This window comes from Peptoniphilus sp. HMSC062D09 (assembly GCF_001811425.1).
In the GTDB taxonomy this organism is placed as follows: domain Bacteria; phylum Bacillota; class Clostridia; order Tissierellales; family Peptoniphilaceae; genus Peptoniphilus_A.
Genome location: NZ_KV804698.1, coordinates 1 through 57,671 on the forward strand (window position 1 = coordinate 1; position 57,671 = coordinate 57,671).

The 57,671-nt window shown below is 36.0% G+C and carries 42 protein-coding genes (1 of these 42 running past the window's edge); 32 read left to right on the forward strand and 10 right to left on the reverse strand.

Annotation, left to right across the window (positions count from 1 at the left end; all coding sequences use genetic code 11):
• Together HMPREF2801_RS02185 and HMPREF2801_RS09000 are read left to right on the forward strand one after the other, a co-directional pair.
• On the forward strand, positions 1-1,258 hold a 1,258-nt coding region (locus HMPREF2801_RS02185; protein WP_148130061.1), incomplete at its 5' end, for an S-layer homology domain-containing protein.
• A gap of 22 nt (positions 1,259-1,280) precedes the next feature.
• Positions 1,281-3,785 carry an S-layer homology domain-containing protein gene (locus tag HMPREF2801_RS09000; protein ID WP_083303698.1) on the forward strand — a complete coding sequence of 835 codons (2,505 nt, stop codon included), beginning with the start codon at positions 1,281-1,283 and terminating at the stop codon, positions 3,783-3,785.
• 124 nt (positions 3,786-3,909) lie between these two features.
• Here HMPREF2801_RS09000 and HMPREF2801_RS02195 read toward each other — a convergent pair whose 3' ends face one another.
• The 3 genes from HMPREF2801_RS02195 to HMPREF2801_RS02205 form a co-directional block, all read right to left on the reverse strand.
• On the reverse strand, positions 3,910-4,260 hold the full coding sequence (locus HMPREF2801_RS02195; protein ID WP_070610365.1) for a Spx/MgsR family RNA polymerase-binding regulatory protein: 351 nt from the start codon (positions 4,258-4,260) through the stop codon (positions 3,910-3,912).
• Between the two features lie 762 nt (positions 4,261-5,022).
• Positions 5,023-6,228 (reverse strand): FprA family A-type flavoprotein, encoded by a 1,206-nt coding sequence (locus HMPREF2801_RS02200; protein WP_070610366.1) that lies wholly within the window; start codon positions 6,226-6,228, stop codon positions 5,023-5,025.
• A gap of 97 nt (positions 6,229-6,325) precedes the next feature.
• Positions 6,326-7,144: a tRNA lysidine(34) synthetase gene (locus tag HMPREF2801_RS02205; protein ID WP_070610367.1), complete on the reverse strand. Its 819-nt coding sequence runs from the start codon at positions 7,142-7,144 to the stop codon at positions 6,326-6,328.
• Positions 7,145-7,393: 249 nt separating this feature from the next.
• Between HMPREF2801_RS02205 and HMPREF2801_RS02210 the strand changes: the two genes are divergently transcribed.
• Genes HMPREF2801_RS02210 through HMPREF2801_RS02225 form a run of 4 tightly spaced genes read left to right on the forward strand, consistent with a single transcriptional unit; the run spans position 7,394 to position 11,488 of the window.
• Positions 7,394-8,848, forward strand: coding sequence for a nicotinate phosphoribosyltransferase (locus tag HMPREF2801_RS02210; RefSeq protein WP_070610368.1), 1,455 nt, complete (start codon positions 7,394-7,396; stop codon positions 8,846-8,848).
• 20 nt (positions 8,849-8,868) lie between these two features.
• On the forward strand, positions 8,869-9,735 hold the full coding sequence (locus tag HMPREF2801_RS02215) for a B12-binding domain-containing radical SAM protein (protein WP_070610369.1): 867 nt from the start codon (positions 8,869-8,871) through the stop codon (positions 9,733-9,735).
• 1 nt (position 9,736) lies between these two features.
• Positions 9,737-10,246: a hypothetical protein gene (locus HMPREF2801_RS02220; RefSeq protein WP_070610370.1), complete on the forward strand. Its 510-nt coding sequence runs from the start codon at positions 9,737-9,739 to the stop codon at positions 10,244-10,246.
• A gap of 9 nt (positions 10,247-10,255) precedes the next feature.
• Entirely contained in the window at positions 10,256-11,488 is a 1,233-nt protein-coding gene (locus HMPREF2801_RS02225; protein ID WP_070610371.1) for an AI-2E family transporter, read from the forward strand.
• A gap of 74 nt (positions 11,489-11,562) precedes the next feature.
• On the opposite strand, the gene HMPREF2801_RS02230 is transcribed toward HMPREF2801_RS02225, so the two are convergent.
• Positions 11,563-11,907, reverse strand: coding sequence for an encapsulin-associated ferritin-like protein (locus HMPREF2801_RS02230; RefSeq protein ID WP_070610372.1), 345 nt, complete (start codon positions 11,905-11,907; stop codon positions 11,563-11,565).
• A 131-nt stretch (positions 11,908-12,038) separates the two neighbouring features.
• Here HMPREF2801_RS02230 and HMPREF2801_RS02235 point away from each other — a divergent pair, with 131 nt between their 5' ends.
• The 4 genes from HMPREF2801_RS02235 to HMPREF2801_RS02250 are packed head-to-tail and all read left to right on the forward strand — an operon-like array spanning position 12,039 to position 15,510.
• The gene (locus HMPREF2801_RS02235) at positions 12,039-13,259 is read left to right on the forward strand and encodes an ABC transporter ATP-binding protein (RefSeq protein WP_070610373.1); all 1,221 of its coding nucleotides are present in this window, start codon (positions 12,039-12,041) and stop codon (positions 13,257-13,259) included.
• Complete coding sequence (locus HMPREF2801_RS02240; protein ID WP_070610374.1) at positions 13,252-13,887, forward strand: ABC transporter permease; 636 nt, start codon at positions 13,252-13,254, stop codon at positions 13,885-13,887. Before HMPREF2801_RS02235 ends, HMPREF2801_RS02240 begins: the two co-directional genes overlap by 8 nt.
• A complete protein-coding gene (locus tag HMPREF2801_RS02245) occupies positions 13,887-14,873 on the forward strand; it encodes an osmoprotectant ABC transporter substrate-binding protein (RefSeq protein ID WP_070610375.1) in 987 nt (328 codons plus the stop codon). Before HMPREF2801_RS02240 ends, HMPREF2801_RS02245 begins: the two co-directional genes overlap by 1 nt.
• Positions 14,866-15,510, forward strand: a complete 645-nt coding sequence (locus HMPREF2801_RS02250) for an ABC transporter permease (protein WP_070610376.1) — start codon at positions 14,866-14,868, stop codon at positions 15,508-15,510. Before HMPREF2801_RS02245 ends, HMPREF2801_RS02250 begins: the two co-directional genes overlap by 8 nt.
• Positions 15,511-15,642: 132 nt before the next feature.
• Here the strand turns inward: HMPREF2801_RS02250 and HMPREF2801_RS02255 are convergent, their stop codons facing one another.
• Complete coding sequence (locus HMPREF2801_RS02255; RefSeq protein ID WP_070610377.1) at positions 15,643-16,944, reverse strand: Na+/H+ antiporter NhaC family protein; 1,302 nt, start codon at positions 16,942-16,944, stop codon at positions 15,643-15,645.
• Between the two features lie 176 nt (positions 16,945-17,120).
• Between HMPREF2801_RS02255 and HMPREF2801_RS02260 the strand changes: the two genes are divergently transcribed.
• The 13 genes from HMPREF2801_RS02260 to HMPREF2801_RS02320 all read left to right on the forward strand — a co-directional run bounded on the left by HMPREF2801_RS02260 (position 17,121) and on the right by HMPREF2801_RS02320 (position 42,097).
• Positions 17,121-19,271 (forward strand): efflux RND transporter periplasmic adaptor subunit, encoded by a 2,151-nt coding sequence (locus HMPREF2801_RS02260; protein ID WP_070610378.1) that lies wholly within the window; start codon positions 17,121-17,123, stop codon positions 19,269-19,271.
• Positions 19,261-19,944: an ABC transporter ATP-binding protein gene (locus HMPREF2801_RS02265; protein WP_070610379.1), complete on the forward strand. Its 684-nt coding sequence runs from the start codon at positions 19,261-19,263 to the stop codon at positions 19,942-19,944. Before HMPREF2801_RS02260 ends, HMPREF2801_RS02265 begins: the two co-directional genes overlap by 11 nt.
• A complete protein-coding gene (locus tag HMPREF2801_RS02270; protein ID WP_070610380.1) occupies positions 19,944-21,197 on the forward strand; it encodes an ABC transporter permease in 1,254 nt (417 codons plus the stop codon). The genes HMPREF2801_RS02265 and HMPREF2801_RS02270 overlap by 1 nt, the downstream gene beginning before the upstream one ends.
• Positions 21,198-22,037: 840 nt before the next feature.
• On the forward strand, positions 22,038-27,728 hold the full coding sequence (locus HMPREF2801_RS02275; protein WP_070610381.1) for a SpaA isopeptide-forming pilin-related protein: 5,691 nt from the start codon (positions 22,038-22,040) through the stop codon (positions 27,726-27,728).
• Between the two features lie 252 nt (positions 27,729-27,980).
• Positions 27,981-34,745: a SpaA isopeptide-forming pilin-related protein gene (locus tag HMPREF2801_RS02280; protein WP_070610382.1), complete on the forward strand. Its 6,765-nt coding sequence runs from the start codon at positions 27,981-27,983 to the stop codon at positions 34,743-34,745.
• Positions 34,735-34,968 (forward strand): hypothetical protein, encoded by a 234-nt coding sequence (locus HMPREF2801_RS02285; protein ID WP_070610383.1) that lies wholly within the window; start codon positions 34,735-34,737, stop codon positions 34,966-34,968. The genes HMPREF2801_RS02280 and HMPREF2801_RS02285 overlap by 11 nt, the downstream gene beginning before the upstream one ends.
• A 286-nt stretch (positions 34,969-35,254) precedes the next feature.
• A complete protein-coding gene (locus tag HMPREF2801_RS02290) occupies positions 35,255-36,991 on the forward strand; it encodes a SpaH/EbpB family LPXTG-anchored major pilin (protein ID WP_070610384.1) in 1,737 nt (578 codons plus the stop codon).
• Between the two features lie 143 nt (positions 36,992-37,134).
• Positions 37,135-38,346 carry an LPXTG cell wall anchor domain-containing protein gene (locus HMPREF2801_RS02295; protein WP_070610437.1) on the forward strand — a complete coding sequence of 404 codons (1,212 nt, stop codon included), beginning with the start codon at positions 37,135-37,137 and terminating at the stop codon, positions 38,344-38,346.
• A 38-nt stretch (positions 38,347-38,384) separates the two neighbouring features.
• Positions 38,385-39,365 (forward strand): class C sortase, encoded by a 981-nt coding sequence (locus HMPREF2801_RS02300; protein ID WP_070610385.1) that lies wholly within the window; start codon positions 38,385-38,387, stop codon positions 39,363-39,365.
• Positions 39,349-40,176 carry a class C sortase gene (locus HMPREF2801_RS02305; RefSeq protein WP_070610386.1) on the forward strand — a complete coding sequence of 276 codons (828 nt, stop codon included), beginning with the start codon at positions 39,349-39,351 and terminating at the stop codon, positions 40,174-40,176. Before HMPREF2801_RS02300 ends, HMPREF2801_RS02305 begins: the two co-directional genes overlap by 17 nt.
• Positions 40,166-40,993 (forward strand): class C sortase, encoded by an 828-nt coding sequence (locus HMPREF2801_RS02310; RefSeq protein WP_070610387.1) that lies wholly within the window; start codon positions 40,166-40,168, stop codon positions 40,991-40,993. Before HMPREF2801_RS02305 ends, HMPREF2801_RS02310 begins: the two co-directional genes overlap by 11 nt.
• A gap of 397 nt (positions 40,994-41,390) precedes the next feature.
• Positions 41,391-41,636 (forward strand): type II toxin-antitoxin system RelB/DinJ family antitoxin, encoded by a 246-nt coding sequence (locus HMPREF2801_RS02315; RefSeq protein WP_070610388.1) that lies wholly within the window; start codon positions 41,391-41,393, stop codon positions 41,634-41,636.
• Positions 41,637-41,749: 113 nt separating this feature from the next.
• On the forward strand, positions 41,750-42,097 hold the full coding sequence (locus HMPREF2801_RS02320) for a helix-turn-helix domain-containing protein (RefSeq protein ID WP_070610389.1): 348 nt from the start codon (positions 41,750-41,752) through the stop codon (positions 42,095-42,097).
• A gap of 184 nt (positions 42,098-42,281) precedes the next feature.
• Here the strand turns inward: HMPREF2801_RS02320 and iadA are convergent, their stop codons facing one another.
• The 3 genes from iadA to HMPREF2801_RS02335 all read right to left on the reverse strand — a co-directional run bounded on the left by iadA (position 42,282) and on the right by HMPREF2801_RS02335 (position 47,077).
• Entirely contained in the window at positions 42,282-43,466 is a 1,185-nt protein-coding gene (gene iadA / locus HMPREF2801_RS02325) for a beta-aspartyl-peptidase (RefSeq protein WP_070610438.1), read from the reverse strand.
• A 21-nt stretch (positions 43,467-43,487) separates the two neighbouring features.
• Entirely contained in the window at positions 43,488-45,200 is a 1,713-nt protein-coding gene (yfcC, locus tag HMPREF2801_RS02330; RefSeq protein ID WP_070610390.1) for a putative basic amino acid antiporter YfcC, read from the reverse strand.
• Between the two features lie 437 nt (positions 45,201-45,637).
• The gene (locus tag HMPREF2801_RS02335) at positions 45,638-47,077 is read right to left on the reverse strand and encodes a hypothetical protein (protein WP_070610391.1); all 1,440 of its coding nucleotides are present in this window, start codon (positions 47,075-47,077) and stop codon (positions 45,638-45,640) included.
• 173 nt (positions 47,078-47,250) lie between these two features.
• On the opposite strand from HMPREF2801_RS02335, the gene HMPREF2801_RS02340 reads away from it, so the two are divergent.
• Genes HMPREF2801_RS02340 through HMPREF2801_RS02365 form a run of 6 tightly spaced genes read left to right on the forward strand, consistent with a single transcriptional unit; the run spans position 47,251 to position 52,616 of the window.
• Complete coding sequence (locus HMPREF2801_RS02340) at positions 47,251-48,663, forward strand: FAD-binding oxidoreductase (RefSeq protein ID WP_070610392.1); 1,413 nt, start codon at positions 47,251-47,253, stop codon at positions 48,661-48,663.
• 22 nt (positions 48,664-48,685) lie between these two features.
• The gene (locus tag HMPREF2801_RS02345) at positions 48,686-49,822 is read left to right on the forward strand and encodes an acyl-CoA dehydrogenase family protein (protein ID WP_070610393.1); all 1,137 of its coding nucleotides are present in this window, start codon (positions 48,686-48,688) and stop codon (positions 49,820-49,822) included.
• A gap of 2 nt (positions 49,823-49,824) precedes the next feature.
• Positions 49,825-50,592, forward strand: coding sequence for an electron transfer flavoprotein subunit beta/FixA family protein (locus HMPREF2801_RS02350; RefSeq protein ID WP_070610394.1), 768 nt, complete (start codon positions 49,825-49,827; stop codon positions 50,590-50,592).
• Between the two features lie 9 nt (positions 50,593-50,601).
• A complete protein-coding gene (locus tag HMPREF2801_RS02355; protein ID WP_070610395.1) occupies positions 50,602-51,573 on the forward strand; it encodes an electron transfer flavoprotein subunit alpha/FixB family protein in 972 nt (323 codons plus the stop codon).
• A 7-nt stretch (positions 51,574-51,580) separates the two neighbouring features.
• A complete protein-coding gene (locus HMPREF2801_RS02360; protein ID WP_019125002.1) occupies positions 51,581-51,931 on the forward strand; it encodes a CidA/LrgA family protein in 351 nt (116 codons plus the stop codon).
• Positions 51,924-52,616 (forward strand): LrgB family protein, encoded by a 693-nt coding sequence (locus tag HMPREF2801_RS02365; protein ID WP_019125001.1) that lies wholly within the window; start codon positions 51,924-51,926, stop codon positions 52,614-52,616. Before HMPREF2801_RS02360 ends, HMPREF2801_RS02365 begins: the two co-directional genes overlap by 8 nt.
• A 288-nt stretch (positions 52,617-52,904) precedes the next feature.
• Here the strand turns inward: HMPREF2801_RS02365 and HMPREF2801_RS02370 are convergent, their stop codons facing one another.
• Both HMPREF2801_RS02370 and HMPREF2801_RS02375 read right to left on the reverse strand, forming a co-directional pair.
• Positions 52,905-53,900, reverse strand: a complete 996-nt coding sequence (locus HMPREF2801_RS02370; protein WP_070610396.1) for an electron transfer flavoprotein subunit alpha/FixB family protein — start codon at positions 53,898-53,900, stop codon at positions 52,905-52,907.
• Positions 53,901-53,908: 8 nt separating this feature from the next.
• Positions 53,909-54,706 (reverse strand): electron transfer flavoprotein subunit beta/FixA family protein, encoded by a 798-nt coding sequence (locus tag HMPREF2801_RS02375; RefSeq protein WP_070610397.1) that lies wholly within the window; start codon positions 54,704-54,706, stop codon positions 53,909-53,911.
• A 191-nt stretch (positions 54,707-54,897) separates the two neighbouring features.
• On the opposite strand from HMPREF2801_RS02375, the gene HMPREF2801_RS02380 reads away from it, so the two are divergent.
• The 3 genes in view from HMPREF2801_RS02380 to HMPREF2801_RS02390 are tightly spaced (each overlapping or abutting the next) and all read left to right on the forward strand, a layout consistent with a single transcriptional unit that may run on beyond the window.
• A complete protein-coding gene (locus HMPREF2801_RS02380; protein ID WP_070610398.1) occupies positions 54,898-56,061 on the forward strand; it encodes an ABC transporter substrate-binding protein in 1,164 nt (387 codons plus the stop codon).
• A complete protein-coding gene (locus tag HMPREF2801_RS02385) occupies positions 56,058-57,086 on the forward strand; it encodes a FecCD family ABC transporter permease (protein ID WP_070610399.1) in 1,029 nt (342 codons plus the stop codon). Before HMPREF2801_RS02380 ends, HMPREF2801_RS02385 begins: the two co-directional genes overlap by 4 nt.
• A protein-coding gene (locus tag HMPREF2801_RS02390; RefSeq protein WP_070610400.1) for an ABC transporter ATP-binding protein crosses the window boundary here: on the forward strand, positions 57,083-57,671 show its 5' portion. 209 nt of this gene lie beyond the right edge of the window; the window shows 589 of its 798 coding nt (coding positions 1-589); its start codon is at positions 57,083-57,085; its stop codon lies beyond the right edge, outside the window. Before HMPREF2801_RS02385 ends, HMPREF2801_RS02390 begins: the two co-directional genes overlap by 4 nt.

The following is a 57,671-nucleotide window of genomic DNA, read 5'->3' on the forward strand; positions in this document are numbered from 1 at the left end:
AATTACAAAATCTGTTGACAAAACAACTTACGAAAAAGCTGGCGATGTTTTAACTTATAAAGTTACAGTAACAAACACTGGTGAAAAGAAGTTAGAAAATTTAGTTCTTACAGATTCGTTAGTTACTATTACAGATAACACATTTACTTTAAATGTAAATGAATCAAAAGAATTCATATACACTTATAAAGTTACAGAAGCTGATGTTATAGCGAAGAAAGTTACAAACACAGCAACAGTAACTTTGGATAAAGATTCTAAAACAGCAAGTACGACATCAACACTAAAAGAAGACAAACCAAAGCCACCTGTTACTAATATTATTACAGAATATGTGGATATTTATGGCAATGAGTTAATTCCTTCAAAGGATGGTGACCAACCTGTTGAAGTTATTCCTGGTTATGAATTTATTGAAACTAGAAGGACTGAAAAGGTCGTAAGTCATATTTATAAAAAAATTGAAAGAGAAGATCCTAATCCATGGTTCCCTCTATTCCCAAGAGTGGAAAGAAAGGAAAAGGTGGAAACAATATCTGTCAATGCTGTTGTTCCTGAAAAGACTTTGTTAAACAAAGAGGACCACAAGGCTTATATGTTTGGTTATCCAGACTGGACTTTCCTTCCTAACAACAACATGACAAGGGCAGAAGTTACTGCTATGTTTGCAAGACTTCTAAAGAATTATCCAAGCACGAATGTTAAATATAATTTGCCATACAGCGATGTATTTGAAGGCGACTGGTACTATCCAGCAGTGGGCTTCATGACTGAAAATAATATTATCAAGGGTTATGAAGATGGCACTTTCAGACCAAACGCTCCTATCACTAGGGCAGAATTTGCCACTATCGCATCAAAATTTGATGAAATTCTTGGCGGCGATGTCAAGGGATTTTATGATGTGCCAGCAAGCCACTGGGCTTTAAAATATATTAACTCAGCTTATGAGAGAGGTTGGGTAACTGGTTACGAAGACGGAAGCTTTAGACCAGATAGATTTATCACTAGGGCAGAAGTTGTAACTGTAACTAACAAGATGTTAATCAGATATGCTGATGTTGATTATGTGAGAGCTCACAGGGATCTTTTGATCAACTTCAAGGACCTAGACGAATCTCACTGGGCATATTTTAACATTATGGAAGCTACTCATGGACACGACTTCATGAGAAAGGCTAATGGCAAGGACGAAACTTGGGAAAGGTTAAATGGCGAAGCCTTTATCTTCCCAGACTTGAGATATGAAGAAAGATAATTTAACAAATTAGGAGAATGATATGAAAAGAAGTTTAAGTTTATTATTGGCATTGGTTATGCTAATAGGAATTTTACCATTTCAAGTTTTTGCAGATGTTGAGTCTGCAGAACTTGAAACTAAAATAGAAGAGATAGAAGAAGGGGCTGAGGAAAAAAGTCCTCTAGTTCAAGAAGAAAAAGAAAAAGAAGAAGATGAGCTACAAATTGGTGACGAGATAAAAGGAGCACCTCTTGGAGCAGAGCCTAATGTTACTCTTGTAGGTCAATGGGTAAATGAGTCAACAACAAAGGAAGACACTCCAAAACACTATGAACTTACAGATAAGATTGGATATGAATTGTTTAATAGTGGTTTATTAAGAGGAAAAGCAAAGCAATTTTTAGGCTGGTCTGATAAGGCTCCTGTTGGCAATGGAGTTTTAGCAGAAGGTGCAAAATTATTTTCACCAGAAGATACAATTGCAGATGTTTTTGGAAGTTCTATACCAAAAGATGCTAAAATTTATGCTGTTTATTATGAAATAAATAAGCCTTATGGAGATCCATTGCCTACAAATCCAGTTGCTTTATTAGTTCCAGGTCAATTAGCTACTGAAATTAAAGATAGAATAAATGATAATAAGGTAATGATTGATGAGAGTTTAAAAGCTGAAGATATTTTGAAGGGTACTGATAACTACAGTGCTGATGGTGTCATTATTGACAAGTACAAAAAAACAGATGACGATAAGACAATTAACGAAGTAGTTTTAAACTCTGAGCTTGAGATGGATTGGGTAGCTGCAATGCTTGCATATAAAAATATAGCGGGATCTAATCAGATATTACCAATTTTAAGTCGTGATTATGGAGAAAGATTTGAAAATAATGACTTTCCAACTGACGAAGGCAAGGCTGCTGGCTACACTCATGTTGATTTAAACATGGACTTTGGCAAAGACGAAGGACTTGTAGTTCCTGATCAATTATTCTTAGAGTTTAAGAGTTACTCATGGAGACCACTTTATGCTTTTGGCTTCAAGGATGACGGAACAAAAGATGTATTGAATGGATTGGATGACTATAAAGATTTAGTAAGTAACAGTGATCCAAGAACGAAATTCAGTGTTAAAACTAAGTATAAAGCTGCAGATGGTAAAGATAAAAATTACAGAAAGATTACTATTAGAGTTATACTAAGACAATGGGATCCAAATGATAAGAATACAAATCGTGGTTTTACAGGAGAAAGAATTCCTGAATTTTCTATTCCAAAGGGACCTCAAGGAACTGTAGCAAGTGAAATTTTATCCAATATGACTTTAAGAGTATTAGGCTCTGCAGATGGTATTGAAAATAAAAATATAGTCAGAATAACAGATGCAAGAGCAAATGAACTTGCTAATAGTGAAGGAAAAGAAAATATCACTATAACAGGATCTATTAAGGGATATATGCTTTCATCTCTAGGCACACAACAAGTTGGAAAATTCAAAATTCCACTAGAGTCTGATGCAGAAATTAATGAGATAAAGGCTAACGAGCTTAAATTATCCTATGTTCACAAAAAGGAAGAACCAAACCCAATTGAAAAAGTTGTTTTAACTCTTGATGAAAATCATTTTGATGGAAAAATCCTTACTCACGAGCTTGACAAGTGCGAAGAAGTTGGAAAATATTTATACAATCCAAGTCGTGAAGGCTACATCTTCCGCGGCTGGAACACTAAATCTGACGGCAGTGGCGACTTTGTAAAGGCAAGTGATTTGATTTGTGAAAGCAAAACAATTTATGCAATTTGGGAAAAGGAAGCTGTAGAACATCACCACGAATATGTGCCAACTCTACCTGTTTACGCAGATGCTAAAAAGGATAATGTGAGACCAAGTGAAAGTCATAGCGCCTACATCTTTGGCTACGAAGACAAGTCTGTGAGAGCAAATAATAACTTAACTCGTGCTGAAGCTGCTGCCATGGTAACAAGACTTGCCAAGCTAGACTTATCTAACAAGGCTAAGGCAGACTACAAGGACCTTCAAGACAAGGCATGGTACTTGCCATACATCAACGCCGCTTTAAAGGCAGACATGATTGATGCTGATGGTGAAAATTTGAGACCTAATGACAAGATTACAAGGGCAGAATTTGCCAAGATGCTTGCTGCCATTGACAAGGAAAATGATTATGTTTCAAAGTTTGAAGATGTAAAGGGTCACAAGTACGAAAAGGAAATCAACAAGATTGACGGCAACAAGAGAATTGCAGGTTACGAAGATGGAACTTTCAGACCAGATAATAACCTCACTCGTGCTGAAGCTGCTTCCTTCTTAAACAGGATGTTTAATAGGGTAGCTGACGATGCTGCTATTAGAAATCTTGAAGATTCTCTAGTTAAGTTTACTGATTTAAATAAGGGCGATTGGTTCTACTATGAAATTGTTGAAGCTGCAAATTCTCACGAACTTGTAAGAAGAGATGGTTCTGACAAGTACGATCGCCTATATGAATCTTGGCTAAGACTAATTGACAATGGTATTACTAGATAAGACCTAAAAATTTCTTAAATAATTTTATGCCAGGGCTTAGGCTCTGGTATTTTTTTGTTTTTATATTTTTTTGCATAGAAAAAGTGCAAGTTTTTCTTGCACTCTGTAAATTTTTTATTTAATTTTATAGACTCTCTAAATATTTTTTTACTTGGGGACCTACAAAGGCTTTGCCCTCTGTCAAGAGGATTGGTCTTTTTACTAGCATGCCGTCTGTGGAGAGGAGCTCAAAAATTTCTTCTTCAGTCATGTCCTTCTTCTTGTCCTTTAGTCCAAGCTCTCTATACCTCACGCCTGATGTGTTAAAAAGTTTAAAGATGTCAACTTCTGCAAGGTCCTTTATTTTTTTTAGTTCTTCAATAGAGAGAAGGTCCTTGTCGATTTCTCTGTAGTCGTAGGATATATTTTTTTCTTCCAATAATTTTTCTATATTTTTGCAAGTGCTACATCTTTTGTAGCCGATTAATGTGTTCATTTTCAGCCTCCTTTTAGTAATTTCATTATACTACAAAAAATTATAAAAAATTTTTAAAAATTTTTGCAAAAAGTGTTTACAAAATAATTTAGTGTGGTATAATGATAGTACCAAATAAGATTAACTTGTTGAAGTGAATAGAATTATTGTGAAGTTTCTTATTTGGCGAAACATGACAATTCCATCCAAGATCAGTAAAAATGTTTTTGATTTTTATTAATTTTACAAGTTTTGACTTAAAACGCCAAGACTTTTATATAAATCGAATAGTTTTTTATGGACGATAAAGAATTTTTAATAGTATAACTTTTAAAATAATTGATGGTAAATAGTTTGTTTAGATATTACTCTTAGTTTTTATATAAAGTGGTACGCAGACTTAGAGTTGGGAATGCGAGAATTATTAATTTTATATAAGGCTTTGGTAAAATAATAATTAAGGTGATAGTAGTGATTGAACCAAAAAGTTTAAGTTGGATGGAATTGGATATTTAAAAAGAATGTCATTTATTTAGAAAATAAAGGCATTCTTTTTTTATGTTCTTTTTAAGTTATAAGTTGCAAAATAAATTCGACACAAAAAAATTTTGCCACACAAATAAATTGCGACAGGAAAAAATTTTGCCACACAAATAAATTATATTTTTTTAAAATACAATTCATAAGATAAAATTTCAAAAGTCTCAAAAAATTTATATTTACATAAAAATTTGCAAGAAGTCACAAAAAAATCGCCACGACAAATTCGTGACGATTAATTTTTTATTTGTTTAAAATTTTTGCAGCCATTTCTTTTCCAAAGTCTATAAGCTTTTTCATTTCTTCTTCAGTTGCTGCACCTTGGATTTCTAGTTGTGTGTCAAGGACATCGTACTTGCCTTCTTCCATGTATTTCTTTAGGGTTTTAAGAGCACCGCCTGACCAGGAATAGGAGCCGAAAATTCCCCAATAATTATTTTTCATTCTTTGGTGAGAAACTTCTGTCATTAGATAATCCATTGGTGGGAACAAATTGTTGTCGTAAGAACATGATCCTATGATTACACCCTTGTATCTCCAAATGTCTGATAAAAGATAGGAGTTAGATGTCTTTGTGATGTCTCTAATCTTGATATTCTTAAGTCCGCCTTCAGAAAGTCCCCTTGCCACAGCTTCTGCCATCATTTCAGTATTTCCATACATTGAGCCGTAGATAACAACGCAGCCGTCAACAGTTTCTTGTTTAGCAAGAGATGTGTAGATGTCAATTATTTTCTTAGGATCTTCTCTCCAAATAGGACCGTGATCTGGACAAATTAACTGAATATCAAGGTCAGCTAATTTATTTAAAGCTTTAAGGGCTTGTGCTGCATATTTTCCAACTATATTTATAAAATATCTTGTTGTTTCTTCGTGATAGTGAGCGTCATATTCGATTTGATCGTCAAAAATTCCGCCATCAAGGGTTCCAAAGCCACCGAAAATATCTTGTGAGAAAAGTGTCTTTGTAGTTTCTTCATAGGCTACCATAGATTCTGGCCAGTGAACCATTGGAGTCATGTAAAAAGTATATTTTTTATCTCCTAGTTCTAGTGTTTCACCATCCTTAACTTCTATGATGTTGTCTGTAATTTCATAGAAATTATTTAGCATGGCAACAGCTTTTTTATTTGTAACAAGTTTTGCATCTGGATAGATTTCCAAAATTGATTTAATTGAAGAAGTGTGGTCTGGCTCCATGTGATTAATCATAATGTAGTCAATCTTTTCGCCTTCGCCAATTATTTCATTTATTTTTTGCACATAGGAATCAATTGTGTTTACTCTTACTAAGTCAAAAAGTACATTTTTTTCGCCCTTAACAAGAAAAGAGTTGTAAGCAACTCCCTTTGGAAGAGGCCACATTCCTTCAAATAGTTCAGTCTTTCTATCATTTGTGCCTATATAGTAAATGTCATTTTTAATAGGCACTGACAATAAATTTTCCATAAAATCCTCCTTATTTTTTAAAATTTTATTTTGACAAATTTTTTCACGAGTCTTTAAGTATTTTATTTAAGAAAGCTTTTTAATTTCACAAAAAGTCTTAATAAAATTCCAAAAAGTCATGTCTTTCGCCCTTTTCTTTAAATCCTAAGATTTGCTCCATATTTACATTTTCAGTTGCTCGAAGAATATTTATGTCTACATTTTTGTTTTCTTTTTTTAGTTCTTCGATTAAGTCCTTAATAAAAAATCTCTTGTTGCCAGACTTTTTCTTTGTCACAGTGCAGGCACAGTCAAGGGCAGATAGGCCCGTTGACTTCATAAAGCGAATGATTGCCTCTTCACGAACTAGATACATGGGTCTAATTAGTTCAAGTCCTTCAAAGTTTTGCGATTTTAATTTCGGCATCATAGTTTTGAAGTCGCCAGCATAAATTATATTTAAAAGAACAGTCTCTATGACATCGTCAAAGTGATGACCTAGGGCAAGCTTGTTGCAGCCAAGTTCCTGAGCCCTGTTGTATAAATTTCCGCGGCGCATTCTCGCGCACATATAGCAGGGAGATCCGCCCTCAGACATTTTTTCTGCAACGGAAAAAACATCAGACTCGTGAATCTTTACTGGTATGCCAAGCTTTTCGCAGTTGAACTCCAGCCTCTGTCTATTTTCAGGAAGGTATCCTGGGTCCATGGCTATAAACTCTAGGTCAAAGGGCACCTTGTTGTGTCTCTTTAATTCCTGCAAGAGTTTTGCAAGAGTGAGGGAGTCCTTGCCGCCAGAAATTGCAACGGCAATCTTGTCGCCAGGGCTTATTAGTTCGTATTTATTTACGCCTTGCACAAATTTTTTATATATGTCTCGTCTGTAAGTCTTTATAAGGGACCTTTCTATGTCCACAGTGCTTTTTATTGTTTCCAAAAAATTCCACCTTTACCAATCTAATCTTATTATAGCACAGTTAATTTTTATTTTTAATATAATAGGCTTTCTAGGTCAATTAAATATTTTTCTGCCAAAAAAATTTTTTGAGATTTATAAAAAAACATCTTATTTTAAAATAAAGGGCTAAAAATCATTAATTTTTCAAAAAATATTTATGATGTGATATAATTTATGTAATTAACTAATGGACTCTACTGAAGTAGAGAGAAGAAAAGGAAGTATAAAATGGTAAAGTATAATGTTAAGAAAAATTTCACCCTACTTGTGGATTTTTATGAATTAACAATGGCAAATGGATTTTTTAGAGAAGGTATGAGAGACAAGACTGTCATCTTCGATATGTTTTTTAGGGAAGTACCTGACAACGGTGAATACACAATTGTTGCTGGTCTAGAACAATTAATCGAGTACATGGAAAATCTCCACTTCTCTGAAGAAGACATAGAATTTTTGAGAGGCAAAAATATTTTTGACGAAGAGTTTTTAGATTATCTATATAATTTTGACTTTCAATGTGATGTCTGGGCTATGCCAGAGGGGACTCTCGCCTTTCCAGGTGAACCCCTAGTAACAGTTAGAGGTCCAGCTATGCAGGCACAAATGCTTGAGACTATGGTTCTCTTAACTTTAAATCATCAATCAATGATTGCCACAAAGGCATCTAGAATTGTAAAGCAAGCAAAGGGAAGACCTGTTGTTGAATTTGGATCAAGAAGGGCGCAAGGTTATTCTGCTGCAAACTTAGGTGCAAGGGCTGCCTACATTGGTGGCTGTGCAGGAACTGCCAACACTTTATCTGATAAGATGTTTGGCGTGCCAGCTCTTGGCACCATGGCACACTCTTGGGTTCAAATGTTTGACTCTGAACTTGAAGCCTTTAGGGCCTTTGCAAGAGTTTATCCAGACAACTGTCTCCTTTTAGTTGACACCTATGACACCCTAAAGGAAGGCATACCTAATGCCATAAAAGTTTTTGACGAAGAAGTCCTCCCTCGTGGATTTAGACCAAAGGGAATAAGAATTGACTCAGGAGACATCACTTACATCTCCAACAAGGCGAGAAAAATGCTTGACGATGCAGGCTATCCTGACGCACAAATTATGGCATCAAACTCTCTTGACGAGTACACTATAAGGACAATCCTCCACCAAGGGGCAAAGCTTGATTCCTTTGGAGTTGGGGAAAGACTTATTACATCAAAATCATCTCCAGTCTTTGGCGGAGTTTATAAATTAGTTGCAACTGTAAATGATGATGGAAAAATTATTCCAAAGATAAAAATTTCTGAAAATGTTGCGAAAATTACTACACCAGGCTTTAAGGAACTTTACAGATTTTATGAAAATGAAACAGGCAAGGCAATGGCAGATGTAATTGCCCTAAGGGATGAAGAAATTCCTGAAGACAATTATGAAATTTTCCACCCAGTTTACACTTGGAAGAGAAAAACCTTAACTGACTACACAGCCAAGAAGGTTCTAGTACAAATTTATGACAAGGGAAAACTCGTCTACAAGCTTCCAAGCCTTGAAGAGATAAAGAAAAAGGCAGAGAGAGAACTTGACACTCTTTGGGAAGAAACTAAGAGACTAGATAATCCAAACGAATACATCGTTGACTTGTCAGAAAAACTTTGGAAGGTTAAGGACGAACTTTTAAAGAAACACGGTAAAAATTAAAAAAATAGAAGGGAAGAAATATGCAGTATTACGGAAATGTTTTTAGACCGCCAAGTGAGGCAAGGTCTCTAATTATTCAGGCAACAGTGGGTTGCTCCCACAATTCTTGCACATTTTGCTACATGTATAAAGATGACGACTTTAGGATTAGACCTCTTGAAGACATAAAAAAGGATTTAATCGAAATGAGCTCCTATAAAGATTATTTCGAGAGAATTTTCTTGGCTGATGGAGATGCCCTAATTTTAAAGACAGAAGATTTAGTTGAGATTTTAAGAACTATAAAAGAATATTATCCCAATGTAAATAGAGTTTCTTCCTATGCGACAGCTCAGGACATTAACAGAAAGTCCCTTGAAGAATTAAAGACTCTTAGGGAAGAAGGACTTGAAATGCTCTACATTGGTTTTGAAACAGGCGACGAGGACCTCCTAAAAGAGATTCAAAAGGGCATTAGCTATGAGGAATATGTCACTGCAATGAAAAAGGCAAAGGAGGCAGGCTTTAAGACTTCTGTCACTATTATTGCAGGCCTTGGCGGAGTAGATGGCATAGAAAAAAATGCTATTGGAACTGCCAAACTTGTCTCTGAAACAAAGCCAGACTTCTTGGGATATCTCACAATGAGAATTTATAAGAACACTCCTCTTTATGCCGACTACATCTCTGGCAAATTTAAAATGCCAGATGCAGGCGAAATTTTAGAAGAGATGAAAATATTTTTGGAGCATGTGGATTCAGAAGGCACAGTCTTCAGGTCCAATCACGCATCAAACTATGTCCTACTTGCAGGTAACTTAAATGAAGATAGAGAGGCTCTAATAAAGTCCATTGAAAAAACTTTGAAAAAGAAAAACTTTAGACCTGATGTATTGAGAGGTTTCTAAATTGAGTAAAAAAGATTTAAAAAATAATGCAGCTTCAAAAAATGAAGAGGATTTAAAAAGAGAAGACCTTTCCAAACACCAAAATAGGGGTGTCATATCCTTTACCAAGGACGAAGATGAGAAGGCTCTTGCAGTAAATCCCATAAGATTTTTGCTTCCACTTGATTATAGCAAGGCGCCTCGTAAAGAGGAAAAACTTGAAATTGACTACAAGGAAAAAGATGAGCCATCCAACAAGGATTTTGAAATAATTATGGAAGTAAATCCAAGTAATTTTGAAGATGACAGGAAGAAAAAATTTAAGAAAAAAAATAATTTGCCAATGCTTTATGACAAAGAGAAGATGGAAGAGGAAACTATGGACATAATTGACGATTACGCCGACATCTTCACTAGGCAAATGAAGCTCATGATGGATTTTTCTGAAATTTACGTTAAGAGCATAAGTAGTATGCAAAAATCTTTTTTTGAAGACTATTTTAAATTATTTGACGACTTTTCAAAAAAATAGAGGAGAAATATGGAAGAAAAAAGAGAAGAAAGAAAAGAACTAGAAGAAATGGAAAAGACAAGCCTTCCTTTGAAAAAACTATCCTTTAAAAACGAAGTTTACAAGAAAGTTTTTTTACTGGGACTGGCACTTTTATTTGTCGCCTATTTATTTTTAAATAGCAAAAGTATTTTCAAAGGCTTTGGAGTCTTACTTGGTATATTGGCACCCTTCATACTTGGAGGAGTAATTGCCTTTATTATGAAAATACCTCTAAACTTTTTAGAGAGAAAAGTTTTTGACAAGATAAAAAATGAAAAATTCCAAAAGCACAAGAGGACAATTTCTATTGCAATTTCCTTTATATTTATAATACTTGTATTTTTCCTTATTACTGCAATAATTGTGCCACAGCTAATAAATTCCTTTGATGGACTTAGAAAGTCCCTTCCTAGCTTTTTACAAATGGCAATAGATAAGACTAGAGAGATACCTTACCTAAATAATTATTCTGACAAGTTGCAAAGTGAATATGATAATTTAAGTTGGAATGAAATATTTAATAGGATAAAGGGCTTTGTCACATCTAGTGACAAGTCATCACAAATACTTAATGGCGCACTTTCCACTGCATCAAGTATTTTAGGTGGACTTGTGTCCTTTATGCTTGCCCTAATTACATCAATTTACATTTTGGCAGATAAGGAAAGACTTGGCTATCAAGCTAGGAGAATTTGTTACTCTTTTTTCGATAACAATCTTGCAAATAAAATAATTCATGTATTTCATCTTCTTCACGAAAACTTTTTTGGCTTCATAAGGGGACAGCTTACAGTTTCAACTATTATAGGTATTGCGACCTTTGTGGCTTCCTTTGTTTTAAGGATACCCAATGCGGCAACTCTTGGGGTAATAGTTGGCGTCACAGATCTTATTCCAATTATTGGTCCCTTCCTTGGTGGAGCAATGTGCTTTATTATGATAGTAATAGAAGATTCCACAAAAGCTCTTATGTTTTTGGTCTTAATTGTAATTCTTCAACAACTTGAATCAAACTTAATTTATCCCAAAATTGTTGGAGACGAAGTTGGACTTCCATCACTTTGGACTCTTGTTGCCATTACACTTGGTGGATCTTTATTTGGAGTAGTGGGAATGTGGGCATTTATTCCACTGGCATCAACTCTTTATGAACTAATGAGAGAGTACACAAAATATAAAATCGACGAGAAAAATTTAGACTTAAGAATGAAAAAAATTTAAAAATAAAAAATAAACTGCTTGGAGAAAATATTCTCTAAGCAGTTTTTTCTTGGAAAATTTTAAATATAAATTATTTATTTTTTCTTCTTCTTATCTTTTTTGTCTTCTTCCTCTTCTTCTTCCTTACTATTTTCTTCTGCTTCCAAAATATTTCCTTCGCAGAACAAGTAAGTTCTCATTTGTTCGTCCCAGCCTTCTTGGTTGCGGCGAAGCCATTCAAGTGTCATCATTGCGTGTTCAATTTCTTCTTCAGCATTGTGCCACATGATTTCCTTTAATTCCTTGTCATCAGTTACTGCAACTCTTTGGTAGTACCAGTCAACTGCTTCGATTTCTTCTTTTAATGAATTAATCGCCCTAATAATTTCTCTTGATTTCTTTGTCATTTCCGCTGCGGGTTCATGATAATCGTTAGCCATAATATGCCTCCTTAAAACAAAAATACAATCGGCTATTAAAATTATAACCCTAAAATGTGGAAAATAAACAAAAAATTTGAAAGTTCTCCTTTTGGGGTATAATAAAAAAAGACAGAAAAGGAGAGATTGAAATGATAGAATTTAAAAATGTCAGTAAAATCTATCCCGGCAATCAGGTTGCAGCTGAAAATATAAATTTAAAATTTAAGGATGGAGAATTTATATGTTTTATTGGAGCCAGTGGATCGGGCAAGACAACTTGCATGAGAATGATCAACAGGATGAACGATATAACTAGCGGAGAAATTTTAATAAATGGCGTAAATATAAATGAAATGGATCCCGTTGACTTGAGAAGGCAAATTGGCTATGTAATTCAACAAATTGGACTTTTGCCACACATGACTGTCTATGACAATATTGTCCTTGTCCCCAGACTTTTGAAGTGGGACGAAGACAAACTAAGACCCATAGCAGAAAATTTAATCGAAAAAGTGGACCTTCCACTATCTTACTTAGATAAATATCCTTCAGAATTATCTGGAGGTCAACAACAAAGAATTGGTGTAATAAGAGCTCTTGCAGCAGACCAAGACATAATTTTAATGGACGAGCCCTTTGGTGCCCTTGACCCAATAACCAGAGACGCCCTACAAAAACTTGTGAAAAGACTACAAAAGGAAATGGGAAAGACCATAGTCTTTGTCTCTCACGACATGGACGAGGCACTTAGTCTTGCAGATAGAATTGTAATTATGAAAAAGGGTCATGTGGAACAATTTGACACACCAGAAAATATTTTGAAAAACCCAAAGAGCAAGTATGTGGAAGACATGCTTGGGGAAGAAAAGTTAAACGAAGCAAAGACATCTTATAGGACTGTGGAAACTATTATGCTTAAGGATCCAGTTTCCCTAACTTCAGATAGGTCAACCTACGATGCCCTAGCCCTTATGAGAAAGAGAAGAGTAGACACAATTTTTGTAACAGACGAAGAAAATCATCTACTTGGAGCAGTGGGTATGTTTGACATTGGACGATTTGGCAAGCACATCAAATCCCTTGATGAAGTTATGGAAAAGGTCTATGCCATAAGAGAAGACACTGTAATAATGAATGCCATTCGTGACATTTATAATTTGGACATAAAAAATCTTCCTGTAGTGGACTCTGAAAATAAGCTAGTTGGACTTGTAACTAGAGCCTCAGTAGTTGACACAATCTACACAAACCTTTGGGAAAATGAAGAGGAAGATGAAGTTGAAGAAATTTTTGAAGATGACAATTTATCTGAACTTATGAAGGACGCATCGGGAGAATCCTCTAAGAAGATAGGTGAAGATAATGCTTGATTTCTTAATGACTAATAGCACGGAGATCCTGTCAAAGTCCCTGGAGCATCTTTTTATTGCCTCAATTTCACTTTTTTTTGGAGTTTTAATAGCAGTGCCCCTTGGCATATTTTTGACACGATCAAAGACGGCAGCAAAAATTATCATGGCAATAGCATCAGTCCTACAAACTGTGCCTTCCTTTGCCCTACTCGCCCTTATGATTCCGATTTTTGGCGTGGGCAAAAAGCCAGCCATAGTTTCACTTTTCATATATTCGCTACTTCCAATTTTGAGAAACACCTATCTTGGCATAGCAGGAGTAAATGACAAGCTAATAGATGCGGCAAGGGGCATGGGCATGACCAGGTCACAAATTTTATTAAAAGTGCAAATACCTATGGCAATGCCAGTTATCATGAGTGGCATTAGACTTTCTGCCATTTATGTCCTTGCTTGGACGACTCTTGCAGCCTATGTAGGAGCTGGTGGACTTGGCGACTTTATCTTTAACGGACTTACCAATGCCATAATGCCAATGGTTGTTTGGGGAACAATCCCAGTAACCCTAATGGCAATAATTGTGGACTTCTTATTTGGCATACTTGAAGACAAACTTTCACCTAACAAGACAAGTGGGGTGGCATAATGAAAAAAACAAATAAAATAAAAAAATTAATTTTGATTTTTGTAATGCTATCCATGCTTTTAACATCTTGCACCCTTCCAGGTCTAGGAGGAAATACCAAGACCAATGTAGTTGTAGCCACAGGCTCAAATACAGAAAGACAAATCTTAGGTGAAATAGTAAAGCAAATGATCGAGCACCACACAGACCTTAAAGTTTCACTTATAACAAATCTATCATCATCAGTCCTAAATCATATAGCCATGTTAAAGGGAGATGTCAATGTGGTAGGGGGAATGTACACAGGCACAGCCCTAAGTGGCGAGCTTGGCATGGAGCCCATAAAGGATCCAAAAAAGGCAGAAGAAGTTGTAATGAAGGAATATTACAAGAGATGGGAAAGATATTGGTATCCATCCTTTGGCTTTGACAACACCTATGCCTTTATGGTTACAAAAAAATTTGCAGAAGAAAACAATCTAAAGAAGGTATCAGACCTTGAAAAAATAAAGGACAAAGTAAGCGTTGGCGTTGACACAGCATGGATAAAGAGAGAGGGCGACGGCTACAAGGCCTTCCAAGAAATTTACGGCTTTAAATTTAAGAGCATCTATCCCATGGACATAGGACTTGTCTACACAGCCCTTGCCAGCGGAGAGATGGATGTAGTCCTTGGCTATTCAACAGACGGCAAAATTTCATCCTACGACCTAGTAGTCCTAGAAGACGACAAAAGGCTCTTCCCACCTTACGACTGCTCACCAGTAGCCTCAAAGGCCATAATAGAAAAATATCCAGAAGTGGAAGAAACAATCATGAGACTTGTGGGGCAAATCCCATCAGAAACCATGCAGGAACTAAACAGGCAAGCCGATGAAGACTTAGAAATGCCAGCAAAGGTGGCAGAAAACTTTTTGAAGAAGAATAATTATTTTGAAGACCTAAAAGTCGACAAAAATAAAATAAAAGACTACAGAGAATTTGTGGAAGGAGGAAAAAATGTCTGATGTAATAATTTACTATGCACAAAACTCATCCTATGTCTTTGAGCAGTTCCTTAGACACTTTCTAATTTCCATATACGGAGTTTTATTTGCATCAATAGTAGCAATTCCACTTGGATTTTTTGTGGCAAGAAGGAGAAAATTATCAAGACTTACCATTAGCATTGCCAATGTAATGCAGACAATACCTTCCCTTGCCATGCTTGCCATCCTCATGTTTTTAATAGGAACGGGACCAGACACAGTGGTCTTTGCAGTATTTTTATACGCCATCCTTCCAATCTTAAAAAACACAGTGGCGGGCATAAATTCAGTGACACCAGAACTCGTTGACGCAGCCACAGGCATGGGCATGACAAAGCTTCAGCTAATGACAAAGGTTGAACTGCCCCTTGCCATATCAATAATAATGGGTGGCATAAGAAACGCCCTAGTCCTTGCCATAGGAGTGACAGCAGTTGGAACCTTCATAGGAGCAGGCGGACTAGGCGACATTATAACGAGAGGAATAACAGTAGCCAAGGGCAGCCCAATAATAATAGCAGGCGCAATCCCAACAGCCCTTATGGCAGTCTTGGCAGACTTTTTGCTGGGAATAATCGAGCACAAACTAACACCAAGAACCTTTACTAAGATTTAAAATTTTAGGAAATAAAAATAACTCAGGTACACATGACATAGAAGTGCCTGAGTTTTTCTTTGTCAAAAATTTTATTTTTTAATTTTTTTATAAATTATCCATATATATTTTCCAAATTTACAAGTCTTTAACTCAACTCTTTTTACTTTTCCTAAATTCTATAACAGAAGCTAGGGTGTTAACTAGGACTATATAGTGGTGGTAGAAGGAGAAGTAAAGGGAGAGAACTGGTGCGCCAACCATCTCCAGGGGTGTCCTGCCGGCTATATTCCATGGTATATAGGAGGGAGTCATGACGGCTGAGTTTTCCATGTCCAGTGCCAACTTTTCGCTGTCCTCGTAACTTTCACGAGCCATTTCATAAGTGAGCATTATGGTAAGGGTTTGGTTGGATGAAAAAATTGAAATCACTGTGGACATTATAGACATGACCACCATGTCAGGCAGCCCTGCAAAAAGTCTTCTTACATATTTTTTCACGTCCACAAGAAGGTCTGTCTCCTTAAAAAATCCAAAGTAGCCAGAGGATATACCCACGATTAAAAGCATCTTTAGCATGGAGACAAGACCGCCACCATTTATAAGCTTGCCTGCCTCAGAATCTATGTGAAAGCCAAAGATCAGCGCCCTAAAAATTTCGCCTGCCCCCTTATTTTGAAAGACTGCGGCAAAAATTATTGATATTAAAATCGAAATCACCATATTTATTTTCAAGTTCACCTTAAAAATTGACAGCAGGATGATGGAAAGGGTTGGGATAATCAATAAAGCGTTGAAATTAAATATTTCTCTTATTAAATTTATGCCCTCCTTGTCGACCCTTGCATCAATGCCAAGGTTAAAGATTTGATAAGTTATTATTGTAAGGGCAAAGGGAATTATGCAAGTCCTAAACATATTCTTTAAATTCGCAAAGAGGTCAGTTTTTGTGAGAGTCGCCACAAGTAGTGCTGATGTAGACATGGGAGAGGACCTGTCGCCAAAAAAGCAGCCCGACAAAATTGCTCCACCGCTAACTACTGGACTAAAGCCCATGGCATTTGATATGGACATGGAAATTATGCCAGCAGTTGATGCTGTGCCGAAACTTGTCCCTGTTAAAAAGGAAATTGCAGAGTTAAAAATAAAAACTCCAACATAAAAAAACTTTGGTGCTATGAGGCCTGTCCCATGATAAATTATGTAGGCAATGGTGCCAGATAGTCGCCAAATCCCAGTGATCATGCCGATAAGGGAAAAGACCAGGAGTATTGTTTTCGTGTCCCTTATGCCCAGTGAAATCATCTTAAAAATTTCTCTTGGGCTAAATTTTTTCTTGTAGGCGTAAAGTGCAAGGACTATTAAATTTATAAAAAGAGCCAAGGCTATTGGGACTTTAAAAATTATTGCCAGGAATAAAATTAGCATAAACAATATTAAGACAGCCGTCTCCATGGTAATCACCTCAAATTTATTATAACTTAACTTAAACTTTATATGAAATGTTTTATAATTTATAAAAGTCACTAGTAAAAATTTTACTTAATCTTAATAAAGATTTAAGAAATATGCAGTTTATAACTATTGCAAAGGCAAAGGAAATTACTATATAATTGACTGCGGAGGTAGATATGAAGAACTTATACATAAGGACAAAAAACTTTATTTTCAAGAACAAGATTACAAAAATTATTGCATTGCTTTTACTTCTTGCATTTGCATTTTTAATTTTTAAAATAATTTCAGGAAAGATCGGTGGCAAAGAGGGAGAGACAATTTCTTCCAACCAAGTGGTGACCCTTAAGAAGGGCAGTGTCACTAATTCAGTGACAGAAAAGGGCAAGGTTGTGTCATCAAACTCTGTGGAAGTTTTCGCAGAAAAACCCCTTCCTGTCACTCATGTAAATGTAAAAGTGGGCGACCTTGTGAAGAAGGGCGATGTTATTGCTCAGCTTGACTCATCTTCCATTGAGCAACAATTAAAGTCAAGAAGGGCACAAAAGTCTGCCACAGACAAAAACCTTTCTGCACAAATTTCTGCTGCCAAAAAAAGACTTGATGAGGCAATTTCCGGTCGTGATTCTGGCAAAAATCCAGCCATAGTTGCTGCAGAAACTTCACTTACTCAAGCCATGGACCAATACCTAGCAGCGCAAAAATCCTATGACGACTTCAAGAGAAGTTTAGACGAAGCCTACAACCAAGGCATGGTTGCAGAAAAGAGCACGAGGGAAAATCTTGCCTACCAAGAAGAGGCGACAGACTTAAAATATAGACAGCTGCAAGATGACATGAACAAGAACGCAAATAAAATTGCCGACAATAGGGCACTAGCAGCAGACAAGTCAAGGCAAGAGGCATATTTGCAAAATGCACTTGATAACGAGAAGAGAAGGTTGACTGAACTTGGAATTTCCATTAAGGAAGAACAGGGAAGACTGGCTGAGGCTCAAGAAAAAGTTACAAGTTATCAAACGGAAATTACAAGTTTGGGAGCTGAAAAAAGTCAATTAGAAGCTAAACTTCAAAAAGCTAATCTTGAGTTAAACCAGCCTCAAAACACACCAGAAAAAAAACAAGAGATTCAAAAAACTATTGATGAGACTAAAAAGAATATAGCAAATAAAGATGCTGAAATACAAAAAAATAAAGATGCAATAGAGGCAATAAACTTTGAAGAAATAAAAAAATCAGCCAATGAAAACATCAATAGACTTACAAGGACACAAAACGAAGTAGAAATCGAAGTAAATAGAATTTCAGAAGACCTTGCCAGCGCAAAGGCTGACCAGCAAAAATATACATCAGAGGCAGAAGCAATGGAAAAAGAATTGGAAGGTCAACAAAAACAAGTTGACGCAACAAGGCTTGAAGTGAAAAAAGCCAAGGAAGACCTAGCATCAGATGCCGACAAAGCTATAAAATCACAAAAAGCTCGTGACGACGAATTAAAAACGCTGGCACAAAACCTTGAAACAGCCAGAGACAATTACGAAAGCGCCAAGAGAAATCTCGAATCCACAAAGACCCAAGTGGCAAATGAAATTTCTGGCCTATCTGACAATTTGAAGACAGCAAGGGCAGGCGCCAACAACTTAGACAGTGTGGAAATCGAAAATTTGACGGAAGAATTGGAAAAATCACTGATAAAGGCACCAGCTGACGGCACAGTTACAGAAGTGAACGCCAAGGAAGGGCAAGCGCCAGCGGCAGCAGTGGCAAAAATCGAAACCATTGATACCTTGAGGATTGAATCACAAGTAAAAGAATACGACAAGAACTCTGTGGCAGTGGGAACACTTGTGGAAATCACATCAGATTCAGCCATGGGCGAAACCTATAAGGGCAGGGTAATTTCCATAGATCCAGTGCCAATGCCAGCCTCTGCCGACAATAAAACGGGCGAAGTTCTTTACAAAACAACAATTGAATTAGATGAAGGACAAGAAACAAAACTGGCACCAGGCATGACCCTTAGAGTAAAATACATCATGAGCGAAGAAAAGAACACCTTCAAGGTACCAACAGATGCAGTCTTTGAAAGAGATGGCAAAAATTATATACTCGCCCTAAAGGATATGGGTAAGGATAAGTACCAAATCCAAAAGGTGGAAGTGAGCCTGGGACTTTCCAATGACGCAGAAACTGCAATAAAATCTAAGGACTTAAAGGAAAATGACAAGGTCCTTGCCACATCTGGCGGCTATGGTGAGGGAAGCCTAGTAAAAGTCGTTGATGCAGACCTGGCAGATGAAAAAGCTGGAGAAAAAGATGAAAAATAAGCTGATAAAAATGGAGGGTATTAAAAAATCCTTTAACATAGGGAAGGAAAATGAGCTGGAAATCCTTCACGGCATAGATTTTGATGTCAATGAGGGCGAATTTGTCTCTGTTGTGGGACAGTCAGGCTCAGGCAAGTCAACCCTCATGAACATCATCGGCCTCTTAGATAGGCAGACATCAGGCTATTACGAGCTCAATAAAGTTGATATCTCATCCCTAAAGGACAGCGAACTTTCAGCCTATCGTTCCAAAAAAATTGGCTTTGTCTTCCAAAATTTCAATCTCATACCCAGGTCCAATGCCCTAAAAAATGTAGAACTCCCCATGACCTATGCAGGAGTCCCCAAAAAAGAGAGAACAGAGAGGGCAGAAAGGCTACTTGAAATTGTAGATATGAAGGACAGGATGAACCACCTTCCCAATGAACTATCTGGTGGACAAAAACAGAGGGTGGCAATAGCAAGAGCCATGGCAAATGATCCCGATATAATCTTGGCAGACGAGCCAACGGGAGCCTTGGACTCCAAGACAGGCAGGACTGTCATGGATTTATTCCATAAGCTAAACGAAGTGGAAAAGAGGACAATAATAGTCATCACCCACAACCTTGAACTAGCAGAAGAAGCCACTAGGATTTACAAGATGACTGACGGGAACTTGGAGGAGATTTAATGGACCTATTAGAAACAATAAAACTCTCCTTGGAAGGACTAAAATCAAATAAATTAAGATCTTTTTTGACCATGCTTGGCATAATAATAGGCATAGGCTCAGTAATAGGAATAACAACCATAGGTGACGCACTGACAAAATCAGTGAACCAAGCCTTTGACTCCATAGCCAACACAGCAGTCCAATTCTATGTAAGACCAAAAAACGCAGATTATGACGGCGGCGAATTAAGTGAAAGTGATTACTTTACAGAAGACAAAATAAACTATTTAGAGGCGCAAAAGGGCAGGAGAATAGAGGAACTCATCTACCAGGGAGCAAGCGGACAGGGCTATGTAAAAGAAGGCAGAAACAAAGAAGCTGTAGCCATAACATCAACATCCCCTGGCGAAAAAAATATCTTTAAAGTAAAAATGATTGCCGGCAGATTTTTAAATGACGAAGATGTCGCTCGTGGCAAGTCTGTAGCAGTAATATCAGATAAAGTTTTAGAGAAAGTCTATAAAGTTCCTGCACCAGAAGCCTTGGGTAGAGAGGCAAAAATTGAAGTCAACGGTAAGTTAATAGTCGCCACAATAATTGGAGTCTATGAGTATGAAGAAATGTCCGTTATGGGGCAATCCATTAACGGAGCCAACTCCACACTTTACCTTCCAAGGACAACGGGCGACAGAGAACTTTTAAGTGAACCCAGAACAGTTTACTACGACTTAGCCTTGACCCTAAAAAACCCTGACAGCATTGAAGAAGATGCACAGGCAATAAGAGACGAATTAAACGAAAAATTTTATGCTGACAACCCTCGAGCAGAAGTAGCATATTACTCAGCAAAAAGCGAGATAGAACAGATGAATTCTGCCATGGGCTCAATCCAAATAGCCATAGGAGCCATAGCAGCCATTTCCCTCTTAGTAGGTGGCATTGGCGTAATGAATATCCTTCTCGTGTCAGTGACAGAGAGGACCAAAGAAATTGGCATAAGAAAGGCATTGGGGGCAACTCGTGGAGATATACGAAAGCAGTTTATAATCGAATCCGTAATAATTTGCATAATCGGAGGAATCTTCGGCATAGCCCTTGGCACCATCATAGGACTTGTCGGGTCCACCCTCCTAGAGGCAAGGACACTTCCTTCCCTTGGCGCCATAATAGTGGCAGTGGGCTTCTCCATGCTAATAGGAATTTTCTTCGGCTATTACCCAGCCAACAAGGCAGCAAAAATGGATCCAATAGAAGCCTTGAGATACGAATAAAATAAAAAAGAATTAGATGCAAGTGAGCTTGGAAAAAGTTTGCTTGCATATTTTTTTGTCAAAAATTTGCGGGGAATATGAAAATATTTAAAAATCACATAAAAAAATCAAATTCCTTCTATTATATAGTATATTTTTCAAATTCTTTCTATTATATACCTACATCTTGTAGGTGAAAAAAATTAAAAGATAGAGAGGACTAAGTTTTTGCCAAAAAATCAATAAGCAATAATAAATAGTTGAGGGCGGAAAAAAGCCTCAAAAAAATTTCCACGAAAAATTTTAAGGAAGTATTACAAAGAGGGAGAAATATTAAAGCCATATTAAAATTTAGTAGCAAACCTGAAACATAAAAAAGAAAAATTAACACTAATTTAATACAAAAATAATATAAAAAATCAAAAAAATTAAAAAATTTTAAATTTTAGACAAAAATTCCCAGTAAAAAACTATGAATACCTTGTCAGTGCACTAATGCGAAAATAGCATTAAATAGAGAATCTATAGTTTTTTGTAAATTAAAATTGTATAAATAAAATACAATTTAAATCAATATAAAAATATGAGTATTATAATTTACGAATGTTGAAATATACCGAGTCGCTAATTTTCAATAGTTTCAGCCGGTGAAAATGTATACATTATATAAATTAATATATAATAGAAAAATTTAGGGCAAAAAAATTTTCGAAAAATGACAGCGACAAGCCATTTTTTAAGAAAAATTTACAAAAAAAGTATTGATACTTTATTATTGTTGTATTAAAATAGATATAACAATACTAGAGAATACATAAAATCCTAGTATAGACAAAGACTGATTGAGATAGGAGAGTAATAATGAATAACATTTTGAAAAGAATCATGAGCCTTTTATTGGCTGTATTAATGGTTTTAGAAGTGTTCAGTCCAGTAGCTGTATCAGCAAGGGCACTTCTCGATGAAGAGGAAAACCATACCTCAATAATGAGCGAACCAAGGGTGGACAGTAAATCTATACTAGGCCCAGAAACCAAGCCTAAAAAAGAACCCCTTGATGATGAGTTGTTTTCAGTTCCTGCCAAAAAAGCAGAGCCCAACAAAGAAATAAACAAGATCCAAGAGGCACCGGCAAGGCAAAAAGAGTCATCAATACTAATTGAAACTCCTGCAAAAGAAGAAACCGCACCACAAAAAGAAGTTGACAACACAATAATCGAAGCAGGGCGACAAAGAGAACAAAAAGCAGAAGACAAACTTAACCAAGCAGTAGAAAGGGCAAAGCAAGCAGAGCAAAACGCTAAGGCTAGTGAAAACCTAAACCTAGAAACAAGTGAAATAGAAAAGCCTGGCTACAAAGCTTGGAGAGTAGTAAACAGAATAAAGGCAATCTACAAGGATGGCAAGCTTGACTGCCAAGGACTTCTAATCGAAGTAGAAGACTTTAAAGGCAACAAGAAAACCTTAACTTACGACGATATACTAAAGGACGAAAATATAATCGTAAATAAGGAAATAAAAGAAGGACTCTTTGGATCTAGCGAACTTATAATAACAACGCCAGGCCTTAGAGATATAAAAATCGATGTCAAAGTCGAAAACATAAAAAAAGATAAAAAAGAAAAATCAGATCTTAGTCTAGAAAAGGAAAATTCAAATAAATTAGAAGATAAAGAAAATACAGAAGAAAAAGAAGGCATACTTGATAAAATCAAAAACTTCTTTGCAGATGACGAACAAACAAAGGGACTAGAAGAAGACGCAGCAAGAGAAGACGCAATTTTAGAATTTAATAATCAAGATAGAAAAGGAATTCTAATTCCACAACCATTGACTCCAGAAGAAGAAGCGATAGGACTTCAAACAATTGAAGAGTACCAAGAAGAAGAGAAAGAAGAAAGTCCTAGATTTATGTTCTTTAGAGCTCCAGCCCAAGGCAGCTTAGCGAATAAAAAGTTTACTATAAGGACAAGATACGAAACATCTAATCAAGCTGGACCTATTGCAGTTGGACAATTTTTTGAAATACATCTTGATGACAGACTTACTGTTAACGATCCATTAAGTCTAAAAGCTATACAATATAATGGACAAGAAATTGCAACCCCTTCTTACGACGGAAATACAAAGATAATAAAATATACTGTAACAAAATCTATTGCAGACAATGTAAAGATACCACTAAACATAGATGTGGATTATGATGTGGAAAAAATAATACAGTTAGATGGGGACGCAACTAAACACTCAATCAAAAATTCAATTAGTGGACTTGGAGTAACGCAAGCTATTGTAAAACTTCCAGAAACAGTAGTTGATGACGAAGGAAACATAGTAAATCAAATTGTAGAACCTGGTGGAGAAGATGTTTACGAAATCGTAGAACAAGGCGATGATTATAAGGTTTATATGGATGCCTTTGGTACACCGATAGTTGAAAATGGAAAATTAACAGCTATTGACTGGACAATAACATTTTCTGGTACAAAGGACTTAAAAGAATTAGGACTTATATCAAATGCTACATTAGTAAAAGGATCAGGTTTAAAAGATTTTGAAAGTATTTTATTAAATGGTAACCCTGTCCAATCTGGAGATCTAAGCGATAACCCTATAGAAGGACAACTTGGAATAGTAAAATCTAAAAACCATACGCTTTCTTTTAATACAAAAGAAGTAAAATTCAACTTCAGAACTCCAGTTGAAGATGCTCCTCAATCAAAGTACGTTATAGACCTATCAGTTGTTCTTAAAGCTAAAAACAAATCTGGTGCTGTTAGACTTATTTTTGACAAGGGATATAGCGAAGATGTCGTAAAAGAAGAAACCTCAAAACGTGTTGATATGAACAACAGAACAACAATCCTTGGAGAGTTTTCAAGTGAAAGTTCTGCAACATGGACTGTAACAGACGAGGTTTCTGCTGGAGATGATAACATTAAATTCCCTCTAGCAACAAGAGAACTAACTGGAGAACAAAGTATTAATTCAGCTAAGATGGCAGTTTACGGTTTAGACCAAGACGGTAAAATGGTTGTTAAAGTAAATGAAACAGACCTTAATAATCAAATTCCTGAAAAAGGAACTAATCCTAGTGACGTCCAACTACCAGGTAGAATTGCAGTTTATGAATACAAAACTTCATTGACAGAATCTGAACTAGGCTATTCACTATCTGGTGTAAACATTAATAAGTATCAAGACATAAAAGTAAATCAAAAGTGGAATAAAAGTGCGGATATTCAAGCGACAATTCCAGATCAAAAAATCGAAGTACAAGACCAAAATGGAAATCACTTAAAGACTTATGATATTAAGGGACGAAATGATCAAGTTTTTGAAAGAGACCTAACTTTAGATAATGTCAAATATTTTAATATTAACAGTGATGGTACAGAAGAAAGAATTCACCATAAACTAGTGCAAGAATTGCCAACAGATGGACAGTATTCTTACACTGAAGGATATAATTACCAAAAATCTGATGACAAAATCTACTATATCTTAAACTATATAGGAGAAGATCAAGTAGAAGGTACTGCAACATTAAAAGTAGTAAAAAAGGATTCTAAAGAATTTGATAAAAGACTATCAGGAGCTAAGTTCACTTTATATAACTCAACTTACAAAATTGAACTTGTAACTGACGATAATGGTGAAGCAAGATTCCCTAACTTAGAACCAGGCACATATACTCTTGTAGAAAATAATGCGCCAGCTGGTTATAAAAACAATAATGCCAATACAACGGTTACTGTTAATAATGATGGAACTGTTGAAGTAGATGGAGAAGGCTTGTCTGTCGAAAACGGTACTGCTAAAACTCAATTTGTAGAACACAATCAATATCCAGCCTGGCCAGACTACATGAATGCTATGCACTATGGAAAGGTAGATGATAACGGAAATATAGAAACATATATCTACCTAAAACCAAGATCAAACTACAAAGGTGGTTCTACAAATAGAGATACAAGACTTAACTTATGTATTGATAATGGGGAAATTACAAATGTAGAAGTATTTAATGTATATCCAAATCAAAGAGATTCTATTAAAAATTTAATGGAAGACCAAGATATATCTTATAATACTGTTGGAAATAATCTTGGCTCTAACCAAGTTAATCAAGGCGTTAAGGATGATATTACAGGAAATAAAAATGTACTTGATCCTTTTACAAACAAAACTGGATATCAGCTTAAATTCCCTGTAAATAGATTTAATGAAGACTGGGGATTCTTAGTAAAAGTCACAGCTAATGGATCAACTGCAAGTCAAGTTTCTTATGATTGGTTAACTGATCCAGAAGAAGCTACAAGAGATAATGCTAAAATTCAAAAATCTGTAAGCTTGAGCAAGGCATCACAAAGTCCAGAATCTACAGATACAATTGTAAATGTAAGAAATGAAGCTTTTCCAAAACAACCTGTAAAGATCACAAAGGTAGATGACGATAGGCAAAAGAAAAACCCATTGGCAAATGCAACTTTCATCTTAATGGATAATAATGGGAAAACTTTACAAACAATAATTACAAAAGAAGATGGTGTGGCTGATTTTGGAAATCTATCACCAGGGAATTATGTAATAGAAGAACAAAAAGCACCTCAAAATTATAAAGCTTCAGATGTAGTATTTGATGTTACAGTTGGAGAAGATGGCACTGTCACATATAAGGCTAGATTTAAAAACGGAGGCGCTACTCCAGAAGCAAACGTAGATTACTATATAGAAACAGAAAACATAAGTGAACAAACAGAAAAACCTATAGTCACTAGCGTTGAACAAAACCTAGTAATTTCTGAAGGCGCAGGTTCTGGATCAATAGGAAGTAGACCAGGTATTTGGGAAGCCTATATGTTTGAATCCCTAATATACACAGCTAAAATCCATGCAACAAATGTTGCAAAAGGAAAAACATTAAAGATTCAATTTGACCCTAACCTTAACTTCAAACAATATGTTTATGAAATACCTAGTCCAAAATATGCTACAGCTTATTTCAACTATGATACAAATCTGTTGACATATGTCTTTAATGATAATTTGACAGAAAATGAAGTAGACCTGTCACTTAAGATTAATGGTATTATACCTGACAAGTACTATGCTACCGTTAGTGACAAATATTATTTTGATATAACTGTAGATCCTGATGGATTTAACAAAAAAGACACTTATGAAGTAAATGCTGACTATGCTGGGTATTATGACAATGCTGGCACACCACCATTTTCTAACTATTACACAGATATCTACGAAGAAAATGGTGAAAAATATTTCAATGGTATAATCTATTACAATGCCCTAGCTAAGGGATCTAAAAAGGCTAGGACTCTTAATATTGACTGGATTTCAGCAAAACAAAATGAAAGAGTTGCTGACATGAGTGTATATCCAGCCCAAGGAAAACCAGCTTATACCTTAGATGATATGAAAATATACAAGGTTGAGCCAGAAAGAATTAATGGCAGACTAACTAATGAACGTAACATGCCACTATCCTTTGGTGTTCGTCCAGAACTAAGACCAGATATCTACGAGCTAGTTTACGATAAAAGTAATATAAATCCTGAGGAATATTTCTCAGGAAGACAAGGCGAAATATATGTTACCTATGATCCTTCAAAAATCAAAGAATCTGGAACTATAAATGCAGATGGTCATAAAAATCACCCATTAGAAATAGGTATGCCAGAAATTTCAGCTAAAAAAGAAGGTTATGTAATTGTTCAAAAATTTAAGGTTGAGGACTTTGAAAGATATAAATCTTTATGGAGACTTTACTACTATTCAGATGGAATAAATCAAGCAGCTTCTTATCAAAAAGGAAATTACAACGAAGCAGCAGCTAATCAGTCTGGATCAGAAATTCCAGAATTATATAGTCAAGTTATAAAACTACCAAACTCTCCTTATACACCTGCTAATTTCGCTATAAAGAAATTTGACGAAACGGATAGAACAAAGACTTTAAGAGGAGCAATCTTTACTCTAACTTCTAAAGATGGGAAAGTTATAAACAGATCTACAGATGAAAATGGAGAAATAAACTTTACAGAACTTTCTCCAGGATTATATACACTTGTAGAAAGCAAAGCTCCAAACGGATATGCTGGATCAAGTAGTACTTGGATAGTTGTTGTCTATAAAGATGGCAATGTGAAAATTACCGAAAAAAGTATAACTGAAATTGGCGAGTCCTATTTTGGAAAACAAATACTAATAAAAATTACCAATAGACCAGTAGGAAATGAATTTATAGTTTATAAAAAAGACTCAAATAATAAACCTCTTGCTGGAGCAAAGTTTACTATAACAAAGAAAGGTGAACAAACTCCTTTTGCTACAGGAACATCTGATATTAACGGGGTTGTAAAATTTCCAAAAGTACTAACAGAAGGAACCTATATAATAGAAGAAACTGAGGCGCCAGCTGGTTATAATAAGACAAATAATAAATGGGTACTAGTTGTAGATAATAAGGGTAACAAAGAAGTTTATAAATATTTAAAACCTGGAGATCAAGGCCTAGATCAAAATGATTAACTAATATATGCTGATGGAACAAACTGGGTTGATGTTAAAGGTAGAACTAAAGATGGCTGGGCAAATAATGATAATAGATGGACAGGCTGGGCAGGAAACAGCAAAAATGCTGAGCACTTAGGTACAAGAATTATTGCCATAAATAAAACTGACAAATATGTTATTCAAAGATATGTTATAAATCCAGAAGCGAAAGACATTGATACAGTAACCCAAGCTACAATCCAAAGACAAAAACCAGAATATCCAAATATGGATTGGTACAAGGGCGATGAAGAAATTAAAATATATACCCTAGATGCCAAAGAAGGCGGAAATACTTCCGGTACAGTAAGTGGATTAATTTCAGATTTAAGACTTGCAGATTATAATGTAACTGATATAACAGATAGTGTGAAAAAAACAAAAGATACATCACATTATCAAGAATCAAGATTAAAACTAGAAATACCAGCAACAGATAAACCTATAATAGTAGACGTAAAAGTTCCATACAAGAATGATGACGGCGGAGTAGGTACTGGAATGGACTGGAGAGAAAATGGTGTAACCTACTGGAAGAGTGATTACTACGAAAGAGTATCCGACATCAAAGAAGAAGGACCAACTAAGTCTGAGGCTGGAAGTATTATCGGATCTTATGTAGGCAAAGACTCCTTAGAAGTTACAAACGATGCTAAAACATTCAGCTTTAAAATTAAGAAAGTAAAAGAAGGAAAGCCTGAAGAAACAATTCAAGGGGCAGTCTTTAAGCTAACAGGTCCAGAACCTCTTGCCGATGAAAAAATTAAGACGACTGGCAAAAATGGAGTGCTAACTTTTGATGGATTAAAAGCAGGCACATATAAATTAAAAGAAGATCAACCAGCGCCAGGTTATGAAGGAGCAAATAGGGACTGGACAGTTAGAATAACTACTGAAGGCAAGGTTTATATTAAGGAAAATCCAAAAACACAAAATACAAGTGCAGTAGCTAATGCAAATGCTGAAGCAGAGTCAAATGCTAAGCTCTCTGTAGTAAAGGCATATGCTTTAAGTAATACCAATGCTAATCCAGAACTAGCTATGAAGATGCAAAAAGTTAAACAAGCATCCTATGGCATAGAAGATGAAATAAATAAAAAGTCTGTAGCCTTTATGACTGAAGCAGATAAAAAAGAAGCTTTAGTAAAGGAAAAACTTGACACAGTTTATGGTCCAGATGAAATCACAGACAAGTACACTGATATTGTTTCCATTAAAGAAATGGGCATGGCAGCTTATGCAGCTAAGGAAACTTCAGCAGATGGATTAGAAATTTCTGATGAAACAGCCCCAGAAGCACAAAGAGCTGGGGATGGATGGGAACAAGTTGACAACGCAAGTTCAACTCAACCTACAAAGAGAGAAGATGTTTCCGATTCAGAATTCGGACAGTTAATTGACACAAAGATAATCGAAATTGACAAAGAAAACAATAGATACAAACAAGTATTTATCTACAAAGAAGGTTATGCTAAGAAAAATCGTAACATCAAATTTCACAGAGCTTATGATAACTACAATATAAGTCCAAGTGAAGTTACGACAAGAGTTTTCCAAGTGCCAGCAAATACAAACCTTGCAAACATTAATCAAAGTTCAGATGTAGATGCAATAGCTAATAAGACGGATATATCATCAAATGTTAAGTTTACATCTGTAACTGAAGGTGTAAATAAAATTCAAACTACAAATATTAATACAAAATATCCAGGTACTATCTTAATAGAAGTTGAAACAAATTATAATGAAAACTATCCAATTGGTTTAGGTTCAAATTATAACTTTAATACTGCAGGAACATGGAAAAATAAATGTTGGTTAGAAAAATCCTATGCTAATGAAGCTGGCGTTCCAGTAGTAAAGACAACTGTTAACCACACAATAACATTTGATGGAAATGGCGGTCAATGGCACATGGATCCAGTAACAGTTGAAGAGGGTACAGTATACGAATTACCAGGATCTTCATTTATAGCTCCAGAGGGAAAAGAATTTGATGGATGGCTAGTAAATGGAGAAAAGAAAAATCCTGGAGATAGAATAACTGTAACAAGTGACTTAACTGTAATTGCTCAATGGAGAGATAAAGCACCTGAGCAAGCAACTGTTTCATTTAGCCCTGGAGAAGGTTCTGGCACAATGGCAGATGTAAAAGTAAATGTCGGTTCAAATTATCAATTGCCAGCTAATGGATTTACTGCTCCAGAAGGAAAAGAATTTAAAGCTTGGCAAGTAGATGTAACAGAATATCAACCAGGAACATCAATAATAGTTAATGAAGATACAACAATAACTGCTCTTTGGAAAGAAAAAGCTCCAACAAACTTTAATGTAATAGTTCAAAACCCACAAGGAGGTGGAACAATTACAGCAAGTCCAACTTCTGCAACAGCAGGAACACAAATCAACTTGAATGTTACACCAAATGAAGGTTATGAAATCGAAAGTGTAACAATGAATGGTAAGGCTCTAACAGCTGGTGCAGATGGTAAGTACAGCTTTACAATGCCAGCAGGAGATGCAACTGTTTCTGCTACATTCAAGAAAATTGATGATACTCCAGATCCTACAGAAGGTTGGAAAGAAATTACTGCTGGTAGTGCAGCACAAATCACTAACAGGCAAGTTGGTATCGAGTTTAAAGTTATCAAGCAAGTAACTTATGGAACATATCTTCCAGGAGCAAAGTTTGAATTAACTAAGATGACAAATGATAAATATGATACAGTTGATGAAACTTTTGAAAAAATAGAAGCAGTGTCAGATGAAAATGGTAAAGTAGAATTTTTAAGGGATGGTCAACCTGTTAAGCTAGAAAAAGGTTACTATCAACTAAAAGAAACTGAGGCTCCACTTGGTTACAAAAAAATTCCAGCACCATGGAACTTAGAGGTTACAGAAGAAAATGGTAAGCTTATTGTAAAAGCGAGTGGACCAGAAAAGGTGCCAGCTGACTATATAGCATCAGATTTATCAAAAGCTGGAAATAACCTTGGCTCAACTGACCAAATTAAATATTCATCTAAGATAACAAATATAGATACTACCCTAGGAACTTATGTAGAAAGGATCTATATTGATACTAGAGGGTATACAGGAAATGAGAAAATAAATGTTCAAATTCTTCCTAAGCATAAGAGAGAAGAAAAGGACTTTGTAAATGCAGATCCTCCAGTTACAATAGTAGGCGGTGTAAAGACAGCTTATAGAACAACCTACAAGATTGAAAACCCTGATCCAAACTTAAGTCCAGACGAAGTACTGAAAAAATACAGTTTGTCTAATCCTGGAGTTACTATGGTTAACACAGCAAGGTGGAGACCATTTGACTGGGGATTTGATGAAGATATTTTGAACCTTGACAAAGGTGTTTACTTTATAGACATCGAGGGCTATTTCGATAGAAAGCCTGAAAATAGAGCAGATGCAATAAAGAAACTAGAAAGTATAGACATCAATATTGACTTCTATGAAGGTGCAAGAGAATTCCAAGAAAAGCAAGCTGATGGAACTTGGAAATCCTATGAAGGAGCCGCTTACCAAAAAGGTAATATTAATAATGGAATAACAGATATGACACCTAAAGAAGGTCAAAAATACCCAGATGCTTTAGGTAAAAATAATGGTAGAATCTATCCACCTATTGGAGAAAATGCTACAAAACTTCTAAGTGTAACAACTTCAGCCAATATAAATTCATTATATGAATCAAAAAACATGGATCTTCTTTACGGTGAAACACTAAGAGTAAACAACGAAACTGTCGACTACAACATTACTTTTTCAAAAAATGGTAAAGATAAAGATGATTGGGATATTGGAGGAACCGAAGTAGCTAATAGAAGACTAGCAGGAGCTATCTTTATGCTCCAAGAATACCAAGGTGTATTTGGCTGGCAAGACTTGTCAGAAAAGATTGTATCTTCAGCCTTTAACGGATACTTTGGTTTTAGAGGACTAAAAGAAGGTCGCTACAGACTAATAGAAGTTCAACCACCAAAGGGATATAAACCTATAGAAGGACCTATAGTAGACTTTACTATTAAAACAAGTAAAGAAGACTTGGAAGTAAAGGATCAAACTGGTCATACTGTAAAAATCATACCAGCTGGTAATGGTTATATTGAAATCAATGATAAACAAGGTAGTCTATATAACACAGAAGGTTATACAGGAAACTTAATAGACTATGTAACTGCAGCCACTGCCAAAAACCTCGGTAAGGTAATAAATGAATTGCCAGGAAAAGGTAAAGTTTCACTAACAAAAGTTGACGAAAATGATAAACCACTAGGTAAAATCCATGATATTACAACTGGACTTGAAAAAGGTGCAAAATTCAAACTAACAAGACTTGACAAAAAAGATGAAACAAATCCTGATGGTTCAAGTACTGGTAATGAATTTACTAAGATGGTAGATGAAAATGGTAAGATTGTTTTTGATCAACTAAACATTGGTCACTACAGACTAGAAGAAATTGAGCCACATCCAGGTCATGTAAATAAAGACTATGTTTGGGAATTCACTATAGGTGGTAAAGACCTTGACCCTTATGCTGAAGACAAATCAACTCCAACTAGAAATATTACAGACAAGATTATACTTGATGAATCTACAGTCACAGTCCAAAAGACACTTTCTGATGATAAAACTAATATAGAAAATGCGATTTACCCACACAAGGCGCAAAATCTTAACATTAAAAATGAATTTAAGATTACCAAAGGCACGAATATACAACCAGGAGACTATTTTGAAGTAAAACTTACTGATTCTATAGACCTAGAAGGTATTTACAAAAATAGAACTTTTACAAACCTAGATATATTTGCAGAAGGTGTAGGTACAATAGCTAAGGCATATTATGACAAAGAAAATGGAGTTATAAAATATGTCTTTACGGAATTTGCTAAAGTATTTACTTTAAATGAATTCACAACATCACTTTCAGCTTGGATAAATCTAGACAAGATTACAACATCAAGAGATAGTGAAGCAGTGGGAATTGGTCTTAAAGACCAAGATATGAAGACTAGAAATATTAAAATTGATTACGATATTCCTAGCGAAACTTCTAATCCTAAATACCAAGGTGGAGGATATTATTGGGAATATGACCAATGGGGTCAAGCATATGCTGTTTATTATAAACACAATGTATCTGGAAAGATTTTTGAACTAGATCCTTCAACTGGTGAATTTACACAGTACTATTATATTAATAGATACGATATGAGAGGTTATCCAGATTGGAACTTCCGTTATGACCCATACCGTTGGGATACTACAAACAGCAAGGCTCTTGAATATGCAAAGGTTAAGGTTTGGAGATTAAATGACAAATCTGGCAATAATATAGAAAATAGTATGCCAGAATCCTTTGCCGTAAATGAAAATGATCCGAATTTAACAACTGTATATGATAACTACTTCAACAATCCAAACTATGTAAACATTCACTTCGATGATGGTGGCGAACAAAGTTATATTGTTCAAGTAAAAGGAAGATTGCCTATTGAAGATGTTAAAGAACTAGAAACAGCTGGAGAAATTTGGACAAGTGATACAGGTGTAATTGCAGGAAGATATGACGTAGCAAGATTTAATGAAAATCAAACAGATGCAAGCGCAGAACTTTCATTAACAGCAGTAAACCCTATAAACAAAATATCATTTAAGAAGTTAGACGAAAAAGGCGAAGCACTTCCTGGTGCAACATTTGGTCTATTCAAGAAAGACTTAAATGGTAACTGGCCAACATCAGCAAACCAAACAAGAACTACTAAAGCAGATGGAGCTTTTGACTTTAGCAAACTTGAACCAGGTGACTACAAGGTAGAAGAAATCACTGCACCAAGTGGATATGTCAAGATAGAGGGACCAGTATTAGAATTTACAGTTCAACCATCTGGCAAAATTGTTAAAAAGTATATGGTCGATTGTAAAGAAGTCATTGAAGAAATAAATACAGCAAAAACTATTGACGTTGTCAATAACAAGCCTATTGAGTTTGTCAAAGTCGATGGAGATGACAAAAATAAATTCTTAAAAGATGCGGTCTTTGAAGTATACTACAAAGAAAATGAAGATGGAGAATATGCTCCATATAAGATTACTGAAAATGGTGAAGAAAAAACTATGACAGTAACTTCAGATAATAATGGTAAGTTTAGTCTTAACCTTTCAAAAGATGGTTTTTACGCATTAAAAGAAACTAAAGCACCAGAAGGATATTCAAAATTCCCAGGCTATATTAAAGAATTTAGAATATTAAATGGCAAGGTTCAAACATTAGAAAAATCATCAAAACAAGGGCCAGTGCAAACAGATAATGATATAATCTCAAGTCAAACAATAGAGATAAATGAAAAAGATAAAACTTTCAAACAAAGAATAGTTTTAAATCCAAATCAAAAGGAATGGCATTTTGATGGAGGAGATACTCAGCTTAGATTATATGAAAATCAATGGACTGTAAATACAGAAGGCAAAAAGATTAGATATGCTGTTCTTGATGAAAACAAGTCTATAAGTGACTTAAAAGAAGAAGACTTTAAAGAATTTGAACCAAGAAATAGTACCGCTAACCCACTTATGTATGCAGTTGCAAGAATGTACGGAGAAAATAATTATACAAAACCATCAACAACTAACAGTGAAATCTATACAAAAAAATCTCTAGTTGTAGAAGTCACAGGAAAACTAGGAGAAAGTGCAACAAGTCCTATAAGTATAAAAATGGACGTGAACTCAGACCACTGGAAATACAGTGAATTAACTTATTCACTTGACTATGACAAGATTGGTAAAGAGGATAAGATTTATGTAGATTATCAAAGTACAGTACCAATTCAAGTTGAAAACCGCAAGGGTGAATATCCTTGGACTGGTGGTATGGGTACTTTAATCTTTACTGTAACTGGTTTGATACTAATGAGTGCTGCGGCTTATGTTTACAGCAGAAAGAGGAGGGCTTCTTATGATGATTAGTTATAAGGTCAAAAGTAATCCTCTAATGGCGAGTAGTAACTATGGCAAGATAAGTTCTCATATACTGAGTAGCAACAAGGACAAGGCAAGTTCTCTTATTACCAAAGCTTATAGGGACAAGGTAAATCATCTTATCTTAAATGATTTTAAAATCTATGAGGGCAAGGCTCTTATGATAAATTGCCAAAAGGCAAGTGAGAGAAGGTGTTGCTCTTATGATTAATTCTATTAAAGACAAGAAGAGGCACCCTCCTTAGTTGGAGCAAATAATATTTAATGAAGATGAGAGTGGCGAAGGGGTCAGTCCCCGCCGCCCTCTCGGATTCATATTAATAAGCGGAATAATTCGTGTAAGAAAAGGTAATTCTAATTTATTTTTGATAAAATATTTTAGAAATACTTAGAAAAATTAAAAAGCCATTTATGGCAAGAGTCGAAAGACTAAAGTTCATGGTAATAATTTGCGATAGCAAATAATTATAAAAATTTATAAAAGAAGGAGTTATATTATGAACAAGAAAAAAATTCTATCACTAATCATGGCATTAGTGATGATCGTTGGAGTATTTTCTCCACTAACAGCGTTAGCAGCTGAAGGAGATGCAATAGGTACATTTACTAATGATGATATCTCTAAAACAAAACCTACAAGCACAAAACTTTATGTACACAAATTACAAGCAAGTTCATACAGCGCTGATGTAGGAACAAAAGGAAAAGCACACGACGGTAGTAAACTAAGTGATACACAAATTGGTGAGCTTGGTAAAACACCAAAGCCAATTAATGGAGTTAAATTTAAATACTACAAGATTGATGATGACGCAAAATTTGCTGATATGGTTAAAAAACCTGATAACTACAAAACAGAAGATAAAATGACAGGATATACTGGAACTGAAGCAATAACAGCTACAGTAAATGGTGAAAAAGGTATTCTATCTATAGGCGGAGCAGTTCTTGATCTTCCAGAAGGTAATTACTGGTTTATAGAAACTGGATATGAAAAAGACACAACTGATCCAGAAGCACCAGATAACATTTCATCTTATATTGCAGTACCTTTTGGTATTACATTACCACTAACAAACGTAACTAAAATTACAGTAGATAACGAAACTTATGAACCAGGTACAGTATGGTTAAAGAATGTTCACACATATCCAAAGAACATTACAGGTAATGAACCAGTTCCTGACAAGACAGTTGGAAACCTTGTAAACAAACATGAAACTCACAATGTTGGAGATACAGTAACATGGTATATGAACGCAACAATTCCAACAAATATCAAGGACTACACAAAATTTGAATTCAAAGATACTCTAGAAAACATGCTAGACTATGTTGGAAATATTGAAGTTAAATATGGTAGCGGAGATAAAACTGATTTTGCTGAATTAGAAAATACTTTAACACTTGATACTCATTACACAGTAGTTAATTATGATGAAACTACAAGAACATTTGAAGTAAAATTAACACCAGCTGGTATTGCTGAAGTAGCAAAAAATATTGAAGGAATTACAAATCCAAAAATTTCTGTTAAATTTGATACTACATTAAATAAAGAAGCTAAGGTTGATACAGGCAACCCTAACGAATACACACTTAAATTCAACAATGGTAACACAACTGAAGATAAAGAAAAACCTTCAGATAAGCCAAAAGTATATACAGGAGAAAGAAAATTTGTAAAGACTGATTCTGCTGATAGATCAGTTCTTGCAGATGCAAAATTCGTAGTTAAAAACGCAAAGAGAACAGAAGAAGAAGGACAATACCTAAAGAAAGATGATGCAACAGGTGCAATTTCTTGGGTAAAAACAGAAGCAGAAGCAACTGTATTCACAACAGATGCTAACGGAGAAATTAATGTTGGTAAATTACAATTCACTTATGCAGTTGTAGGTAATCCAACTGATATTGAAAATGTTGAACTTGATAAAGATACCAAATTGAACCAATATCAATTAGTGGAAATTCAAGCTCCAAAGAACTATGCTAAACTTGACCAACCAATTGATTTTGAAATTACACCAGATTCTTATAAATCAGGTGCAGTAAAAATTGAACAAGGAAAAGCTGTTGATGATACAACAAATGGTACACACACTGAAATCAAGAACAAGAAATTAACAATCCCACAAACTGGTGGTATTGGTACTGTTCTATTCACTGTTGTTGGTATTGCTCTAATGGGCGGTGCTGTAATGGCAATGAAGAAAAATAGAGAAGAAGCTTAATTTGTAAATTATTTTAGTTTAATTCTTTGAAAAGACTTTATGATAGAGTCTTGATGAGTGTTGAAAGTTATTTAAGCTTTATAATTATTAAATTGGGAAGGGGATCTTCCCTTTCCCCTACATATTTTGTAAGTGAGGTAGAGATGAAGAAGAGAATATACAGTTTAATAATTTTATTTGCGATGGTAACTACGGTCTTCCTACCTCTTAGTGTTTTGGGAGCATCATCTGTTACCATCGACATAAAGACAAAGGAAAGTTTAAGTAAAAATGATTTAGAGGGCAGGTCTCTTGGTATATGGAAGATAAATGATAAGTTTATCGACACTTCTATGGACAAGACGAGACTTGTTGCCATCCTCGATAGGTTAAGTGAGGCTGACTTAGACAGACAGCTTGAAAATAAGGCTGATAAATGGGTTGTCAGTCCTAAAGAGGCTGATGACTATAAGATTACTCTTAGTCTTGAACCTGGAACTTATTATATAAGGGAGCTTGGGGACAGTAAGGAGAGGTTTATTGAGTCTGCTGTCTTCAGTCCTGGGGAGGCTAATATTATTAAGTTAAAGTGGGGATTAAAGATTACTCCGACACCTCCACCACCACCTCCAGGAGAAACTCCACCACCTCCAGAAACTGTTGTGCTAATCAAAAGTGATGGCGAGGGCAATTATCTTGCTGGTGCCAAGTTTACTCTTCACTATGCCAATGGAGATCCTGTTTTGACAAAGAATGGCGCCTTTGATGATAAGGGTTCTGCTGAAGTTTTTGTCACTGATGAAAATGGCAGGATAACTATTAAGAATGTGAAGGCTGGCATTTATACTTTTAAGGAAGTTGAAGCTCCAGCTGGCTATGAGATAGTGAAAAGTGAAAGTGATTTTGTTATTTTTGAAGGCAAGGGTGCCAATGTAAGTGTCATCAACAAGAAGAAGTTAGGTTCTTATAATTTCTTTAAGACTGATGGGTCTAGGAAGAAGGGCCTTCCTGGTGCAGAGTTTATTATTACTCGTGACAAGGATGGTATGGACGAAAGGGTTAAGCGAAATGGCAAGGACCTTGTTCTAAATTCTGGTAGTGATGGCAAGTTTGCTGTTTACGACCTTCCTTATGGCACTTATTATATTTGGGAGACTAAGGCTCCAGAGGGCTACAGTCTTTTAAATGGCAGTTTGGAATTTGAAATTAATGATAATTCTTTTGAGAAAGTCCTAATTATTGAAAACACTATTGAAAATGGTGACGAGTCACCTCGTCCTCTTCCTAAAACTGGTGACATCACACTCATTGTTTTAGTTGTTGCCGGTGCGGTGATGATTGGATTAGGTAAGTATTTAATCAAGGACAAGAGATAGAATGAGGCTCCTTGCGAGCCTCTTTTTTATGGAGCAATATGAGCAAGAAAAAGAAAAAATCTAATTTTTTATTTATTTTTATTTTCATACTGGGGCTTGGTATTTTGTCCTATCCCATGATATCCAACTGGTATTATAGGATTGAGTCCAACAACCAAGTTGCCGACTACAAGGAAGCGAGAGACCTCTTAAGTGATGAAGAGATAGGGAGAAGGATGAGGCTTGCCAAGATTTACAACGACAATCTGGGCAATGTGACTCCAAAGGACCCTTACAGTGAAGAGGAAAAGCACAAGGCAATCGAAAATTATGCTCAGATGTTAGAGCTAAGGACCAAGATAGGCGTTGTCACTGTTCCTTCTATTGATGTTGAGCTGCCTATTTATGCTGGTACTAACGAGGAGATCCTCCAAAAGGGTGCAGGCCACTTGGAAGGTACATCTCTTCCTATTGGCGGTGAGTCTACTCACACTGTTATCACTGCCCACTCAGGTCTTCCTTCTGCAAGGCTCTTTACGGACCTGCAAAAGGTGAAGATGGGCGAGAAGTTTTACATCGAAAATATTGGGGGGACACTGGCTTATGAGGTTGACCACATTGATGTCATTGACCCAAGTGACTTTTCTCAGCTACTTGTGGTGCCAGAAAAGGACTATGCAACCCTACTTACTTGTACTCCTATTATGATCAACACTCACAGGCTCATTGTCCGTGGTCACAGGGTGCCTTATGTGCCAGAGGTTGACGAAAAAGTTATGGAAGACAAGGGTGGAAATCTTGGAATTGATAAAAGGCTTATCATTCTCTTAATTTTTGCTATAATTATCTTAGTTAGATATTTGTTGTCAAGGCGAAAGAAAAAATTGGCAAAAAAGAGAGAATTGGAAAGGGCAAAAAATATTGAGCTGGCTAAGATGAATATGAGCGCCAATAATAAGAGTGAGGATAATATTAAGGGCGATGGCAATAGTGGAAATGATGATATGAGTAAGGGTGATGGCGATGGTGGAAAAGTTTAAAAAAAATTGGAAAATTATTCTTATTTTTGTGCTTGGGCTAATGATTGCCATTTACCCAATTATTTCAAATTATTATTACACTGTGGAGAACAACAATCAGGTTAAGGACTTCCAAGAGGCTGTTTCTGAAATGCCAGATAAGGAAGTTTTGGAGAGGATCGATCTTGCCAAGGCATACAATGATACTCTCGACCCTTCAAGGCTGGCTGACCCCTACACTGAAAGGGAAAAGAAGGGCGTGGAAAACTACGCTCGTATGCTTGAAGTTAGGGAAAAAATTGGCTACATTGATGTGCCAAAGATTAACCAACAAATTCCTGTCTACGCTGGTACTTCTGAAGACATTTTGCAACACGCTTGTGGTCACTTGGAAGGGACATCTCTTCCTATTGGTGGCAAGGACACTCACGCTGTCATTACAGCCCACAGGGGACTGCCACAAGTTAAACTCTTTAGGGACCTAGACAAGATGGAAGTGGGAGATCTATTCTTCTTCACAAATGTTAAGGAGACTCTAGCCTACAAGGTGGACCAAATTCTCGTTGTGGAACCTTGGGACTTCGAGCCAGTCCTAGTTGTGGAAGGCAAGGACCTCATGACCCTACTTACTTGTACGCCTTACATGATAAATTCTCACAGACTGCTTGTGCGTGGTCACAGGGTGCCTTATGTGCCAGAGGTGAAAGAGGAAATTGAAAGAGCTAAGTTCAACTACAAGTCTCTAATTGTGCCGGGAATCGTTCTTGCTGTAGTTATGCTTATTATATTCTTATATATTAGACATAGGAGGAGAAGACGCTATGAAGGTTAAGACTAGGGTTTTAATTGGATATTTATTTATTCTCTTGGGGATTTTTATGCCCCTACTTGCCTTTACTTCCATGTCTTATAGGGAAATTGTGGCGAACAAAAGGTATGCGGCTTTTAAGGAAAAGGAAGAAAGTTTAACTGATGACCTTAAAAAGTACAATGAAGATGTGACAAAGGGCGATGCCAATATTATCGACCCCTTCTCCAACGAGGACTACAAGGGTTATTATGACATTAAGGGCATAGACAAGGAGGAGGTCTTTGCCTACCTCATTATCCCAAAGCTTGACATGAAAAAGCCGATTTATCTTGATGCAACTTACAAGCACTTGGATCTTGGTGTAGCACAAGTTGAGGGGACAAGTCTTCCCCTTGGTGGCAAGTCCACGAGATCTGTCATAGCTGGCCACAGAGGCTGGTGGGGAGACCTCATGTTTTACAATGTAGAGAAACTTGAAGAAGGTGACGACATTTTTATTGACGGTCGGTCTGGACTTTTGAAGTACAAGGTCACTGGGCAGGAGATAATTGACCCCAGCGATTGGGAAAAAGTTCTGCCTATTGAGGGCAGGGACATGGTCACACTTTTAACTTGTCATCCAAAGAGACCACCGAGACCAAAGAGGCTGCTCATTAACGCAGAGAGAGTAGTGGAGAAAAAGGCAGAGCCTGTGGAAAAAGTAAGTGAAGAAAGACAAGTTTCTTATTTGAAGTACGGAATCTATGGCGTGACTCTTGTGGGTTGGCTTGCTTTTATTATCACCTTCTTTAAGATGATAGGCTATGTAAGAGAAGGCAAGAGAAGGAAGAAAAGATAATAGATAGTTTTAGCGATATAATTTTTAGAGTCTGGTTGACTTACAAAAGCCAGACTCTTTTTGTTTTGGCAAAAATTTTTGCTTTACAAGAGTTTTATGGAGTTTTGTCAAAAAAAAGTCCTTGCTCGAATATCTCATTCCAAAAATTGTTGCCTTCTAAATCTTGAACTTCTAAAATCGCAAAGTCGCTTCGCTCCAACAGTGCGATTTTAGCCGAAGTTCTTCGATTTGAAAGCAAAGCAATTTTTTACATAGGATATTCTTAGCAAGGAGCTTTTTTATATGCTTACATATGAAGTAAAATTTACAAATTCACAAGCATTTGACTTATAAAAGTCTAGCAGATATATTAACAAATTATAGAATTATGATAAAATTAGTTTGAGGAGATGGTCCTATGGCACAAATTAATGTCAGAGTAGATGAAGATGTTAAAAGAAAGGCAGAGAGAGTCTGCCAAGAAATTGGAATTTCTATGTCTTCTGCAATAAATATTTACTTGAAAAAAATAGCGAGAGAAAATAAAATCCCCTTTGAATTAACAGCAGATCCTTTTTATAGCAGAGAAAATATGGATTATCTTGAAAAGAAATATAAGGAATATAAAGATAGGAAATCAAATCTTATTGATGATGAGGATTAGAATTATTTATTTTTAATAATTTGTGATAAATTAAAATGTCCAAATTCAAATCGTTTAACTTATGATAAAATATTTTTTATAAAGTGGAAAAGAAATGAGGGAGGAGGAAGCTTATGGTTGATTTAACAAATGTTGGAAGAAATATAAAATGTTTAAGAGAGAAATCTGGACTAAATCAAAGGCAAGTTGCTGAGTTTTTAGACTTGGACCAAGACATGATTTCTAAAATTGAAAAGGGCAAAATAAATATTTCAGAAAGTCAAATTGATAAGTTGGCAAATTTGTTTTGCTGTCCTGTTTCTTCCATTTTGTATGGAAATGAAGATTTAACTTGCAGGGTAGATTATAAGTCTGATTCAATAACAAGAGAGGACTTAGAAGCTTTGTCTTTAATTAACAAGCTTGTACTTAATCAATTTGAAATGGATAGGATTGCAAGGAAGAGCCAAGATGCAAAGTAAGATGAGTTTAAGTAGATTATATTAACATAATAGGAAGAAAAGGATGCGGGTTTTGTGCCTGCATCCTTTTTGTATGTTTGTTTTCTAAATTTTTTCAAAAGTCGTGATAACTTAAAGTTTCTTAATTGCTTTTAAAATTCATAAGATCTTAAAAATTTTAAATATTTTAAATGTTTTAAATGTTTTAATTATTTTCAAAAGTTCCAAGAACTTGAACTTTTTTATCCCTTATCATAACTTTTCCTAAAGCTATTACTGTATCTATATCAAGTGTTTTTTCGTCAAGCAAATTTATATCTGCATCAAAGCCTACTTTAATATTTCCCTTATTCTTTAGGGATAATATTTTTGCTGGGTTTGTGGTAAGACCTCTTAATGCGATTTCAAGTGGGATGTCTTCTTTAAAGACACATTCCTTTATGGCTTCAAGTAGGCAAGATGATTTGCCAATGCCTAGTCCTACATATTCATTTTTTTCGTTAAACATTGGGAAGCTTCCCTGTCCGTCTGAAGTGAAAGTAAAGTTATCAAGACATATTTTTTCATCAATTATGCGCCTTAATGCCTTAGAGATTCTAACTTCTCCGTATTCTTTTTCCCAAAGGTCGGGGTCATCTGCACCAGTGAAGTCACAATAGCCACCACGCTTTAAATATTTTATGCTTTCTTCAAAAAGTTTTGGATTTCTGCCACAGTGAGTTGGCAAAAATTGTGAAATAGGTATTTCTGTTTCGTCTACTGCACGATTTAGATAATCTAAATTAGACTTTCCATCGCCCATGTGGATGTTAATTATGCCAGCCTTGTCAGAGAGCATTCCTGCTACTCTTACATTTGCTGCAAGGCGAAGGAATTCTTCAAAGGTAGGCTGAGATGATCTGTGGTCAGATAGGGCGATTTCCCCTGCCCCAATAATCTTGTCAATGGACATTATATCCTTCATGACATCGCCTGTGAGGGTAGGAGTTGGTATTTGATAGGCTCCTGTGTAGATATAAGATGTTATTCCTTCTTCTTCAAGACCTCTTGCCTTGGCAAGTAGGGCAGATATATCTCTTGCCACTCCATCTGTCCCCAGTGTTCCAACAACTGTTGTTACGCCAGCTTTTGTTAATGTGCTTAGTGTTATTTCTGGAGTTCTAGTTTTAAAACCACCTTCGCCACCGCCACCAAGTATATGAACATGGCAGTCTATAAAGCCAGGTGTCAAAATTTTTCCTCTCCCGTCGATTTCTTCTACATCCAAGCAAGACACATCAATTTTAATTTCATCTTCAATGGCTGCAATTTTATCGCCGAGAATTAATAGGTCTTTTGTTCCTAAAAATTCTGGGCTATAAACTTTTGCCTTTCTAATAACTTTAATCATCTTATTCAAATTTATCACTTCCTATTGGAAATTAATAAGGACTGCAACGATTAATATTATTGAGCCAAGTAGGAAGAAGAAGGCTTGCATCTTGATTTGGAATTTTGCCCACTTAGACCAATCTATACCAGCAACGCCAAGGACACCAATTAAACTTGCAGAAACTGGTGTAAAGGCATCCATAAAGCCTGCGCCCATTTGGTAAGCAAGGACTGCAATTTGTCTTGAAAGACCAACTAAGTCAGCGAGTGGTGCCATAATAGGCATAGTTAGGGCTGCTTGACCTGAGTTTGATGTTACAACTAGGTTAAAGAGTGATTGGAATAGATACATACCAATTGCTGCGATTGCCTTTGGCACGCCAGCGAAGGCATTGCCCATGGAGTAAAGAATTGTATTTAAAGCAGAGAAAGAATTTGCATCGCTGCCACCAAGTACAATTAAAATACCCTTAGCCATACCTACAACAACTGCTGTGCCAGCAAGGTCTGCTGCACCATGTTGGAAACAAGAAGCCATATCGTTAATTGTCATGTTGTTTAATTTAAAGATTACAGCAGTAAGACCTGAAGCTAGACCCATAACAAAGAATTGAGAAGCTATTTCAGGAATGTAGTAACCCTTCTTCATAACTCCCCAAACTATCCAAATTAAAACTGCCAACATTTCAAGTAAAATAATTTTATGGCCAAGTTTAAATTCTTGTGCAGAATTGTCTTCTGCTAATTTTTCTCTAAATTTATTGTCTGTATCATAGACAACTGAAAGAGTTGGAGTCTTTCTAATTCTTTCGGCATAGACCATAGTGTAAGCTGCACCAAGACCAGTAACTACAACCCAACATACAAGTCTAAAGCCTGCACCAGATAAAACTGGAATGCCAGCTATACCTTGAGCTATGGCAACGGAGAAGGGACTCATCCAAGAAACGGCATTGCCAAGTTGTGATGCAACGAAGGTTACAGTTACGGCGACAATGGAGTCATAGCCAAGGGCAATGACAAAGGGAACCATTACCATGGAAAAAGGTATAACTTCTTCACTCATGCCAAAGGTAGCTCCACCTAAGGAGAATAGGTAAAATAAAATTGGAATTGCAAATTTTTCGAGGCCCTTTGTCTTGTTGATTACAGCATAAATACCAGCATCAATGGCGCCAGTAGACATGATGATACCAAAGGCTCCACCTACAACTAAAAGTAGGGCAACAATACCAACGGCAGAACCGTATTTATCGCCGGACACTAGACCTTCAAATAAGTAGTTTAGAAAACCAAAACCATTGAAGTCATCAGTACCCCAAATTTTTGCTGTCTTATTTAAGTTGACAGATTTATCATAAAAATTATCCCCATAAAGTCCGTATAAAGTGTCATCTGTCAAGCCAACCGCATCAAGAGCGCCTTGGTCCCAAGAATCAGCTGGAGTTTTTAGAAGTTCAGCAAAGGCCTCCTCATCAATTTCCTTTTCTTCCATAGCATCTTTATCTTGGTATAAAGTGTTAAGATTTTGAGCTAGGAAGTCCTTGTTAAGAGGGTGCATATATCTAAAAGTTTCGGTCTGCAAAACAGTTCTTGTGTCAGTTTCCCCAGAAGCGTTTACATATTCAACATCGTGAGTTGAGAATTTACCAGCAGGAATTAAAAATGTTAAGCACCAACAAATAAGAACTACAACAAAAATAATTGCATAAGTATGCGGCGTTTTAAATTTTGTTAAATCTTTTTTTCTCATAATTTTCTCCTTTCGAGTTTTATATTTTATCCATATTATTTTAAGAGGCAGTAAATTTTATTTAATTAAGATAATATAAAGACGAAAAATAAATTTAAAGCCATATTAAAGTAAGCTAAAAAATTAAAATTTATAAGCTGGGGATCTTGGACTAACTTTTAAATTTATCATAAGTTAGATGCTATATGGATATTTTTAAAGACATAAAATATTAGAGCTTATTTTCAATAAAAATTTAAGCTTAGAATAATATATCTTTGTAAATAGTATATATCAAAAGGCTTTCATTTTGTACAAATAAAGTTGTAATAAGGGGTTTTAATTTAAAAATAAAAAAAATGCAGCTTTTGTGGCCGCATCTATTTTGTATGGTTTTTATATTGCTTAGTTTTTTAATTATTTTTTATAAAATTTATTTTTTTATAATTTTTTATCTCTCATTTATTTTGGTGGGAGATTTTTTTGAAGACTTCAGCGTATTTTGCGAAGAGCTTTTCTAATTCCTTGACGCTATATTTTTTGCTGTAGGAGCTATTCATTATGTCCTTAAGGACAGCTTGAATCTTGTTGTGGATCTTTATGTCTGTAACTATGGATGTCTTTGTGCTTAGCTTGTCCCCTTCAATTTTTTTGAAGAACATATTGTTTTCGTTGATGAAGAAGTTAAATTTGTCCAAGCCCATGGACTTTAGGTATCTGTTGTCATTAATGATATAAAAGTTTATGTTCTCATTATTCTTCATGATTTCGATTATATTTTTTAGGTGGTCTTCTATTTCATTAGGACTTAGTTTTGCCCTAGTGGAGCAGTAGAGGATATTGCCAGTTTCTAAGTAGTTTAAGAGGCTAGTCCTTGTGGTCAAGAAATTTATCTTGGCATCAACAAAAAGTTCGTCCCACAAAAGTTTTATGCCGGCAATTTCTTTTTTGTTTATTTCTTGATCCTGGTCAAGGGAAGCTTCTATTCTGTCAATGACTTTGTTGGGCAGCAAAAATTCAAAGCCGTAATTGGATAAGAATAAAAATTCGTTGTCGGAGTAAAAATATTTTCTGTAATTTGTCTCTGCCATCTCTTGGGCAGAGGATGTGACAATTATTTTGTTGAGACCGTCAAAGAAGTGGTCCATAAAGGAAGAAATTTCAAAGAGGGTGTCAAGTTCTCTTCCTGAAGTTAGGGTTGAGTAGTCCTCTCTTTCGGCGATGATTATATACATCTCGCCCTTTATCAGTATAAAGTCGCAGTGAGTGTAGCTGCGCTCATAGAATTCTAAGTTTATGGAAGAATTATCTGTGATAATTTTTAAAAGATCTATTTTTTCTATGTCATCTTTTTTGCAAAGAAGGTGGAGGTTCACTTCTACATCTCTTGACACTTTTTTTATGGTCTGAATTAGTATGTCTGCATAGGGACTTGTGATGTCAAAGGTTGCCCAGATGTCAAGGTCTATGTTCTCCAAAATTAATTTTTCTAGGATTTCTTTTAAGTCGCTTTCCACGCTAGATGTCTTGAAGATGAAATTTGTGCCTTGTGGTCTTTCTTCTACTGCATCGGAATTTGTGTAGGCATAGGACTCGTTTAGGAGCTTATAGATTAAGACTTCCAACCCTTTTTCCGGTTCTTTTTTTAAGATTTCTGAATTTTTTAATTCAAAGCTAAGGAGAAAGTCTTTGGTCTTGTCCTCTTCTATGAGGGCCCTTGCAAATAGGGGCGCAAGTTTTCTATTTATGGTGTAAATATTTTTTGATGAGGGAATTTTTTTGCCAGAGTTCCACTTGCTTATGTAGGATATGTCATAGTCCAAGGCATAGGCAAGGGTGGAGAGCTTAGTATTTGTCATGTCTGTTAAAATTTTAAAAACTTGTCTGTATTGCCACATATTTTATCTCCTTCCTTAAAATTATATATATATAGATTATATTTATTTGTTGAATAAAAGTCAAATAATGTCACTATGATTCAAGTTCTTGCAAGTGCCAATAAACCGTTTTTTTACAATAAGGTTATATAATAAAAGCAAGAAGAATATTTTTAAAAAATTTGGAGGGAAACATGGCAAATTATAATTCTGTAACTGATAAGGTTATTGAGGACATTAAGGCTGCTGTTAGCGGCAAAGTATATGTTGGCGAAGAAATCAATATTGACTTCTTCCACGACGAAATGCCAATTTATGGCGAAGGACAACCGGACCTAGTTGTTGATGTTACTTCTGCAGAAGAAGTTTCAAAAATCGTAAAAATTTGTAACGAAAATAAAATTCCAGTATTGGCAAGAGGTGCTGGCACTGGTCTTACTGGCGCTGGAGTTTCAAGATTTGGCGGCGTAATGCTTAATATGCAATCAATGAATAAAATTCTTGCTTATGATGAAGAAAACATGGTTGTTAAAGTTGAGCCAGGGGTTCTACTAAACGACCTTGCTGAAGACTGCTTGACAAGAGGTTATATGTATCCACCTGATCCAGGCGAAAAGTTTGCAACTCTTGGGGGAAATGTTGCTACTAATGCTGGTGGTATGAGAGCTGTTAAGTATGGCACTACAAGAAACTATGTGCGTTCAATGGAAGTTGTTCTTCCTACTGGTGAAATCACTCAATTTGGTGCAACTGTTTCTAAGACTTCAACTGGTTATTCTCTAAAGGACTTAATTATTGGTTCTGAAGGAACTCTAGGAATTATCACAGAACTTACTTTAAAAATTATTCCTGCTCCAAAGGAAACTATTTCTCTAATCGTTCCTTATGAAGATCTTGACACTTGTATTTCAACTGTTCCACAACTTTTCAAGGCTCACTTAAACCCACAAGCTATTGAATTTATGGAAAAAGAAATTGTTAATATGTCTGAAATTTATATTGGCAAGGCAACTTTCCCTAAGGAACTAGAAGGAATTGACATTGGCGCTTATCTTCTTATCACTTTTGACGGAAATGATGAAGATGAACTTAACGATATTATTGAAGAAGCTGCTGAAGTTCTTATGGAAGCTGGAGCAATTGACATCTTAGTTGCTGACACTCCAAACAAGATTAAGGAAGCTTGGGCTGCAAGATCATCCTTCCTTGAAGCTATTGAATCACAAACTAAACTTCTTGACGAATGTGACGTTGTTGTGCCAATTAACATGATTGCTAAGTATGTTCACTATGTAAACGAAAGAGCTAAGGACTTCCCATTTGAAGTTAAGTCTTTTGGTCACGCAGGCGATGGCAACTTACACATCTACACTTGCTCAAATGACATGGAAAAAGAAGAATTCTTGAAAGAAGTTGAAGTTTTCATGAAGGACATTTATGGAAAGGCTTATGAAATGGGCGGACAAATTTCTGGTGAACACGGAATTGGCTTTGGTAAGAAGGAATTCTTAAAGATGTTTGAAGGGGATGTAAATACTGAACTTATGAGAGGAATTAAAAAGGTATTTGACCCTAACATGATTTTGAATCCAAACAAAGTTATTTAATTAAGAGAAAAAGGGGATAAAGATGGCATATTTAATTTCTGAAGAAGCAAAGGACTTGCTTTTAGATGTTAGAAACTTCTGCGAAAAGGAAGTTGTTGAAGTTTGTAAGGAAGCAGACAGAAGTGGCGAATGGCCAGAAGACTTATACGAAATGGCAAAGGAACAAGGATATTTTGCCCTTGAAGTGCCAGAAGAATTAGGTGGGCCTGGTCTTTCAAGAGTGGATATAGCCGCTCTATTTGAAGAAATGGCAAAGGCTGACGCTGGTTTTGCCACTACTATTTCTGCATCAGGACTTGGCATGAAGCCAGTTCTTATTGCAGGAAGCGAAGAGCAAAAAAATTATATTGCTGACATAGCTATGGAAGGCGGACTTGGTGCCTTCTGTCTTACTGAACCAGGTGCTGGTTCTGATGCAAGCTCAGGAACTACTACTGCTGTAAAAGATGGCGACGAATATGTGATTAACGGAAGAAAGTGCTTCATCACTAATGGTGCTGTTGCATCTTATTATTGTATTACTGCCTCAACTGATAAATCTAAGGGAGTAAAGGGACTTTCTATGTTCTTAGTGCCAGCAGGAACTCCTGGTCTAAGCTCAGGCAAGGAAGAAGACAAGATGGGAATTAGAACTTCTAATACAACTGATGTTGTCCTTGAAGATTGCAGAATTCCTGCATCAAATCTTATTGGCGAAGAAGGCAAGGGCTTTTCTATTGCCATGAAGACTCTTGACCAAGCTAGGGCTTGGATGGGTTGTATAGCTGTTGGTATCGCTCAAAGAGGAATTGACGAAGCTAAAAAATATACAGATGAAAGAATCCAATTTGGCAAAGCTATTAATGCAAATCAAGCTATTCAATTTAAACTAGCTGATATGGACATTCAAACAGAAGTTGCAAGACAAATGGTTGCCAATGCACTTACAAGAATGGACATGGGCCTAAGCTACAATAGAGAGTCTGCAATTGCAAAATGCTTTGCATCTGATATAGCTATGAGAGTGGCAGAAGATGCCATTCAATTATTTGGCGGTTATGGCTATAGCAGAGAATATCCTGTTGAAAAACTTTTAAGAGATGCAAAGATCTTCCAAATTTTTGAAGGTACTAACGAAATTTTGAGAATTGTTGTTGCTAATAATTTATTGAGAGGTTAAGAATGAATATTTTAGTATGTATAAAAGAAGTGCCTGATGATTCAGTTGCAGTTTCTGTCCAAGGGGACAGAGCTGCAATAGATTCCATCACACCTGTTGTTAATGCCTTTGACACTTATTCCCTAGAAATGGCTGTAAGGTTAAAGGAAGAAGTTGAAGGACAAGTAACTGTTCTTTCTATTGGCGGTGAAGATGTTAAAAATTCACTTAAAAACTGTCTAGCTGTTGGAGCTGACAAGGCTTACTTAGTAAAGCGTGATGATTATAGAAGTCTTGACGCAAAAATGATTACAGAAATTCTTATGGGAGCAAAGGCGAAATTGGAAGAAGAACTTGGCAAATTTGACCTTGTATGCTTTGGTAAAGAAACAACTGATGCTGAAGGCTCACAAGTTGGAGTTTATTTTGCCAATAAATCTGATCTTGGCGTTGTCACATCTGTTATCGAAATGAAATTAGATGGGGACAAGCTAATCACTAAGCAAGAAATTGACGGTGGCTATAGAGAAGTTGAAACAAAAACTCCATGCGTTGTAACTATTGCTAAGCCAGATTATGAACCAAGATACCCTACTATAAAATCAAAAATGGCTGCAAGAAGACAAAAGATTGAAGACTTTGAAGTTACTTGTGACTCTTCTTTAACTCTTGAAGAGATTAAGGACTTTGAACCTAAGAAGAGGGAAGCTGGAGTTAAGATTCAAGAAGAAGAGCCAGAAGATAGCGTAGCAAAGGCTATTGCAATCATGAAGGAACAAAAGGTTTTATAGGAGGAAAAGATGAAAAATATATTAACTTATATAGAAATTAAAGAGGATGCTCCTATTAAACTTTCTTTAGAAGCTCTTTCTAAGGCAAGTGAAATTGCAGTTGAAAAGGGAACTAAATCTCTTGCTTTAATTACAGAAGAATTAAAAGATGATGAATTAAATAAATTAAGAGGAGCAGGAGCAGAAGACATTATAGTGGTAAAAAGAGATGCCTACAATATGGAAGACTTCTCAAATATTATTGTTGAAGTGGCTAAAAAATATGACTGTGAAGACATCTTTATTCCAGGTACACTTGACGGCAAGGACTTGGCTCCAAATGTTGCTGCCACACTTGACACAGTTTCTCTTACAAATGTAATGGAAATTAAATTTGAAGGAGAAGATATAATCTTTGTTACTCCTTCTTATGGTGCAACTGTTTTAACTGAATCAAAGCTAAACAAGGCTCCAAGAATTATCACAGTGAGAGCAGGATCCTTTGACAAGAGAGAGGACCTAAATGGCGCAGGAAATCTTGTAGAAGAAAACATTGATGAAGTGAAGGACATAAAATCAATCATAAGAGATGTGGTAATGGCAGCAGGTGCTGAAATAAATCTTGAAGATGCACCTATCATTGTAACTTGTGGTAGAGGGGCATCATCTGATGAAATTTTCCCACTTGTGAAGGAACTTGCTGATGCTTTTGGTGCTCCAATCTCAGGAACAAGACCTGTAATTGATGATGGAGTTCTACCTAAGGCTTCACAAATTGGTCAATCTGGTAAAATTGTTTCTCCAGCCCTATACATTGGCTGTGGAGTTTCTGGCGCAGTGCAACACATTTCTGGCATGGAAAACTCTGGATTTATCCTAGCAATAAATAAGGATGAAGACGCTCCTATATTTAAGCTAGCTGATGTGGGAATAGTTGGAGATTGTAAAGTTATTCTTCCACTACTTATTGAAGAAGTGAAAAAAATTAAAGAAAACGCATAGGTGACTTATGAACTATTTAAAGGAATTTGTAATATTATGTGTCTGCTTAATGCTTGGAGTAGTGACTAGACACCTTATAAATTTCCCAATACCTGAAGCTGTATATGGTATGATTTATCTCTTCATAGCCTTTGCAGTTGGAATAATAAAACCCGACGATGTTAAAAAGACTTCCAATGGAATTTTACAAAATTTGGCGATTTTGTTTGTGCCAGCAGGCGTTGGCATTATAAATTCCTATGACGAGATAAGGGGAAAGGCTGGCCTACTCGTGGTTTTAGTAGTCCTTGGCACAGCTATAACAATGGGACTCACTGGTAAAATTATAGAAATTTTACAAAGGAGGAAAGATGTTTAGTAACAAATACTTTGGAATCATTTTGACTTTTGCAACTTTTGAAATAGGAAAGATGATAAACAAAAAATTAAAAACTCCTTTGGCTAATCCTCTACTAATATCCATTGCCCTATGTATCTTATTTTTAAAGGTGACAGGAATACCCTACGAAGATTATAAGCAGGGTGGAGACTTTATAATGTTCTTCATCGCTCCTGCCACAGTAGCAATGGTTGTTGATTTGTACGAAAATTTGCCCGAATTAAAGAAAAATTTAATCCCTATTCTTTCAGGAACGGTACTTGGCTCTGTAATTGCAATGTTATTTGTGGTCTTTGTCTTCCACATGGCTGGCTTTGACAAAAACATAGTTGTGTCTGCAACGCCACAATCAATTACAACTGCAATTGCAATTTCTCTTTCTGAAGAGTATGGCGGCGCCTCTGCCATTACTGCAGTGCTTGTAGTAATAAGAGGGGTGACTGGTGCAGTTATTGCTCCAATGATCATAAAGCTCTTTAGGATAAAGGATCCAACAGCACAAGGTGTTGCAATTGGTACATCTTCTCACGCAGTTGGAACATCTGAAGCGAGAAAGCTTGGCGAGATCCAAGGTGCCATGAGTGGACTTTCAATTGCAGTGGCAGGTCTTGTGACTGTAATCCTAATGCCTCTTGCAATGAAAGTTATAGAAAGCTTATTTTAAGGCGAATGTTGTTTTGAACTAAATAAATTTATTAGACCTATTGTCTCCCTCAATAGGTCTATATTTTTTTGTTTTTCTTATTTCAAGTAATCCGACTCACTCGACAATGCTCCCTATTCGGTCGCATCGTCTTCCTTCGCTGGATAAGATTTTTCATCAGCTCATGCATCGCTAAGGCTCGCATTCGCTGTGAAAACCTGAAAAAACCGAGACTTGTCTCGGTTTTTCTTATCATTAAAAAAGCTTGGTGAGAGTAAAATTTCACCAAGCTTTTTAAGTTAAATTATTTTATTTTCTATTTTTTATTTCTTCTATTAAGTCTGGAACTATATTAAATAAATCGTCAACTATTCCGTAGGATGCTGTGTTAAATATTGCTGCATCTGGGTCATTGTTGATGGCAATAATTGTTGCAGAATTTTCCATGCCCTTTGTGTGTTGGATGGCTCCAGAAATTCCAAGGGCAATGTAGAGGTCTGGTTTTACTTGGACGCCAGTTACACCGACTTGTAGGTCCTTGTCGCACCAGCCAAGGTCTGTTACAGCTTTAGTTGCTCCAACAGCACCGCCAAGGGCGTCTGCAAGTTCTTCTACTAGGTGCCAGTTTTCTGGGCCGCCAAGTCCTCTGCCGCCAGATACAACTACCTTTGAATTAAGAAGTTTGTCAAGAAGTGGATTGATGTCAGCTTTTTCAAAATCAATGAATTTTGTCTTAACATCTTCTTCACTTAGTCCAGCTTCTTCTTTTATTATTTCAACTTCTCTTTTTTCGTCGCGAGGAGCTTCTACAAAAGAGCCTCTTCCAATAGTTGCCATCATTGTTTCAGATAAAATTCTTACATCGCAGAATAATTTTCCATCAAAGGAAGGTCTAATCCACTTGATGTCAGCCTTATCTTCTGTTAGTTCAACAGCAGAGCAATCGGCAACAAGTCCAACATGTCTTCTTGCTGAAACTCTTCCTGCCAAGTCACGACCATTGTGGCTTGCTGGCAGCATGACAATTGCTGGATCATATTTATCCATTAGGGCTTCCAAAACTTTTGCATAGGCAAGTGTATTGTAATTTTCTAAAAGTTCGTCATCTACTTGGATTACCTTGTCGGCACCGTAGTAGCCAGATTCCTTTGCAAGCTCGTCATTTTTGTAACCAATTTCAATAGCTACAAGTTCTTTATTTAATTCATCAGAAAGTTCTCTTGCCTTTGACATAGTTTCTTTAGTAATAAGTGAAAGTGAACCTTCTGAAGCTTCGTTTACTACCCAAATATTTCCTTTTTTCATTTTATCACCTACACTAATATTTTCTTATCTTCTAAGATCTTAATGACTTCTTCTATATTTTCTTTGGCGGAGCCCTTGTCAATAAGGTTTCCTGCTTCAGATTTTCTTGGAGCAGATAAATCTTTTACAATTGTAAGAGACCCCTTTTGTCCAAGTTTTTCAAGGTCAAGTCCAAGAGAAGATGGAGTCATTTCGTGAATTTCTTTTTCTTTGGCAATGTCGCTTCTCTTTAGGGCAAACTTTGAAGGTTTATTTACAGAGCCCTTAAGTGCAGATGCAACAAAAGGGGTGGAAAGTTTTACAGTTTCAATGCCTGTGCCAATATTTCTCTTTACTTCAAATTCGCCGTCTACATAGTTAATGTCTGAGACATAAGTCACTTGGTTCATGCCAAGTCTTTCTGCAACTTGGGGACCAACTTGTCCAGTGTCGCCGTCCATTGTTTGATCGCCAGTAAAGATTATGTCGTAGTCTCCAATGGATCTCGCTGCTTCAGCAAGGGCATAGGAAGTTGCTATTGTGTCAGAACCCTTAAATTCAAGTCCTTCCAATAGGTAGGCTTCTTCTGCACCCATTTGGATACATTCACGCAAATATTTTTCTGCAGATGGTGGTCCCATAGTTAGGACATCAATCTGTACATCTTCTTCTACTTGTTCTGATATATTTAATGCAAATTTCAATCCGCATAGGTCAGATGGATTTATTATAGTTTTAATTCCATCTCTAATTAAGTTATTAGTTTCTGGATCGATTCTCGCATTAGTTGTGTCAGGAACAGTTTTCATCAATAATAATATTTTCATAGTTCCTCCTAAAATTTATTAATTATTCATCATAATTATATCATACCCCAAAATGATTAAAGTATTTAACAGTCCTAGATTTAATGAAATTATTTTATTTCATAACTTACTTAAAAAATTTTCTATCTGTATTATAATATATAGAGGGTTATTTGTTTTAAAATAATTAATTTTATAGAAAGGAAGAAAAAATGAAAAATTTAAAGTTTAAAAAGATCCTAAGCCTGCTTTTGGTTTTTATTATGATGGCAGGAATTTTAGGCGGATGCGGTAAAAAAGAAGATAGCGAAGAAAAAAATACAGGAACAAATAATGTTTCTACAGAAGAAAAAGTTGCTACAAAAGATGAGGATGGAAGTCACATAGTCACTGACCACGCAGGTCACGAAGTTGAGGTTCCAAATAAAATTGAAAAGATTGTAATTGACCAAGTGCCAATTCTTTCAACTTACATGGCATACAATGAAGGCAAGGCTCCTTACATTGTGGGCTATGCTGGTTCTTTAAAGCAAGTTATTTCTGAAACAGTTTTAAAGGACATGGCACCAGAACTTTTAGATGCAAGTAACACTGTTCAAGGTCAATCAGACATCAATGTGGAAGAAATTATGAAGTTAAAGCCAGATGTAATTTTCTACAATGCAAAAAACCAAGATAGATACGAAAAGCTATCTAAGACTGGAGTACCATGCATTGGCTTTGTAACTATGGGAGCAGACACTCCTGCTGACCCAATAAATAGGTATGGAGAGTGGCTAAAGCTTCTTGAAGATGTCTTTGGCGAAAAGGGAAAGATGGATAATTTCTTGGCAGCTGGCAATGATATTGTTAAGGATGTTGAAGAAAGAATTGCGAAAGTCCCTGATGAAAAAAGACCTAGCGGCATGATCCTTTGGAAGTATCAAGAAGGCACTCCAATTGTTGCTGGCAAGGGAACTTTTGGCGACTTCTGGCTAAAGAGACTAAAGGTAAAAAATGTGGCAGAAGAAGCAAAGGGCTATGCCAAGGTAAATGTTGAGCAAATTTATTCTTGGAACCCAGATGTATTTTATCTTGACGGACCTGGTCTTTTAAATATTAAGACAGAAGATGTCTACAATAATTCTGTAGAGGGTTTTGATTTTTCTAATTTAAAGTCTGTTAAGGACAAGAGAGTTTACAACTCAAAGCTTGGCATGTGGAACTGGCTTACACCAAATCCAGATGCGCCACTTGTTCTTGCATGGCTAGCTAGCGAAACTTATCCAGATGCCTTTAAGGACTACGACTTGAAGAAAGTTATTAAAGACTACTACCAAAAATGGTACAATTATGAACTTACTGATGAACAAATCGAGGACATGTTTAATATATGATAAAAAAATATTGCACTAGAGATGACGGAAAACTCCGTCTCTCTGTGTATCTTATTTTATTCATTCTTCCCCTAGTCTGTGCAGTCCTTGCACTTTCTATGGGCAGGATGAAGGTAAATATTTCTGAAATAATAAATTTATTTAAAAATTACATATTAAGAAGAGACTTGGACCCTATGATGGAGTCCTTAATTTTTAAGATAAGGCTGCCAAGGATTCTCACTGCCATAATAGTGGGCGCAGGTCTTACTGTGGCAGGCATTGCCTTTCAAGCTCTCTTTTCAAATCCATTGGCGACACCAGATATACTGGGAGTGACAAGCGCCTCAAGCCTTGGAGCAATTATTGGGATTTTACTTTCTCTTGGCACTATGGGCATTCAAGTCCTTGCCCTTGTGACTGGTCTCATTTCAATTTTTATAACCATAAATCTTGTGAGGCGAGATGAGTCCTCCATTGTCATGCTAGTTTTGGCTGGGATTATTGTATCTTCTCTTGCCAATGCCTTTAGCTCCCTATTAAAATACACAGCTGACCCCATGGACAAGCTGCCACAAATTACTTATTGGCTAATGGGAAGCTTTGGCAGGACTTCTTACAAGAACTTAATCTTGGCAGGACCCCTCATTATAATTTCAATTTTTGTAATTTATAAGATGAGCTGGAGTTTAAATCTCCTTTCCCTATCAGAGGAAGAGGCAAGGTCTCTGGGTGTAAATGTAAAGAGAACAAGATTTATTTTTATACTGGCCACAACAATAATAACTGCATCTAGCGTCTCCATTTGCGGGCAAATTGGTTGGATTGGCCTCATCATTCCCCATCTTGTTAGGATGCTCATTGGGGCAAATAATCTTTACACTCTGCCCTTTGGCATAAGCTTTGGTGCAGCCTTTATGGTCTTAATTGAAGCCCTATCAAGGACAGTTTCTGTAATTGAGCTTCCAATTTCAGTTCTCACTGCAATTATTGGGGCGCCAATTTTTATAATGCTCATGAGAAGGTCTGGAGGAATATTCAAATGAAACTAGAAGTTTCCAAGGGATTTTTTAAATTTAAAAAGACAGACTATATTTTAAGGGACATAAATTTTTCTCTAGTTGATGGTGACGTCTTGGCAATTCTTGGACCCAATGGAGTGGGCAAGACCACTCTCATAAAGTGTTTGACGGGACTTCTTCCTTGGACTAGGGGCGAGACTTTTATTGATGGCAAAAATATTTCTGCCATGAAGGAAAGAGAAGTCTGGTCAAAAATTTCCTACATTCCACAAAAGAGGAATTTTTCCTTTTCCTACACTGGACTTGAAATGGTCCTCTTTGGGTCAACTTCATCCTTAAATATTTTTGAAAGACCTAGCCAAAAAGAAATTGAGAGGGCGAGTGAAGTCATGAAGATGATAGAGATCGATCACCTTGCAGGCAAGGTCGCCAATGAAATGAGTGGTGGAGAACTGCAAATGCTTTTAATAGCCAGAAGCCTTGTCAAGGATCCAAAAATAATTATTTTAGATGAGCCAGAAAGTGGCCTAGACTACAAAAATCAAATTATTATTTTAGATTTAATAAAAAAACTTTCCGCAAGTGGCGTGATTATTGTCATGAACACCC

Coding starts and splice junctions, on each gene's coding strand:
- HMPREF2801_RS02295 (WP_070610437.1), top strand. CDS start 37,135: ATGAAGAAGAGAATATACAGTTTAATAATTTTATTTGCGATGGTAACT.
- HMPREF2801_RS02375 (WP_070610397.1), bottom strand. CDS start 54,706: ATGAAAATATTATTATTGATGAAAACTGTTCCTGACACAACTAATGCG.
- HMPREF2801_RS02340 (WP_070610392.1), top strand. CDS start 47,251: ATGGCAAATTATAATTCTGTAACTGATAAGGTTATTGAGGACATTAAG.
- HMPREF2801_RS02280 (WP_070610382.1), top strand. CDS start 27,981: ATGGATTGGTACAAGGGCGATGAAGAAATTAAAATATATACCCTAGAT.
- HMPREF2801_RS02200 (WP_070610366.1), bottom strand. CDS start 6,228: ATGGAAAATTTATTGTCAGTGCCTATTAAAAATGACATTTACTATATA.
- HMPREF2801_RS02255 (WP_070610377.1), bottom strand. CDS start 16,944: ATGGAGACGGCTGTCTTAATATTGTTTATGCTAATTTTATTCCTGGCA.
- HMPREF2801_RS02345 (WP_070610393.1), top strand. CDS start 48,686: ATGGCATATTTAATTTCTGAAGAAGCAAAGGACTTGCTTTTAGATGTT.
- HMPREF2801_RS02315 (WP_070610388.1), top strand. CDS start 41,391: ATGGCACAAATTAATGTCAGAGTAGATGAAGATGTTAAAAGAAAGGCA.
- HMPREF2801_RS02365 (WP_019125001.1), top strand. CDS start 51,924: ATGTTTAGTAACAAATACTTTGGAATCATTTTGACTTTTGCAACTTTT.
- HMPREF2801_RS02305 (WP_070610386.1), top strand. CDS start 39,349: ATGGTGGAAAAGTTTAAAAAAAATTGGAAAATTATTCTTATTTTTGTG.
- HMPREF2801_RS02215 (WP_070610369.1), top strand. CDS start 8,869: ATGCAGTATTACGGAAATGTTTTTAGACCGCCAAGTGAGGCAAGGTCT.
- HMPREF2801_RS02225 (WP_070610371.1), top strand. CDS start 10,256: ATGGAAGAAAAAAGAGAAGAAAGAAAAGAACTAGAAGAAATGGAAAAG.
- HMPREF2801_RS02270 (WP_070610380.1), top strand. CDS start 19,944: ATGGACCTATTAGAAACAATAAAACTCTCCTTGGAAGGACTAAAATCA.
- HMPREF2801_RS02285 (WP_070610383.1), top strand. CDS start 34,735: ATGATGATTAGTTATAAGGTCAAAAGTAATCCTCTAATGGCGAGTAGT.
- HMPREF2801_RS02335 (WP_070610391.1), bottom strand. CDS start 47,077: ATGTGGCAATACAGACAAGTTTTTAAAATTTTAACAGACATGACAAAT.
- HMPREF2801_RS02350 (WP_070610394.1), top strand. CDS start 49,825: ATGAATATTTTAGTATGTATAAAAGAAGTGCCTGATGATTCAGTTGCA.
- HMPREF2801_RS02290 (WP_070610384.1), top strand. CDS start 35,255: ATGAACAAGAAAAAAATTCTATCACTAATCATGGCATTAGTGATGATC.
- HMPREF2801_RS02320 (WP_070610389.1), top strand. CDS start 41,750: ATGGTTGATTTAACAAATGTTGGAAGAAATATAAAATGTTTAAGAGAG.
- HMPREF2801_RS02250 (WP_070610376.1), top strand. CDS start 14,866: ATGTCTGATGTAATAATTTACTATGCACAAAACTCATCCTATGTCTTT.
- HMPREF2801_RS02260 (WP_070610378.1), top strand. CDS start 17,121: ATGAAGAACTTATACATAAGGACAAAAAACTTTATTTTCAAGAACAAG.
- HMPREF2801_RS02275 (WP_070610381.1), top strand. CDS start 22,038: ATGAATAACATTTTGAAAAGAATCATGAGCCTTTTATTGGCTGTATTA.
- HMPREF2801_RS02265 (WP_070610379.1), top strand. CDS start 19,261: ATGAAAAATAAGCTGATAAAAATGGAGGGTATTAAAAAATCCTTTAAC.
- HMPREF2801_RS02380 (WP_070610398.1), top strand. CDS start 54,898: ATGAAAAATTTAAAGTTTAAAAAGATCCTAAGCCTGCTTTTGGTTTTT.
- HMPREF2801_RS02245 (WP_070610375.1), top strand. CDS start 13,887: ATGAAAAAAACAAATAAAATAAAAAAATTAATTTTGATTTTTGTAATG.
- HMPREF2801_RS02195 (WP_070610365.1), bottom strand. CDS start 4,260: ATGAACACATTAATCGGCTACAAAAGATGTAGCACTTGCAAAAATATA.
- HMPREF2801_RS02370 (WP_070610396.1), bottom strand. CDS start 53,900: ATGAAAAAAGGAAATATTTGGGTAGTAAACGAAGCTTCAGAAGGTTCA.
- HMPREF2801_RS02360 (WP_019125002.1), top strand. CDS start 51,581: ATGAACTATTTAAAGGAATTTGTAATATTATGTGTCTGCTTAATGCTT.
- HMPREF2801_RS02210 (WP_070610368.1), top strand. CDS start 7,394: ATGGTAAAGTATAATGTTAAGAAAAATTTCACCCTACTTGTGGATTTT.
- HMPREF2801_RS02240 (WP_070610374.1), top strand. CDS start 13,252: ATGCTTGATTTCTTAATGACTAATAGCACGGAGATCCTGTCAAAGTCC.
- HMPREF2801_RS02385 (WP_070610399.1), top strand. CDS start 56,058: ATGATAAAAAAATATTGCACTAGAGATGACGGAAAACTCCGTCTCTCT.
- HMPREF2801_RS02300 (WP_070610385.1), top strand. CDS start 38,385: ATGAGCAAGAAAAAGAAAAAATCTAATTTTTTATTTATTTTTATTTTC.
- iadA (WP_070610438.1), bottom strand. CDS start 43,466: ATGATTAAAGTTATTAGAAAGGCAAAAGTTTATAGCCCAGAATTTTTA.
- HMPREF2801_RS02310 (WP_070610387.1), top strand. CDS start 40,166: ATGAAGGTTAAGACTAGGGTTTTAATTGGATATTTATTTATTCTCTTG.
- HMPREF2801_RS02230 (WP_070610372.1), bottom strand. CDS start 11,907: ATGGCTAACGATTATCATGAACCCGCAGCGGAAATGACAAAGAAATCA.
- HMPREF2801_RS09000 (WP_083303698.1), top strand. CDS start 1,281: ATGAAAAGAAGTTTAAGTTTATTATTGGCATTGGTTATGCTAATAGGA.
- HMPREF2801_RS02355 (WP_070610395.1), top strand. CDS start 50,602: ATGAAAAATATATTAACTTATATAGAAATTAAAGAGGATGCTCCTATT.
- yfcC (WP_070610390.1), bottom strand. CDS start 45,200: ATGAGAAAAAAAGATTTAACAAAATTTAAAACGCCGCATACTTATGCA.
- HMPREF2801_RS02235 (WP_070610373.1), top strand. CDS start 12,039: ATGATAGAATTTAAAAATGTCAGTAAAATCTATCCCGGCAATCAGGTT.